47 protein-coding genes and 2 pseudogenes (1 of these 49 running past the window's edge) are annotated in these 57,671 nt (G+C 63.1%); 20 read left to right on the top strand and 29 right to left on the bottom strand.

What is annotated here, in order from left to right; all coding sequences use genetic code 11:
• Both AC57BR_RS09660 and AC57BR_RS09655 read left to right on the top strand, forming a co-directional pair.
• Positions 1-1,184: the 3' portion of an enolase C-terminal domain-like protein gene (locus AC57BR_RS09660; protein WP_496359922.1), read on the top strand. It extends 145 nt beyond the left edge of the window; the window shows 1,184 of its 1,329 coding nt (coding positions 146-1,329); the start codon falls outside the window, past its left edge; it ends in the stop codon at positions 1,182-1,184.
• 107 nt (positions 1,185-1,291) lie between these two features.
• Positions 1,292-2,212 (top strand): AEC family transporter, encoded by a 921-nt coding sequence (locus AC57BR_RS09655; RefSeq protein WP_496359920.1) that lies wholly within the window; start codon positions 1,292-1,294, stop codon positions 2,210-2,212.
• Positions 2,213-2,266: 54 nt separating this feature from the next.
• Here the strand turns inward: AC57BR_RS09655 and AC57BR_RS09650 are convergent, their stop codons facing one another.
• Positions 2,267-2,935 carry a TetR/AcrR family transcriptional regulator gene (locus tag AC57BR_RS09650; protein ID WP_496359918.1) on the bottom strand — a complete coding sequence of 223 codons (669 nt, stop codon included), beginning with the start codon at positions 2,933-2,935 and terminating at the stop codon, positions 2,267-2,269.
• A gap of 146 nt (positions 2,936-3,081) precedes the next feature.
• Here AC57BR_RS09650 and AC57BR_RS09645 point away from each other — a divergent pair, with 146 nt between their 5' ends.
• The gene (locus tag AC57BR_RS09645) at positions 3,082-4,044 is read left to right on the top strand and encodes an NAD(P)-dependent alcohol dehydrogenase (RefSeq protein ID WP_496359916.1); all 963 of its coding nucleotides are present in this window, start codon (positions 3,082-3,084) and stop codon (positions 4,042-4,044) included.
• A gap of 287 nt (positions 4,045-4,331) precedes the next feature.
• Here AC57BR_RS09645 and AC57BR_RS09640 read toward each other — a convergent pair whose 3' ends face one another.
• Both AC57BR_RS09640 and AC57BR_RS09635 read right to left on the bottom strand, forming a co-directional pair.
• Entirely contained in the window at positions 4,332-5,042 is a 711-nt protein-coding gene (locus AC57BR_RS09640; RefSeq protein WP_496359914.1) for a hypothetical protein, read from the bottom strand.
• Positions 5,043-5,418: 376 nt separating this feature from the next.
• On the bottom strand, positions 5,419-6,369 hold the full coding sequence (locus AC57BR_RS09635; RefSeq protein ID WP_496359912.1) for a cation diffusion facilitator family transporter: 951 nt from the start codon (positions 6,367-6,369) through the stop codon (positions 5,419-5,421).
• 346 nt (positions 6,370-6,715) lie between these two features.
• On the opposite strand from AC57BR_RS09635, the gene AC57BR_RS09630 reads away from it, so the two are divergent.
• The 3 genes from AC57BR_RS09630 (at position 6,716) to AC57BR_RS09620 (ending at position 9,324) form a co-directional block, all read left to right on the top strand.
• Positions 6,716-7,345: an MBL fold metallo-hydrolase gene (locus AC57BR_RS09630; RefSeq protein ID WP_496359910.1), complete on the top strand. Its 630-nt coding sequence runs from the start codon at positions 6,716-6,718 to the stop codon at positions 7,343-7,345.
• A gap of 492 nt (positions 7,346-7,837) precedes the next feature.
• Complete coding sequence (locus AC57BR_RS09625; RefSeq protein WP_496359908.1) at positions 7,838-8,287, top strand: Rieske (2Fe-2S) protein; 450 nt, start codon at positions 7,838-7,840, stop codon at positions 8,285-8,287.
• 476 nt (positions 8,288-8,763) lie between these two features.
• Positions 8,764-9,324: a DUF4334 domain-containing protein gene (locus AC57BR_RS09620; RefSeq protein ID WP_496359906.1), complete on the top strand. Its 561-nt coding sequence runs from the start codon at positions 8,764-8,766 to the stop codon at positions 9,322-9,324.
• Between the two features lie 328 nt (positions 9,325-9,652).
• Here AC57BR_RS09620 and AC57BR_RS09615 read toward each other — a convergent pair whose 3' ends face one another.
• The 17 genes and pseudogenes from AC57BR_RS09615 to AC57BR_RS09535 form a co-directional block, all read right to left on the bottom strand.
• Positions 9,653-9,880 carry a hypothetical protein gene (locus AC57BR_RS09615; protein WP_496359904.1) on the bottom strand — a complete coding sequence of 76 codons (228 nt, stop codon included), beginning with the start codon at positions 9,878-9,880 and terminating at the stop codon, positions 9,653-9,655.
• Between the two features lie 212 nt (positions 9,881-10,092).
• Positions 10,093-11,628: an aldehyde dehydrogenase family protein gene (locus AC57BR_RS09610; protein WP_496359902.1), complete on the bottom strand. Its 1,536-nt coding sequence runs from the start codon at positions 11,626-11,628 to the stop codon at positions 10,093-10,095.
• Between the two features lie 64 nt (positions 11,629-11,692).
• On the bottom strand, positions 11,693-12,664 hold the full coding sequence (locus tag AC57BR_RS09605; RefSeq protein ID WP_496359900.1) for an aldo/keto reductase: 972 nt from the start codon (positions 12,662-12,664) through the stop codon (positions 11,693-11,695).
• A gap of 64 nt (positions 12,665-12,728) precedes the next feature.
• On the bottom strand, positions 12,729-13,841 hold the full coding sequence (locus tag AC57BR_RS09600) for a Gfo/Idh/MocA family protein (protein WP_496359897.1): 1,113 nt from the start codon (positions 13,839-13,841) through the stop codon (positions 12,729-12,731).
• A gap of 97 nt (positions 13,842-13,938) precedes the next feature.
• A complete protein-coding gene (locus AC57BR_RS09595) occupies positions 13,939-14,946 on the bottom strand; it encodes an ABC transporter permease (protein WP_496359895.1) in 1,008 nt (335 codons plus the stop codon).
• A 2-nt stretch (positions 14,947-14,948) separates the two neighbouring features.
• Positions 14,949-16,466, bottom strand: coding sequence for a sugar ABC transporter ATP-binding protein (locus AC57BR_RS09590; protein ID WP_496359893.1), 1,518 nt, complete (start codon positions 16,464-16,466; stop codon positions 14,949-14,951).
• Entirely contained in the window at positions 16,463-17,494 is a 1,032-nt protein-coding gene (locus tag AC57BR_RS09585; protein WP_496359891.1) for an ABC transporter permease, read from the bottom strand. Before AC57BR_RS09585 ends, AC57BR_RS09590 begins: the two co-directional genes overlap by 4 nt.
• On the bottom strand, positions 17,491-18,600 hold the full coding sequence (locus tag AC57BR_RS09580) for a sugar ABC transporter substrate-binding protein (protein WP_496359889.1): 1,110 nt from the start codon (positions 18,598-18,600) through the stop codon (positions 17,491-17,493). The genes AC57BR_RS09585 and AC57BR_RS09580 overlap by 4 nt, the downstream gene beginning before the upstream one ends.
• A 297-nt stretch (positions 18,601-18,897) precedes the next feature.
• A complete protein-coding gene (locus AC57BR_RS09575) occupies positions 18,898-19,899 on the bottom strand; it encodes a LacI family DNA-binding transcriptional regulator (protein WP_496359887.1) in 1,002 nt (333 codons plus the stop codon).
• Positions 19,900-20,154: 255 nt separating this feature from the next.
• Complete coding sequence (locus tag AC57BR_RS09570; protein ID WP_496359885.1) at positions 20,155-21,762, bottom strand: GMC family oxidoreductase; 1,608 nt, start codon at positions 21,760-21,762, stop codon at positions 20,155-20,157.
• Between the two features lie 209 nt (positions 21,763-21,971).
• Positions 21,972-23,113: pseudogene (locus AC57BR_RS09565) on the bottom strand (glycerate kinase).
• A 222-nt stretch (positions 23,114-23,335) separates the two neighbouring features.
• Positions 23,336-24,118: an SDR family NAD(P)-dependent oxidoreductase gene (locus AC57BR_RS09560; protein ID WP_496359883.1), complete on the bottom strand. Its 783-nt coding sequence runs from the start codon at positions 24,116-24,118 to the stop codon at positions 23,336-23,338.
• A gap of 2 nt (positions 24,119-24,120) precedes the next feature.
• Positions 24,121-25,269 carry a dihydrodipicolinate synthase family protein gene (locus AC57BR_RS09555; protein ID WP_496359881.1) on the bottom strand — a complete coding sequence of 383 codons (1,149 nt, stop codon included), beginning with the start codon at positions 25,267-25,269 and terminating at the stop codon, positions 24,121-24,123.
• Complete coding sequence (locus AC57BR_RS09550; RefSeq protein WP_496359879.1) at positions 25,266-26,144, bottom strand: sugar phosphate isomerase/epimerase family protein; 879 nt, start codon at positions 26,142-26,144, stop codon at positions 25,266-25,268. Before AC57BR_RS09550 ends, AC57BR_RS09555 begins: the two co-directional genes overlap by 4 nt.
• 145 nt (positions 26,145-26,289) lie before the next feature.
• On the bottom strand, positions 26,290-27,663 hold the full coding sequence (locus AC57BR_RS09545; protein ID WP_496359877.1) for an MFS transporter: 1,374 nt from the start codon (positions 27,661-27,663) through the stop codon (positions 26,290-26,292).
• A 54-nt stretch (positions 27,664-27,717) separates the two neighbouring features.
• On the bottom strand, positions 27,718-28,722 hold the full coding sequence (locus AC57BR_RS09540; RefSeq protein ID WP_496359875.1) for a zinc-dependent alcohol dehydrogenase: 1,005 nt from the start codon (positions 28,720-28,722) through the stop codon (positions 27,718-27,720).
• The gene (locus tag AC57BR_RS09535; RefSeq protein ID WP_496359873.1) at positions 28,722-30,098 is read right to left on the bottom strand and encodes an FAD-dependent oxidoreductase; all 1,377 of its coding nucleotides are present in this window, start codon (positions 30,096-30,098) and stop codon (positions 28,722-28,724) included. Before AC57BR_RS09535 ends, AC57BR_RS09540 begins: the two co-directional genes overlap by 1 nt.
• A 166-nt stretch (positions 30,099-30,264) precedes the next feature.
• Between AC57BR_RS09535 and AC57BR_RS09530 the strand changes: the two are divergent.
• Both AC57BR_RS09530 and AC57BR_RS09525 read left to right on the top strand, forming a co-directional pair.
• Positions 30,265-30,399, top strand: a pseudogene (locus AC57BR_RS09530) (LacI family DNA-binding transcriptional regulator); the annotation flags it as partial.
• A gap of 27 nt (positions 30,400-30,426) precedes the next feature.
• Positions 30,427-31,284: a LacI family DNA-binding transcriptional regulator gene (locus tag AC57BR_RS09525; protein WP_496360062.1), complete on the top strand. Its 858-nt coding sequence runs from the start codon at positions 30,427-30,429 to the stop codon at positions 31,282-31,284.
• 443 nt (positions 31,285-31,727) lie between these two features.
• On the opposite strand, the gene AC57BR_RS09520 is transcribed toward AC57BR_RS09525, so the two are convergent.
• The 4 genes from AC57BR_RS09520 to AC57BR_RS09505 are packed head-to-tail and all read right to left on the bottom strand — an operon-like array spanning position 31,728 to position 37,883.
• The gene (locus tag AC57BR_RS09520) at positions 31,728-32,549 is read right to left on the bottom strand and encodes an SDR family NAD(P)-dependent oxidoreductase (RefSeq protein ID WP_496359871.1); all 822 of its coding nucleotides are present in this window, start codon (positions 32,547-32,549) and stop codon (positions 31,728-31,730) included.
• Entirely contained in the window at positions 32,546-33,778 is a 1,233-nt protein-coding gene (locus AC57BR_RS09515; protein WP_496359869.1) for a glycoside hydrolase family 1 protein, read from the bottom strand. Before AC57BR_RS09515 ends, AC57BR_RS09520 begins: the two co-directional genes overlap by 4 nt.
• Positions 33,779-33,824: 46 nt before the next feature.
• On the bottom strand, positions 33,825-36,497 hold the full coding sequence (locus tag AC57BR_RS09510) for a family 78 glycoside hydrolase catalytic domain (protein WP_496359867.1): 2,673 nt from the start codon (positions 36,495-36,497) through the stop codon (positions 33,825-33,827).
• Positions 36,498-36,527: 30 nt separating this feature from the next.
• Positions 36,528-37,883, bottom strand: a complete 1,356-nt coding sequence (locus tag AC57BR_RS09505) for an MFS transporter (protein WP_496359865.1) — start codon at positions 37,881-37,883, stop codon at positions 36,528-36,530.
• Positions 37,884-38,064: 181 nt separating this feature from the next.
• On the opposite strand from AC57BR_RS09505, the gene AC57BR_RS09500 reads away from it, so the two are divergent.
• Together AC57BR_RS09500 and AC57BR_RS09495 are read left to right on the top strand one after the other, a co-directional pair.
• Positions 38,065-38,691 (top strand): TetR/AcrR family transcriptional regulator, encoded by a 627-nt coding sequence (locus AC57BR_RS09500; RefSeq protein WP_496359863.1) that lies wholly within the window; start codon positions 38,065-38,067, stop codon positions 38,689-38,691.
• A gap of 295 nt (positions 38,692-38,986) precedes the next feature.
• Positions 38,987-39,988, top strand: coding sequence for a LacI family DNA-binding transcriptional regulator (locus AC57BR_RS09495; protein WP_496359861.1), 1,002 nt, complete (start codon positions 38,987-38,989; stop codon positions 39,986-39,988).
• Here AC57BR_RS09495 and AC57BR_RS09490 read toward each other — a convergent pair.
• On the bottom strand, positions 39,985-40,800 hold the full coding sequence (locus AC57BR_RS09490; protein WP_496359859.1) for an SDR family NAD(P)-dependent oxidoreductase: 816 nt from the start codon (positions 40,798-40,800) through the stop codon (positions 39,985-39,987). The two genes, AC57BR_RS09495 and AC57BR_RS09490, sit on opposite strands and share 4 nt — an antisense overlap.
• Positions 40,797-41,660: a sugar phosphate isomerase/epimerase family protein gene (locus AC57BR_RS09485; protein ID WP_496359857.1), complete on the bottom strand. Its 864-nt coding sequence runs from the start codon at positions 41,658-41,660 to the stop codon at positions 40,797-40,799. The genes AC57BR_RS09490 and AC57BR_RS09485 overlap by 4 nt, the downstream gene beginning before the upstream one ends.
• A gap of 149 nt (positions 41,661-41,809) precedes the next feature.
• Between AC57BR_RS09485 and AC57BR_RS09480 the strand changes: the two genes are divergently transcribed.
• Together AC57BR_RS09480 and AC57BR_RS09475 are read left to right on the top strand one after the other, a co-directional pair.
• The gene (locus AC57BR_RS09480) at positions 41,810-43,153 is read left to right on the top strand and encodes an MFS transporter (RefSeq protein WP_496359855.1); all 1,344 of its coding nucleotides are present in this window, start codon (positions 41,810-41,812) and stop codon (positions 43,151-43,153) included.
• A 148-nt stretch (positions 43,154-43,301) separates the two neighbouring features.
• The gene (locus AC57BR_RS09475) at positions 43,302-45,086 is read left to right on the top strand and encodes an FAD-dependent oxidoreductase (RefSeq protein WP_496359853.1); all 1,785 of its coding nucleotides are present in this window, start codon (positions 43,302-43,304) and stop codon (positions 45,084-45,086) included.
• A 269-nt stretch (positions 45,087-45,355) separates the two neighbouring features.
• On the opposite strand, the gene AC57BR_RS09470 is transcribed toward AC57BR_RS09475, so the two are convergent.
• The gene (locus tag AC57BR_RS09470; protein WP_496359851.1) at positions 45,356-45,973 is read right to left on the bottom strand and encodes a TetR/AcrR family transcriptional regulator; all 618 of its coding nucleotides are present in this window, start codon (positions 45,971-45,973) and stop codon (positions 45,356-45,358) included.
• A 102-nt stretch (positions 45,974-46,075) separates the two neighbouring features.
• Here AC57BR_RS09470 and AC57BR_RS09465 point away from each other — a divergent pair, with 102 nt between their 5' ends.
• The 3 genes from AC57BR_RS09465 to AC57BR_RS09455 all read left to right on the top strand — a co-directional run bounded on the left by AC57BR_RS09465 (position 46,076) and on the right by AC57BR_RS09455 (position 49,002).
• Complete coding sequence (locus AC57BR_RS09465; protein WP_496359849.1) at positions 46,076-46,975, top strand: carbon-nitrogen hydrolase family protein; 900 nt, start codon at positions 46,076-46,078, stop codon at positions 46,973-46,975.
• 10 nt (positions 46,976-46,985) lie between these two features.
• A complete protein-coding gene (locus AC57BR_RS09460; RefSeq protein WP_496359847.1) occupies positions 46,986-48,413 on the top strand; it encodes an APC family permease in 1,428 nt (475 codons plus the stop codon).
• 352 nt (positions 48,414-48,765) lie between these two features.
• A complete protein-coding gene (locus tag AC57BR_RS09455; RefSeq protein WP_496359845.1) occupies positions 48,766-49,002 on the top strand; it encodes a hypothetical protein in 237 nt (78 codons plus the stop codon).
• Positions 49,003-49,274: 272 nt separating this feature from the next.
• Here the strand turns inward: AC57BR_RS09455 and AC57BR_RS09450 are convergent, their stop codons facing one another.
• Positions 49,275-50,336 carry a LacI family DNA-binding transcriptional regulator gene (locus AC57BR_RS09450; protein ID WP_496359843.1) on the bottom strand — a complete coding sequence of 354 codons (1,062 nt, stop codon included), beginning with the start codon at positions 50,334-50,336 and terminating at the stop codon, positions 49,275-49,277.
• Positions 50,337-50,357: 21 nt separating this feature from the next.
• Positions 50,358-51,590, bottom strand: coding sequence for a Gfo/Idh/MocA family protein (locus tag AC57BR_RS09445; RefSeq protein WP_496359841.1), 1,233 nt, complete (start codon positions 51,588-51,590; stop codon positions 50,358-50,360).
• Between the two features lie 154 nt (positions 51,591-51,744).
• Between AC57BR_RS09445 and AC57BR_RS09440 the strand changes: the two genes are divergently transcribed.
• The 5 genes from AC57BR_RS09440 to AC57BR_RS09420 form a co-directional block, all read left to right on the top strand.
• Positions 51,745-52,701, top strand: a complete 957-nt coding sequence (locus AC57BR_RS09440) for a carbohydrate ABC transporter permease (protein ID WP_496359839.1) — start codon at positions 51,745-51,747, stop codon at positions 52,699-52,701.
• Between the two features lie 11 nt (positions 52,702-52,712).
• Complete coding sequence (locus AC57BR_RS09435) at positions 52,713-53,630, top strand: carbohydrate ABC transporter permease (RefSeq protein ID WP_496359837.1); 918 nt, start codon at positions 52,713-52,715, stop codon at positions 53,628-53,630.
• Positions 53,631-53,710: 80 nt separating this feature from the next.
• Positions 53,711-55,057: an ABC transporter substrate-binding protein gene (locus AC57BR_RS09430; protein WP_496359835.1), complete on the top strand. Its 1,347-nt coding sequence runs from the start codon at positions 53,711-53,713 to the stop codon at positions 55,055-55,057.
• Between the two features lie 404 nt (positions 55,058-55,461).
• On the top strand, positions 55,462-57,252 hold the full coding sequence (locus tag AC57BR_RS09425) for an alpha-amylase family protein (RefSeq protein WP_496359833.1): 1,791 nt from the start codon (positions 55,462-55,464) through the stop codon (positions 57,250-57,252).
• A gap of 197 nt (positions 57,253-57,449) precedes the next feature.
• A partial coding sequence (locus tag AC57BR_RS09420; RefSeq protein ID WP_496359831.1) for a hypothetical protein occupies positions 57,450-57,671 on the top strand: 222 nt, incomplete at its 3' end.

The raw sequence follows: 57,671 nt of genomic DNA, 5'->3' as shown, positions 1-57,671 counted from the left end.
TCGGCGAGGTCCCGGGCGGCGAGAAGATCCGCACCACCATCGAGGAAGCCGGCACCCTGATCGCCGGCAAGCCGGTGGCCCGCTACCGCTCCCTGCTGCGGGAGATCGCCGCCGAGTTCGCCGACCGCGACGCCGGCGGCCGCGGGCTGCAGACCTTCGACCTGCGCACCACCGTCCACGCTGTCACCGCCGTCGAATCCGCACTGCTGGACCTGCACGGGCAGTTCCTGGGCGTTCCGGTGGCCGAACTGCTGGGCGACGGACAGCAGCGTACGTCTGTACCCATGCTCGGGTACCTGTTCTTCATCGGTGACCACAAGCGGACGGAACTGCCCTACCTCGTGGAGGAGGCGCCGTCGGACCGCTGGGCAGAGCTGCGCCGCCAGGAGGCCATGACTCCCGAGGCCGTGGTGGCGCTGGCCGAAGCCGCGCAGGAACGTTACGGCTTCAGCGATTTCAAGCTCAAGGGCGGCGTGCTGTCCGGCGACGACGAGGTGGACGTGGTCACGGCCCTGGCCAAGCGCTTCCCGGATGCCCGCGTCACGCTGGATCCGAACGGCGGCTGGCTGCTGGAGGAGGCCATCCGGCTGGGCAAGCGGATGCAGGGCGTGGTGGCCTATGCCGAGGATCCCTGCGGCGCAGAGGGCCGCTTCTCCGGACGCGAGGTCATGGCCGAGTTCCGGCGCGCCACGGGTCTGAAGACGGCCACCAACATGATCGCCACGGACTGGCGGGAGATGTCCCACGCCATCCGAAGCAACGCCGTGGACATCCCGCTGGCGGACCCGCACTTCTGGACCATGCACGGCTCGGTCCGGGTGGCGCAGCTGTGCAACGAGTTCGGCCTGACCTGGGGCTCGCACTCGAACAACCACTTCGACATCTCACTGGCCATGTTTACGCACACCGGCGCGGCAGCACCCGGCGAGATCACCGCACTGGACACGCACTGGATCTGGCAGGACGGACAGGGCCTCACCAAGAACCCGCTCCAGATCAAGGGCGGCGCCATCGAGGTTCCGGCTGCGCCCGGGCTCGGAATTGAACTGGACCGCGACGCGTTGGACAAGGCGCACCAGCTGTATCTGGAGCACGGACTGGATGCGCGCGACGACAGCATCGGCATGCAGTACTACATCGACGGCTGGTCCTTCGACCCGAAGCGGCCCTGCCTGGTCCGGTAGTACTGGAGTTACAGACCTTCCGCACGGCCGGACCTCCTCGCGCAATCTCGCGCAACCCGCGCAACGGGAGCCGGCCGTGCGGAATAACATGAATTGAAGGGTCAAGAGTGGGCGGCGTTGTCTCCGGAATTCTCATCGTTTCGGCAGTCATCGCCGTCGGTTACCTCGCTGCCAGGTTCGGCATTCTGGGGCCCGAAGTGCAGGGTGCACTGACTCGCACCGCCTTCTACATCACCAACCCCGCCCTGCTGTACACCGTGGTGGCCGGCTCCGACATCCGGGCCGCACTCGGAACCGATGCCCCGCTGGCGCTGCTTTCGGCAGCGGCGGTGGGGCTTCTCTATTGGCTGCTGAGCTTCCTGTTCTTCCGGCGCCCCGCCGCGGAGACCGCCGTCGGCGCGATGGCCAGCAGCTACGCCAACGCCAACAACATCGGCATTCCGGTCTCGCTGTACGCCGTCGGCACGGCCCAGCACGTGGCGCCGGTGCTGCTGGTGCAGCTCCTGGTCATGGCCCCGTTTTACCTCACGCTGCTGGGGATCTTCTCCGGTGCCCGGATTTCGTGGAAGAAAGTGCTGCTCCAGCCGCTGTCCAACCCCATGATCATCGCCTCCGCGCTGGGCGTGGTGGTGGCTGTGACCGGCTGGAACGCGCCGGAACTGCTGCAGAAGCCCATTGACATGCTGGCGGGCGGGGCTGTCCCCATGGTGCTGCTTGCCTTCGGCCTTTCCCTTGCCGGCCGCGCTCCGCTGCGGAAGGACGACGGCCGGACGGAGACGCTGGTGGCCACATTCCTGAAGATCGCCGGCATGCCTTTGGTTGTCTGGCTGCTGGGCCGGTTTGTCTTCGGGCTCGAGGGGCAGCACCTGCTGGCCAGCGTGATCATGGCGGCCCTCCCCACCGCGCAGAATGTCTTCCTCTTCGCCTCCCCCTACGGCCGGGGCATGAGCGTGGCCCGCGACGTCATCCTCTGCACCACCATCCTGTGCGTGGGAACGCTGCTGGTTGTTGCGTGGGCCGTTGGGTAGATCGTTTGCTCTTCCTCTTCTTCATGGCGGCGGAGGAAGTTGGAGCAGCAGCAGCTAGCCGGCCGGTGCCGGTTCCAACGCATCGAGGATCAACTCCAGCCCGTAGGCGAATTCGTTGCCGTAGTCGTAGCCGGGCTGCATGACGACCTGCGTGGCGATCTCGACCATGTGCGGGTATTCCCCGGTCGCGAACCGTTCCATGATGGGACCGGCCACCTCCGCCATCGGCTCATTGCCTGCTATGGGCAGTGCGGCTTCCTGCAGGGCGAACCCGTAGATGTAGCTGTCCAGCAGCGAGTAGGCCCGGGCGGTCTGTTGCACGGTAAAGCCCGCGGCACGCAGTGTCCCCAGCGTTGCCTCGTGGTGCTTTAGGGTCGCCGGGCCGGGAGCTTTGCGGGATTCCAGCAGCCCGACCGCCCACGGATGCCGGTGCAGCACTTCGCGCGCCGAGTGGGCCCGCCGGCGCATCTGTTCCTTCCAGTCACCTCCAGCTTCCGGTGTATCGATCTCGGTGAAGACGAGGTCCACAAGGCCGTCAAGGATCTGGTCCTTGTTGGCCACGTAGTAGTACAGAGTCATCGGCTTGGTGCCCATGCTCTGGGCCAGAGAACGTATCGACAGGGCAGTGATACCGTCCGTATCCGCCAACTCCAGAGCCTTCTGCAGGACCTTCTCGCGGCTGAGCCCCGCCCGGCCCCTGCTGCCCGTGCCTGCGTCCTTCAATCTCTGCTCCTCCCGGCCCTTCCGCTTGCGTACATCGTACGATACTCTTTTCGTACAGCGTACGAAAGTCAATTACCCCCATGGACGGGAACGATATGAAAATGCAGGGGCACTCTCAACGACAGGGCACCAGGACCGTCGGGGACATGCGCGCTATCGTTCGGGAAACCTACGGTGGGCCGGAGGTGCTCCGACTGGAACGGGTGCCCCGCCCTGTTGTCAACGGCGACGACGTGCTGATTCGCGTCAGGGCGGCCGGCGTCGACCGCGGAGTCTGGCACATGATGACCGGCCTGCCGTACCTGGGCCGTGTCGCATTCGGCGTCCGGAAACCGAAGGACCCGGTTCTCGGCCTGGATCTCGCAGGAACGGTAGAAGCCGTAGGCCCCGACGTCACGCGGTTCGCCGTCGGAGACGCGGTGTACGGCAGCGGCCGCGGCTCCTACGCCGAATTCGCTGTTGCACCCGAGGCCAAACTGGCCGCGAAGCCCCAGTCACTCTCCTTCGAGCAGGCCGCAGCGGTGCCGGTCTCCGCGGTCACTGCCCTTCAGGGCCTGCGCGCCGGGAACATCAGGGAGGGGCAGAAGGTGCTGGTCACCGGCGCGTCCGGCGGCGTCGGCAGCTACGCGGTCCAGCTGGCCAAAGCCTACGGTGCGCAGGTTACCGGAGTCTGCAGTACTGGCAAGGTCGGGTTTGTCCGCGCCCTCGGCGCGGACCACGTTATCGACTACACCCGTGAGGGCTTCGCAGACGCTGGCCCGTATGACCTCATCCTGGACATCGCGGGAAACCCGCCGATCTCGCGCCTGCGCCGGGCCCTAACAGCTAACGGAACGGCCGTCATCACCGGCGGCGAGGGCGGCGGGAAACTGACCGGAGGCCTGCACCGCCAGCTGGGCGCCCTGGCACTGTCACCTTTCATCGGCCAACGGCTGACCATGTTCCTCGGCCTCGTCCGCGCCGCCGACCTCCTGGACCTCACCCCGCTCATTGAGGCCGGCAAAATAACCCCAGCCCTCGACCGGGCCTTCACGCTGGCTGAGGCTAGGGACGCGCTCCGGTTCCTGGAAGACGGCAAGGTGTCGGGCAAAGTGGTGCTCACCATCTGACGGCCGTGATCCGCAGTCGAAACGAAAGCTTTCGCCAGGGAGCTTCATGGCAAATTTTGTCGTGACTAAGTGTGAGTTTTGTGAGTTAGGCGCTTTGCAAGGGTATTGGGTGTTCTTAGGCCAAACCCGGTGGCCCTCTGGCCGGGACACGGAATGCGGCGACTGATGGTAGCGCCACCCAACGCTGCCACAGCCACGGGATACCAGACGTCCGGCCTGTAGGTTGACGAAACGCCGATTATCGGCGTTCCGTAAGCAGTGAGAAAAAGGGGCGCCGGGCTTCGTGATTAATGCACGAAGGCAGGAACGTACGAGTCGTTGAACGGCTCGAACCAGTCCTTCAGCTCCATGGGGGCGAGGCCGAGCTGCATGTTGAGTTCAAAATCGCCTTCGAACCCGTCCATCGCATTCTGGTAGAGCATTTCGCTGTCCGTATCTTCGAGCATGAGTTCTTCAAGCCGGCCGCGCCAGCCGTCGGCCAGGTCCAGCCCGTACAGGTCCTGGATGACTTCCACCTGGTCCAGCAGGCACCGGACCGCAAGCTCCTGGGCCACGCAGGACGGGTGGGTCCAGCCGCGGACCAGCGCACTGGCCATGTCTGTGGCAATAACCAGAAACCGCTGGGCGAACCGGATATGGTATTTCCCGGCGTGCCTGGGCGGCAACCCGGATAGCACGAAGCTGCCGGCGATGTCCTGCCGGGTGACCTCATCAAGTCCGCGCAATTCGGCGATGTCCTCGAAGAGCTGGTCGATTAGGACGGCTGATGCCTCCCAGAGCGCGCCAGCCAGCAGTTTTGCCTGGAACAGGCTTTTGTCCCGCTGCTCCGGGGTGACCGACTCCATCCAGTCCACGTCCCAGGTCTCCAGGTCGTTTCGTTCATCAGCGTTGAGGTCCTCCGGGCTCGGCTTGTACCCCAACTGCTCAAGGCTGATGCCGGTCAGCTCCTCACCGACATGGATCAGGTACTCGACATAGTTCTCGTGCTCTGGAGTCATGCGCCCGATGCTACAGGTCCAAGCCGACGCTCCTGCCGAGACCCGGATAGCACCCGTGACGGTCCGCCGGGCCGGCAGTGCCTTGGAACCATCCCTGGCCCTTCGCAGATTGAGGACACGTTCGTCCAGATACCGTCTGGACGATGGGACACCATGCAGGCGGAGACCAGCTCCCACGGCACGGACCGTCCCCTCTACCTGGGAGCCGCGACCAATATCGCCGCGCCCGTTGAAGCTGATGCGACCGGCCGCCGTGTCAGCGCTCCGGAAACGCCTGACGGCAGTCCTGGCGGCTCAGCTCCGCCTCCAGCCCGGACGGGTTCGAACGGGACCCCCGGACAGCTCGTCCCGGGCTTCGTTTTCCCTCAGCGCGTCCTTACAAGCGCAAGGCGGTTTCGTCCGGAGTCGCCAGCGTCAGCACGGCTTCCTCCACCGTTTCGTGGTCCTCCAGCTCGCGCTCGATCCGACGCAGGGTCACGGCTACCTCGTGTTCCCGGTGGTCGCCCTGCAGGTCCACGGCCGCGACGACGTACAGCTTGCGGGGGCCGACGAACTCCATGTGGAGGTAGGTGAGCCGGGCAATGTCCCGGTGTTCGAGCACGCGCCGGGCCATGGAACGTTCGATGTCGGGGGTTACGCCCTGGCCCACCAGGAACCGCCGGTTGCGGTCGATCAGCACAACGGCAACAACCGCCAGCAGAACGCCGACGACTATCGAGCCCACAGCGTCCGGCAGAGGCGACCCGGTGACCTGGTGCAGGAGCACGCCGGCAAACGCGATCACCAGGCCAATGAGCGCGGCAGCGTCTTCCGCAAAGACGGCGCGCAGAGTGGGATCGGAGCTAATCAGGACCTGCTCCAGGGTGTGCCGTTCCAGCTCATGGGCTGCCTCCCGGGTCTGGCGGAAAGCCTGCACGAAGGAAATTCCTTCGAGGACAAAGGCCACGGCCAGGACCACGTACGCCACCAGGAAGTCGGACGCGGGCTCCGGGGCGAGAATCTGCTGGATGCCGTGCATGATGGACACCACCGCCCCTGCGGTGAAGAGCCCGAAAGCGGCGAACATCGACCAGACATATGCTTCCCGGCCATAGCCCATCGGATGGCTTTCATCCCGCGGACGGCGGGAGCGCCGTTCCGCCACGAAGAGGAACACTTGGTTGCCGGTGTCTGCCCAGGAGTGCGCGGCTTCTGCGGTCATGGAGGCAGATCCGGTGAGAACGGCAGCCACAGACTTCGCGGCGGCAACGAGGGCGTTCGCCGCAAAGGCGATGATGACAGTCAGCAGTGTGGAGCCGGGGTCTTCTCGCTTCTCGAATGCCGCCATGGGGATACCGTACCCAACCGGAGGGAAATGATTCCTGGCGATAGTACGCCCCGATGATCCAAGGGCGGTAACGGGCCGAAAACCTCGTAAGTTTAGGGAATCTCCATTATCGGCGTTCGCAACGCCCGCGGGAGGGGCGTGAAAGGGACCTTCCTTACTGTCCGTTTCCCACCCAAGCGAGGCCGGAATCAAGCTGCCCTGCCCGCCGAATCAGGATCCCTGGTTCCGGTGCAGTTACTCGACGGACGCGTCGGCGGATGGGATTCTAGACTAGGGCAGCCAGCCCTCGGCTCGTCGGTCTCCTGCTCCGGGACACGTCAAGGCCATCTGGAACTGAGGTAAAGAAGTGAATTCCGCTGCAATCCCTGTTACCGCCGTCCGTGTAGCCGAGCTGGTTCCCGAAGGCGAACCGATGCCGGTCTACGTGCACGTCATTGACCACCCCGACGCGCGTGTACTGGTGGACACGGGCATGACTCAGCTTCATCCCGCGGTTGCCGACATGGATCCCCGCCTTTACCCGCTAGAGGAACAGGACTTCGACGTCCAAAGCGTCGACATCGTCGTCAACACCCACCTGCACTTCGACCACTGCGGAGGCAATCACCTCTTCGCGGGCAAGCCCATCTACGTTCAGCGTCAGGAACTCGACGACGCCCGCAACCAGAACGACTACACCATCCCTGAATGGGTGGATCCACCCGGAATTCATTACGTTCCGGTCGACGGCGAGTTGGAACTGCTTCCCGGGCTGCGACTCCTTTCAGCGCCAGGCCACACCCAAGGCTCACAAATCGTTGTCATCGACGGAGAAGAAGGCCCGACTATCATCGCTGGCGATACGGCAGTCTGGTTCGACGAAGTCGATAAACCCCACACGCACGGCCAGCTACTGGTGCGTTCCCTGAACCCTGCATTGGTTTGGCTCACGCACCAGCACAAGCCATGGACGTCAGAAACCCCAGCCTCACGGTGAACCACCACCAAGAGTGAAATTAAAATTCCCGGCGACGGCCCGGCAGCCCGACCGAACGCCATCAGCCGCTGATGGCCTGTGCTTTAGCCGTTGAAACCAGTACCTGCGCCAGGCCCAGCTGACCTGCCCCCCTTTATCGGCACCGCGCCGGCGTCGTCCTTTACGCCGTCATCATCTGGCTACCGCAATAAGGAGACACGCCCTAGTCAGGGCTCCGGTACTCGGCCTCGCCTGCAGGTGGAGAATGACTCGTCCGACTACTCCCCCAGGTTGACGAAATGTCCCTTAGCGTTCAAGTGTGCTGAAAAAGCAGCCGGTTCGGGCTTCCACGGTCAGCGCACGAAGGCTGGAACGGACGAGTTGTTGAAGGGTTCGAATCAGTCGTTGAGGTGGTCGGAGTTCCGCTCCCCGGCGTCGCCCGGCGCACGCCTCGGCGTGCGGAGTTTTCAGGAGGTGCAGCATACATTGAGGTGGAGATGACACGATAGCTCGATGAAGTCCGGAAAACCCCTGCCTAGACGTTGCCTGTTGCTAGGTACGGCTGCTACTACGGTGGGCGGCGCGCTGGCCCTGTCCGCCTGCTCGGTTTCACCCGCGGGCAGCACCACCGTCCCGGCGACTCCCGGTGCTTCAGCGCCACCCGGCCGTCCCTTCCGGATCGGGAAGCTGAGCGAGGTTAACGTAGGCGACACCGCCACCGGGAAAGCCAATGGAAGGACCATCGTTGTCTTCAGATCTGAAGACCGCACGGTCGTGGCTTATGACGCAACGTGCACACATGCCGGTTGCGCGGTGGCGCCTGCCGGTATGAATTTTGAATGTCCCTGTCACGGCTCCGCTTTCAACGGATCGGACGGCAGCGTCATCACCGGGCCGGCGCGCAGCCCGCTCCTGCCTCTCACCGCCGCAATCGACGGGGATTGGATCACGGTCATCGCGTGACAATTTGGGCATCAAGGGGAACGTGGCGCTTCGCTTCGGCTCTCGGTCTGCTCTCTGAGACTCTAAGCCCAGATGCGCCTGAGGGCGTCGGCAGCTTCGGTCGTCTTTGGTTCGCACGGCCGGGCATGCCGGCTGGTCCTGGGAGGCCATCGCATTGTGCCTTGGCATGAGCAAACAAGCTTGTCCACCGCAAAACACGGGAAGCGCTAATCCCTGGCCAGGCGTCGGAACTTATCCGCCCTCTTGCCAGGGCCCAAGCTTCCATGCCGCTCCACTCCCCTGCCCCAGGTTGACGGAATCATTATTTTCGGCGTTTTGTGAGTCTGGTCAAGACACGCCGTCAGCCGATGCCGCGGACGGCCACACTACCATTCGACACTGTCACTGAGGGCGCTCCCAAGCCGGGTGGTTGCCCTCATCCCGGCAGACATACATTATCGAAACGAGCAAGTTCCGATGAGGAGTGAAGCGAAAAGGTGACACTTGATTCCACAGCCCGCCTGGCAAGGATCGAAGCCTCGCGGGATCTACAGGATGCGTTGGCGCTGTTCGATGAGCTGCCGGCCGTGAAGGTTGCTGAAATGCATGGTGAATGGAAGGGATCGGGAGTCGAAACGGGCAACGCCTTCGACGGCCTCCTTGAAAAGTTCGGCTGGTGGGGGAAGCGGTTCTACGACGCCGACAACGCGCACCCTCTGGTCTTCGAAGACAAGCGCGGCAAGTTCAACGTGAACCCAGCCGGCTTGCCGATGGGGTTCTTGGTTCGGAATGCCGCGGTCTTGCACAACGGCGCGGTGGCGACTATCGCCAAACGCGTTCTTCGACTGCGACGGACTAACGAGCCGCGTGCGCGGCTGCGGATGATCGAGTACCGCGGAGTCGTGACCGGGACCATGTCCTACGATGCGCTGCCGATCTACGATCACTTCCGACAGATCGACGACAACACACTGCTGGGTGTCATGGACCTGCGGGGCGCGACCGCTCCGTTCGTCTTCCTCCTGCGACGGACGGGATCGTCGGGTGAGCCCGCGTGAACCTCTGGAGAAGCTCACGGCAGCTGATCGTTCTCCTCTCATGTCGACCAGACAAGGTGCTAGACGACATTGATAAAGGCCTGGCGAAGAGGAGGCGTTTAGTCGTCCTAGGTGGGCGAGCAATGCACGCGCTACGGCGCTTGTCTCCCGCGGTGGTATGGCGGATTGCCGGGATAGTGGGAGCATGCCGACCGTCCCCACCGGTCCCGTGAAGAAGAAGGGCGCACCCAGCGAACGGGGTGCGCCCTTTCTCGTGTGGCTCGAAACGGCTCGAGCAGCGGAAGCGGACACGTCTTTCTTCCATCTGCCGCCATCATGCCCACGTTGGCTACAGGGTGCCGTCCGACCCCCAACTGCTGCCATGTTTGATGACCACGTGTTCCCTGCTGTCGAACACCCTGCGTCCGGAGCCTGTATCAGGAAGGACCCATAGGACGCCGATCTCACTGGTGAGCACGACAGTTGCCTCGTATGCGGGATTACCGAATTCGGCTACGGTTACACGGTCCCCGGCTTGGAAGTGCAGCCAGTTTTGTCCAAGGGTGTCCTGGGCCAAGGTTCATCTTCCTTTCTCTTTTGCAGGGACTACCTTGCTGTCATGCGGTTATGCGCGGAGGTCTCGTGCTGTTCGCATAGCATGCCTGTGTAGTGCCATGCGTATTCGGAGTACGCTGCCGAAAACTTCTGGACGAAAGCCAGCACGTAGTTCAGGGTCCGCCCGCGTCGTGATCGTCGGATGGTGGGACGGGCCTGCAGGCTTCGCACTGCCTACCCCGCGCCTGTGTTGTCGGTGTCGCGGAAGAACGGTTCATGCTTTCCGGTCCTGATTTGAATGGTCTTGATTTCGGTGAATTCGTCAAAGCCGGCCTGGCCCATTTCCCTGCCGTAACCGCTGTTCTTGACGCCTCCGCCGGGCAGCTGGGGTGCCCCGTCGATCGTCGTGTTGATCCATACCGTGCCGCTGCGCAGGGCGCGTCCTACGGACAGAGCGGTATCGATGTTTTTGGACCAAATGGTGTTGGCCAGTCCGAACTCCACGGCGTTGGCAAGCGAGATGGCTTCGTCGGTGTCAGCGAACCGGGTCACGGTGAGTACGGGGCCGAAGATCTCTTCAAGGAAGGCGGGGTTCGCCGGGTCCACCTGGTCGAGAATGGTTGGTGCGACGAAGTAGCCCTGCTGCAGTTCTGCCGTCTCAAGCTGCTTTCCGCCTGTGATGACTTTCGCTCCCCGTTCCTGGGCCACGTTGATGTAGTCCAGAACGGTTTTCAGGTGATCGGCGTGGATCAAAGCCCCAATGTCGGATTCCTCGTTCAGGGGCTGTCCGACGGCGAGCCGCTGGGCGCGCTGTACGAGGGCGGCCAGGAATGTGTCCGCAATCTCCTCATGGACGAGCAACCGGGCTCCAGAGACGCAGCACTCACCCTGATTGAAGAAGACGCCGAAAAGGACACCTTCGACTGCTTCGTCAATGTTGGCATCGGGGAAGACAATTGTTGCGGCCTTGCCGCCGAGCTCCATGGAGAGCCGCTTACTGTTTACTCCGGACGCCTCAATAATCCTCCGGCCCACAGACGTACTGCCTGTGAACGACAGTACGTCCACGAATTCGGACTCAGCCAGCTGCTGGCCGACCACTGATCCACGCCCGGTGACTACGTTGAACACGCCTGCGGGTACCCCTGCCTCTGTAGCCAGCCTGGCTATCTCCATAGTTGTTCCCGAGGTAACCTCAGCTGGCTTGGCAACGGCTGTGCAGCCGGCAGCCAGAGCGAAGGGCAGTTTTTGCATCAGCAGCAACAACGGAAAATTCCAAGGCGTGATCATTCCTACGACCCCGGCCGGTTCGCGTGTTACAAGTCCTGTGAACCCGGGGCCGAGGTTGGTGTGGACGTCGCCGTGCATGGTCAGTGCCAACGCGGCAGCGTATTCGGTGAGGCCGATGCTGCCCTGGACGTCTCCTCGGGCAAGACGCAAGGGTTTGCCGGTTTCCTCTGCCTCGATACGGGCCAGTTTTTCGAAGTCACGCTGCATCAACGCCGCCAGCCGGTTGAGGACCCGGGAGCGATCCTGTCCGGACAGGTGGGGCCAAGTTCCTTCGTCGAAGGCGTCCCGGGCTGCCTTGATGGCTTCTTTGGTCTCTTCTGCTGTCCCCGAGGAGTATCGGGCAACCAGCTGGCCCGTGGCTGGAGAGTTGCGGTCAACTGTCTTGGACCCCTGGGCGCGTTCACTCCCGCCGATGTAATGACCGTAGGTTCGGAACTCCGTTTCGGTTGGTGCTGTTTGGACGTTCAGGTCGACGTTCACGTCAGTCTCCTATTCGAATGGTGATATCTGCTTGGCGCAGGCCGGGCTTGCTCTCGGTCGACGCTTAGTCGGAACTGGAAGGGATTGGTGCGTCTGGCCTAAGCAGCCCGTTGTCGCGCAAATCCTGCCAGAGTTGTCCGGGGATGCGGAGTTCCAGAAAGTCGGCGCTGTTTTGTTGTTGCTCGGGAGTGCGTGAGCCGAGGCAGATGCTGGCCACGGCAGGGTGGGAAGCGGCGAATTGAAGGGCGGCCGCGGGAAGCGGGACGTCGTGGCTTCTGCAGATGGCTTCGATGCGCCCGGCACGGTCCATGACGTCCTTGGGGGCGGGACCGTAGTTGAATTTTGCTCCTTGAGTTGGGCCGGTTGCGAGTATTCCGCTGTTGTATACCCCGCCCAGCACGACTCCGACGCCCCTGCTTTCACACAGGGGCATCAAGTCGTCGAGCGGTTCCTGCTCCAAAAGTGTGTACCGGCCGGCAAGGAGCACGCAGTCCGCATCCGTTTCCTTGACCGCGTCAAGACAAACATCAGCTTCGTTCACCCCAAACCCAATGGCCGACACGACTCCCTCATCCCGGAGCTTTACCAAGGCAGGAAAGCCTTCATCTACTGCCTGGCGGAACATCTCGGGCTGGTTGCCGCCGTGGGTGTAGCGGTCAACATCGTGCATGTAAACGATGTCGAGGTGATCGGTCAGCAGTCTTTTAAGGCTGTCCTCAACCGAGCGCATGATGCCGTCATACGAGTAATCGAAGGCAGCGGCAAAGGGGGCAGGATCCTTCCATAACCCTGAGTCGATGGTTGCAGGGTTAGCCGGCGTCAGGACTCTGCCGGCTTTTGTCGATAGGACGTAGTCTGCCCTGGTGCGCCCTTGGAGGGCACGGCCCAGCCGCAGTTCGCTGAGTCCGTGCCCGTACAGCGGCGCGGTATCAAAGGTTCGGAGTCCGAGGACCCATGCCTGATCGACGAGCTCCGTGGCGGTAGCGTCGCTGATGGGTCGGATGAAATTTCCGATGATCGTAGCGCCGAAGGACATCGTGGTCAGCTCAAGGTCGCTTCGGCCCAGGGGACTTTTGCGCTGTGCCCGCATCTCGGATTTCCTAGGACCGCTGGCCTGCCACTGCCGGATGAGCAGTTGCGCCATTGCTGGAGTAATGGGGCTGGACGGGCTTGCCGAGCCGGGCTGATTCGTAGATCGCGGCGATGATCTCCAATGACTTCAGCGCTTCTTCACCGGTAACGGCCGGTTCGGTGTCATTGAGGACTGCTGATACAAAGTCGGCGACCTGCAGCCTGTGGTATGGCATAAGTTCGGCGTTGATCTGTGCGATGGGGATGTTGATGCCGAGACCCTTGTCGAAGAGGTCAACATGGGTTTCCTCGCCCGGGATGGCCCAGAGATCGCAGACACCCTCCGATCCTTCAGGAAATTCGCTGACACTGGCCGATGCGCCGTTCTGGCCGATGATGTGCACGCGCGCCCCAAGGCTGGGATCAGCTCCGGTGGTCGCGTGGACTGTTGCGACAGCGCCCGATGCGAAGCTAAGGGTTGCGACGGCGACGTCTTCGACCTCGATTTCACCGGTGAAAACCAGCGTCCGGATTTGAGCGCTGACTTCGACCACGTCCCCCATGTACCACTGGAGCAGGTCGATGTAGTGAATGCCCTGCGTCATGAGGACCCCGCCACCATCTGTCTCCCACGTCCCGCGCCACGCGGCCGAGGAGTAGTACGCCGAATCCCTGTGCAGCAGAATTGAACAGCTCCCCAGGATGGGCTGGCCGATGCGCCCGTCGTCGAGGGCTGCACGAAGTTCCCGGGCTGCCGGCCAGAAACGGCGCTGGAACAGGACACCCAGTTTCACTCCGGCTTCATCGGCTGCGGCGGTCATGCGTCGGGCTGACTCCGAGGATATGGCGATGGGCTTTTCGCACAGAATATGTACCCCCCGGCCGGCGGCTTCGACGACAACCTGCTCGTGGGTTGGATGGGGTGTGCAGACACTGATGATGTCCACACCCAGGTCCAGCAATTTAGTAATGCTGTCGACTGCATTAGGGATCCGCCGGTCAGCTGCGAACTGCTCTGCACGGCCGAGGTCAACATCGCACACACCGATGACCTCGGCGTCCTCCAGCGAATCGTAGGCCTGGAAATGGTTGTCGGCGATGTTGCCGCAGCCGGCGATCCCGACCCTTAGTTTCTTGTTCATGTCATCTTCTCCTTGGCGTCTTCGCCTTCTGGGTAATGGGTTGTCGAGTTAGGTGGGAGTATTTCCGGCGCTGCTCGGCGACGTGCCTCTCCCGGGGTCATGCGACTGCGGTGCCGCGCCTGCGGTCGACCGTTGCGGCGATCGCCAGGATGACGATGAGGCCGTACAGAATGGGCTGGTAAGCAGAATCGACGCCGACGAGGTCAAGGCCGACCCGCAGCAGGGCGATGACCAGGGATCCGAGCAAAATCCTCCCGATTCCGCCGATTCCGCCTGATATGGCGCATCCTCCGACGATGACGGCCGCGATGCTGGGCAGCAGCAGGGAGTCGGACGTTGTGGCCCCTGCCGACTGCAGCTGGGCTACCTGAAAGACAGCGGCCAGGCCGGAGAACGCGCCGGACAGCGCGAAGATCAGGACCACTACCCTCGTCGTGCGGATGCCACTGAAGGCTGCGGCGCGCTCATTGAACCCGATGGCGCGGATCTGGCGGCCCAGGGGGAACACCTTCAGGACGGCCATCAGCGCTCCGGTGAGCAGCAGGACGATGAGGAAGGAGATGGGAATTCCGTACAGGCGGAACGAGATCCATTCCACGTTGCCGTATCCGGTAGTCACGAGGATGGAGTCTGCTCCGGAAAGCCAGAGGGCGAGACCTGCGAAGACGCCGAGGAACCCCAGGGTAACGATGAACGACGGGAGCTGGGTAACTACGTGAACGACGCCGATGAGGAGGCCGAGTAGCGTTGACAGGATCAGGACTGCGGGTACTGCCCCGGCCCCCAGGGTATCGAGCATTTTGGCCAGCAGGACGCCGGCGAGGCTCGCCAGTCCGGCGTTGGCCAAAGTGATGCGTCCGGTTAGGACGATGAGTCCCTGGGCGATAGCCAGCAGTACCAGCGGAGCGGATTGTTCCAGCAGGGACATGAGACTGGGGAACCGCAGGAATGAGCTGTCGTAGATACTGACGATGACGACCAGGGCAATGAGCACCAGCAGCGGAGCGACGCCCATGTGGTGAAGTCGTTTCAGCCTGCTGTCCGCCGGTGCCGTGGGTGACGTTTGAGGCGTCGTGTCAGTGGTCAGGGAGTGCTGTCCAGTCATGGTTAGACCATCTTTTCGAGTACATCGGTACGGTGGGGCCGGTTTCCGGGCGTACTCGCCATCTCACCGGTGATGCGTCCGTCTTTCATCGTCAAAACGCGGTGGCTCATCGAAATCCCTTCTTCAAGGGTGTCTGCGATGAGCAGGACTGCCAGGCCCTTGGCGGCAAGGTCCCTGATCAGTGCGTAGACGTCGGCTTTTGCGCCTACGTCGAGGCCACGCGTGGGGGTGTCCAGGATCAGGAGTTTGAGGTCCGGATCCAGGAGCCATTTGGCCAGGACTACCTTTTGCTGGTTACCGCCGGACAGGTTGCGGATCGGGGTATCCGGAGAAGGCGTTTTGACGCGCAGGGTCTCTATCCAGCTCCGCACTGTCTTTTTTTCCAGTGCGGGATTGAGGACAGGACCGGCGCTGATCTGGTCGGGGTGGGCCAGTGTCAAGTTCTCCCCTACGCTCATGGCCAGCACCGCACCGTCCACCTTGCGTTCAGAAGGAATGTAGCCCACTCCCCTGCGGACGGCGTCGGCAGGGGTCCGGAGGTTCAGCGGCTGCCCGTCGAGGCGGATTGTGCCTCCGGCAGTGGGGATGGCCCCGAAGATGGCCCGGCCGATGTCTTCGCGGCCGCTCTCCTGCACGCCCATGAGGCTGACGACTTCACCCTGGGCGATCGTGAAGGACACGTCGTGGAAAGACCTGCCCGAGAGGTTGCTGACTTCCAGCCGTACCTCCGGCCGGGCTTCAAGCTGGCGGGATTCGTGATAGTACCCGGCATGGTGTTCGTGTCCGACCATCATGGAAAACATCTGGTCCATGGTCACTTCACCTGGGACGCATTCGCCTACGACTTCTCCATCACGCATCACGTATACGCGGTCGCAGATTTCCAGGACTTCCTCGAGACGGTGGGAGACAAACACGACGCTGGCACGTTTGCGGAGTTCGCGCACGATCCGGAAAAGCGTCTGAATCTCCTCGTGTTCGAGCACGGATGTGGGCTCGTCCAGAAGGATCACAGGATCGTGTCTGCCGCGCTGGCCCGAAGCCAGGGCTTTGGCGACCTCGACCATTTGCCGTTTCGCGAATGACAGTTGGTGGGTGGGTGTTTCGGCTTTCAACCCTCCTCCCACGATGTCCAGGTACTCCTGGGCCCGCCCGTTGAGCTTGGACCACTGGTAGATGCCATGCCTGACGGTGTCGCCTTCGTTGCCGAGGAGCACGTTCTCACCCACCGTGATGTTTTCCAGCAGGGATTGTTCCTGGAAAACCATGGCGATGCCGCGCTTGTTGGCCTCGGTAACGCCGCGCAGGACTACTTCTGAGTCCTGTGCCAGCATCGTTCCGCTATCAGGGCGCTGTATTCCGGTCAGGATCTTCAACAGTGTGGATTTCCCAGCGCCATTTTCTCCGATCAGGCCCACGACTTCGTGTTGACGGACCTCAAGGGAAACATCCTTCAGTGCGCGGACTCCGGGAAAGGACTTGGAGACCTGACGCAGTTCCAAGGCAGGAGCGGTGCTCATTTGACGACTCTCAATCTCTGTCGGGAACGCCACAGGGCGATGGTGGCAGCGACGAGGACAACGACGCCCTGGACTGCCTGCTGGATGTAGGAACTGACGCCGCCGAGAACCATGGCGTTGGATATGGCGACGATGACGATGACGCCGACCACGGAGTGGATGACGCCACCTCGGCCACCTGTCAGGAGGGTTCCGCCGATGACGATGCCGGCGATGGTGGTGAAGAGGAGGCTGCCGCCGATTCCGACGTCACCAACTCCTGTCCGTGTCGTGGCCATCACTGCGGCAAGACCGGCGGCTGCACCTGCGACCACGAAGGACAACGTGCGGTACTTCTTGACTGGAATTCCGGAGAGCAGTGCAGTTTCCTCGCTGCCGCCGATGACGTAGGCATACCGCCCGAACCGGGTCCGGGTCTGGATGAACCATCCGATGGCCACAACCAGCACGGCCAGCCACACGACACCGGCAAAGCCTGCGTAGCTTTCGTTGGCCAGACTACGGACTCCGTCATCAAGAACGCGCGGTGGCTTTCCGCCGAAGAGCAGCAGGCCAATCCCGAGCCCTATCTGCCAGGTGCCTATCGTGACGATGAAGGAAGGCACCCTGAGGACGGAAACTGAAAGGCCGGCCAGAAGCCCCAGGGCGGCCCCGACGGCGCACCCTGCCGGGATAACCCACAACCCCAGGCTCAGAGTGTTGCGGTCATTTGCCAGGAGAAGGGCGCTGCTGAGTGAAGCCGCCGCCATGACGCCCGCCACGGACAGGTCGATGCCACCCATGAGGATGACAAAGGTCAGGCCGACGGCGACAACGACCGGAATGGCGCTTTGTTCCGCAACCGCCCGGAGGTTGTTGCCGGACAGGAAGGCCGGATTCACAAACAGCATTACCAGCACGATCATGACCAGGACGATCAGCGCCGCAAAGGGCACCTTATCCGAGTGCCGGGTTATCCATCCCGATGGGCTTTTGGTCTGTTTGAGGGCCTGTTCTGGGGGCCGCACCGCGGAAAGCTTCTCGGTCACTTGATCGGGTCACCCGTCTGCGACCAGATATCGGACAGGTTGAACTTCGAGATGTCTGCCGGGTCGGGGACGCTGGAAGTGGTGGAGGGGGTGATCGCCGGCAGCGGCTTGAGGTAGAAGGACCTGTGTTCCTTCGGTTCCTTGGCCGGATCGAATTCCCCGGTCGCGGCCGCCAGACCGATGGCCAGGCCGTAGGCGGCCTGTGCTGCGGCCGTGGACTGTGTCGTGGCAACGTACCCGCTCTTCTGATTCTCGACATTCTTGACCGCTTCGGCCAGGCCGTCGATGCCGGAGACCTTGATGGTGCCCTGCTTGCCTGCGTTCTTCACCGCCTCGAGCGCACCGAGTGCCATGGAGTCGTTGGCCGTCCAGACGCCGTTGATTTTATCCCCGTATTTGGTCAGGAAGGTCTGCGTCACGTTCTGGCCTTTGGTGCGGTCCCACTCTGCCGTCTGCTCCTCGAGCAGGGTGATGCCCGGGTACTCCTTCAAGGCTTTCTGCAGGCCCGCAAACCGTTCCTTGGCAGGCGGGTTGTCCAGGATCCCTTGAAGGGCGACGATGGAGCCCTTGCCGCCCATACTCTCAAACAACGCCTTGGCTGTGTCGTAGCCCTGCGGGACGCCGTTCACGGACATGTGGGCCACCCAGTGGGCCGAGCTGGTTTCGGGGCTCAGGCCGTCAGGCTTGTTCCACTGTGTGACCAGCCAGGCGCCGGCCTTTTCGGCTTCCTTGACCACAGAGGGGACCACGGAAGACTCGTTGGCATCGAGGTTGATCACAACGCAGCTGCCCCCCTTGGCAAGGATGGACTTGATTTGTCCCAGCTGCTTTGAGGAGTCGCCGTCGCTGGCAATCCACTGGTACTTCGACTCGAGGCCCTTGGAGGCAGCAAATTTACGGGCGGCTGCGTCGATGGAGACGTAGTACTCGTTTTCGAGGCCGCGACCTGACTGAACAAGGGTGACATCCTCCGGCTTGCAACTGCCGGTGGTCTTCTGTGCGTCCTGGCTTCCGGAGGTGACTGCACTGCCACAGGCGCTGAGCGCCAGCATTGCCGTGATAGCCCCGGCGGTGCCGGCGAAGCGAGAGAATCGGAAAATCTCCATTGGTTGTTCCTTCTCTGGAATGTGGGCCGTTCGGAGTAAAACAGGAAAACTGGTTCGTGCTCCGGGAGGACGGACACTCGACTGGGTTGTCCCTGGCTTCTTGAGCGGACGGCCTCGGCCGCTGCAAGTCCAAGAGGGTTCCTCGGTCTCCGAAACCTCCCGGCGTAGTAAGCGCTTACTCTGTGCTTGCCTTGATGGACTCTAGCTGGAAGGGAGGATGCTGAGTCGCAAAGTAAGCGCTTACTAAATTCAAGCACAGGTGATCTGGCTTACACAATAGTGTTGGTTTTTTGTTTTTTAAGGCGCGGGGGGCGCGGCGGTGGAATCCCTGATGACCACTTCTGCTTTGATCAGGGGCACCTCCGGGACCACGTATCCGTTGAGCCGTGCGCGGAGAATCTTCCAGGCTTCCTCGCCGAGCACAGCCCGCGGAGTGACAGCTGTGGTCAGCGCAGGTTGCGTGAATTTCGCGAACACAATGTCATCGAAACCGGTTACCGAGATGTCCTCCGGAACGCGCAGCCCGCGCTCCCTCAGCCGTGCGAGTACACCGCTGGCGACCAGGTCATTGAAGGCAATGATGGCGGTCGGGCCCTCTGCCAGGACTGCGTCTGTTGCGGCATATCCCCCCTCGATCGTAGGTTCGGCTGACAGGGAGGTCGCTTCGAGGCCCATCATGCGTGCCTGCTGAATCGCCCGCCAGCGCTCCTGGTTCTGCCAGGAGCTGGCGGGCCCGGCGAGATAGACAGCTTTTCGGTGGCCCAATGATGAGAGGTGATGGCAGATTTCAAGCATGGCGGAGAAGTTGTCCACCCCCACAGTCGGCAGGTCCACCCCGTATTCGACCCGGTTGATCAGGACAACCGGGCTGTTGTGGGCCGCAAGGGACTTCAGTCCTGCCGCGTCCATTCGGGAGGACTGAACGATGAGGCCTCCGGCCTGGGAAAGCAGATCCTCGCACATGCTGAGCTCCGTTTCCGGATCGCCCCCTGAGTCCGCGATGAGCATCCGGTAGCCATCTTTGGCGGCAGCAGCCTGTGCGGACCTGATGATGTCGTAGAAGTAGGGGTTTGCCAGGTCGGGAACCACGACGCCGATGCTGCGGTGGTGGCCTGAAGCCAAGTCCCTCGCTGCGCCGAATGGGCGATACCCAAGTGTGGAGGCGACGCGTTTGACCTCGGCGGCCATTGTCGCATTGACCGATCCGGTCCCTGCGAGAACGCGGGATACTGTCGCTGTGGAGACGCCAGCTTCCTTTGCCACCTGGTCTATGGTGACCCGCTGTCCGATCTGTTTCACGTTCCCGTCACCTTCCCTCTTCGTTCGGCCCTTACCGGTAGGGGCGCGTGTTACCGCCGTGCGCTGACGCCGACCACCTAGGGAGGGTACCGCCCCGGGCGTGGAAGGGGAGGCTTCCTCGCCCGGGACGGTGTACGCGGAACCAGGGGTTGCCATACCAGTGGCCGCAAGGCTCTTCTTCACCGCGGTCACGTTACCAGTAAAGACAACCTCCGAGCCTTCTTCGCTTTGGGCCGCCGGCACAGGAACCGGCTCCTAGTTCGATGCCCGGATCATATCGACCGCCTTCTCGGCGATCATGACCGTGGGTGCCTGGGTGTTGGAACTGACGATCCTGGGCATGATGGACGAGTCGACCACCCGCAGGCCCTCGAGGCCGTGCACCTTCAGTTCGGGCGAGACGACAGAGTCGTCGCTGGTTCCCATGGAGCAGGTTCCCACCGGGTGGTAGGACGTCCGCCCGTGGGACCGGACGAAGCGAACGTACTCATCTTTCGTGCTGACCTTTTCTCCACCGGCAAGGTGTTCGGCCTTGATGTGCGGTGCCATGGACGGCTGGTCCATGATGGCCCTGCTCTGGCGCACGCCTTCGATGGCCATCTCGACGTCGTAGTCGTCGGCGAGGAAGTTCGGGTCGATCAAAGGTGAAGCGTTGGGGTCAGCGGATGCCAGCCGGACACTGCCACGACTGCGGGGCCGGACGAAGTAGGAGTTCAACGTGGCTCCGAAGCCTGGCCTGACTGACGCGATTCCAGCCTCCACGCCGGCCGCGGGAAGGAAGTGGAACTGCAGATCCGGGGTCTTCTCGCTCTTATTTCCGTAGCTGAAACCGCCGGCTTCGACGATGGTTGAGGCAAGGGGACCGGATTTGAAGGCCAGATATTCAACTCCGGCGAGGGCTGTGGCGGTCCTGATCCGGTTGAGCCGGTCCATGCTGCCGTAGAGGTTCAGTTCATAGATGATGTCGAGGTCGCAGTGGTCCTGGAGGTTTTTCCCGACGCCCGGCAGTGCGTGGACCGTGTCCACGCCGGCGGCTTTGAGATCCTCCGGGTCTCCAATGCCTGAGAGCTGCAGGAGCTTGGGGGAACCAAAGGCGCCTGATGAGACGATCACTTCGCGGGTCGCGGTGTACGTCCGTGCCGCCCCGTTCTCGATAACCTCGACTCCGGTGGCGCGCTGACCGGTCATGACGATGCGCTTGGCGGTGATCGATGTGCGGATCACGAGGTTTGATCGTTTCCTGGCGGGACGAAGGTAGGCCGTGGCCGCGCTGCATCGCTGCGAGTTCCTGGTGGTTGTCTGGTAGAAGCCGATGCCGTACTGGTCCGCTCCGTTGAAGTCGCCGTTGTAGGGCAGACCGAATTCCTGGCCCGCGCGCACGAAGGCCTTGGAAAGTTCATGGGGGTGGGCCAGGTCCGATACGCCAAGCGGGCCATCGGTTCCGTGGAAGGGTGCTGACAGCCGGGAATTCGATTCGGACCGGATGAAGTAATGGCGCACTTCCTCGGCTGACCATCCGGCGCAGTCGTAGTCCTTCGCCCAACCGTCATAGTCGTCCGACACGCCGCGGGTGAAGACCTGGGCGTTAATGGAGCCGCCGCCTCCGAGTACTTTGCCCTGCGCAAGCGGTATTTCCCGGCCATTGCAGTGCTTTTGCGGGACGCTGACGTAGCCCCACTGGTAGGGGCCGGCGGTCAGCTTGGCGAAGCCGGCCGGTACTTGGATGAATGGGTGGCGGTCTGAGCGGCCCGCTTCCAGCAGGAGCACTCTTACACTGGGGTCTTCGCTGAGGCGGCCGGCGAGGACAGAGCCAGCGGTGCCGCCTCCGGCGATCACATAGTCGAAGTTCTCTTCATTTGCCACGGAATCTCCTTTGATTGGACGGGCGGGGTTTAGATTCGCTAGTAAGCGCTTACTCAATGGTGTGTGGTCTACGCCCCGTTGTCAAGAAGCGTTTTTCCGGTGTCTGGGCGACGTTTCGAGTAAGCGCTATCTCACTTTTGCGGGGGTCTCTTTGTGACGACCTTGATTGCTCGTAGTGGCGGTGAGACGCAGGGGCGCAGGATACGGATTTACACGGACTGCAAGTCCTCCGCCAGGATCCTGCCTGTGGTTTCCAGGAGGACAGAGGCGTTCTGCAGGCAACTCTGAAGGTTGGGTTCAAGGTCCCGGAGACTGTAAGTCTTCGAAAACCCGGCAGCCTGGAGTTCCGCTCCGGTGAGGCTGGTGCTTCCGCACACGGCGATAACGGGAATGCCCCTTGCCATGGCTGCCTTGGCGGTGCCGACGGCTGCCTTGCCGCCCAGGCTTTGGTGGTCCAGCCGGCCCTCTCCGCTGATGAGCAGGTCGGCTCCGGCCAGCCGGTCTTGAAAGTTCGTCAAATGATGGACAAGTTCCACGCCGGATTCACGGCGTGCGGCCAGGACGGCCATCAGGCCGTATCCCACTCCCCCGCTGAGCCTGATCCTGGTCCTGGTCCTGGAGCACTGGTGGCTTCGGAGGCACGGGGGCCGATTGCCGTCTCAAGCACCTGGGCAAAGTGAGCCAGTGCCGTCTCCAGCTGGTTCACGTCATGCTCGCTGGCACCCTTCTGCGGTCCGAAAACGGCTCCTGCCCCGCGCGGTCCCAGCAATGGGTTGTCCACGTCACTGGCCAGGACGAAGCGCGCCGACTCCAGGTGCTTGTCCAGACGGTCCAGGTTAACGTGGGCAATATCGGCAAGGGCTGCGCCGCCCCGTGCGATGGGTGTGCCCCTGGCGTCCAGGAGTTCTGCACCGAGGGCGGTGAGTAGGCCTGCTCCCCCGTCGGTGCTGGCGCTTCCGCCGGCGCCGATGATGATCCGGGTGCAGCCGCGGTTCAGTGCCGCTCGGATCAGTTGCCCTGTTCCCAAGGTGGTCGCTCCGAGGGGATCAAAGGTCATCCCGGGCAGCAGAGCCAAACCCGAGGCCTGGGCGAGTTCGATCACGGCTTCGTGGTCCCGGGTTGCGTAGGCGGCTCTCACAGGGAGGCCGGTCGGTCCGGAGACCGTTTCGAAGTGTAGGGTAAAGCCAGCGGCTACGGCTGCATCCAAGGTGCCTTCCCCGCCGTCGGCTATGGGGATTTCCTCGACAACAGTCTCTGGTGAGGCTGCCTTGATTCCGCGGCCGAGACTTTGAGCCGCCTCCGTCGCGGACAGGGAACCCTTGAATTTGTCTGTTGCTATCACTATTCGCATGTGTTTCCTTCGCGCCGTACAGCAGGTGTAAGGCGTGGTGCGGGTAGACGGGGCCGGGGGCGGTAACCGGGAAGGCCGATCCCAGTAAAAAAGCGCCGCCTGGCCGCCGTGAATGTCGGGCGCGGTCAGACAACGCAAAAGGCCAGCGTGTAAACCGTGACAGGTCCGCCCTGTGAAGGGCGGGCCTGTCACGGTTATCAGAGAAAGCGCAGGAGTTCCCTGCTAGTACACGGCCCTGCCTCCGGAGAGGTCGAAAACGAAGCCCGTCGTGTAGGACGCTTCAGGGGAGGCGATATATTCCACCAGGGCCGCTGCCTCTGCCGGTGTACCAAGGCGCCCCATAGGGATCCGCTGCAGGTCTTCAGGTGTTGGTGTTTTGCCGCTGATGAGAGGAGTGTCGATTTTGCCTGGGGCGATCGCGTTGACCGTAACCCCTGTGGTTGCGTACTCCTTGGCCAGGGCCTTTACCAAGCCAGTGATGCCCGCCTTGCTAGCAGAGTACCCGGCCATCAAGGGAACGCCTTCCTTACCTGCCGTGGAGGAGAAATGGATAAGCCGGCCATAGCCGTTTTCGACCATGAGCGGCAGGACCGCCTTGGAGAGGGCGAAAGCACCGGTCAGGTTAACCTGGAGCAACCTGTCGAACTCCTCAATGGTTTCCTCGGAAGAGGGCTGGACCTTGCCCAGGATTCCGGCCGTGTTAACGACGACGTCCAGGCCGCCGAGCAGGGATGCTGCCTCCTGGACAGCATCCTGCACCGAGTGGCTTTCTGCGATGTCAACGGACAGCCGGGGATGCTGGCCGTCCGTCCCCGGCCAGCGGGAAGTCGGAAGGTCAGCACGGATCACTAGGTTCCCGTTTCTGCTGAGCCGGTCCGCCGTGGCCTGGCCTATACCGGAGGCCGCCCCCACCACCAGACAACGAAGTGGCCCTGTCCGTCGGGTGCTGAGGGAGGCGGTCTCCTGTTCGGAGCCGGCATGGTCAACGGCGCTGCCGGCCGCCACGCTCACAGCCCCTGCGCGCGGAAGTATGCCGAAGCCCGCGCGGCGGACGCTTCCGGGTCCGGGAACAGGCCGATGCTGTTCGCCGATTCGAACAGGTCGGCCAGGTGGACCAGTGAGCGGCCGGATTCAAATCCGGCAACCATGCGGAAGTGGCTTTGCCACCCGGTCAGGTAGCTCAGCCATACGACGCCCACTTTGTAGTACTGGGTCGGGGCTTCGAAGATGAGGCGGCTCAGCGGAACTGTCGGCTCCAGGATTTGGCGGAAACCGGCGACATCTCCGCGATCAAGCTTGGCGAATGCCGCGGACGCGAAGCGGGGCACCGCGGCAAATGCGCCCAGAAGGGCGTCGCTGTGCCCGTGTTCGTCCCCGGCGATGAGATCGGCGTAGTTGAAGTCGTCGCCGGTGAAGAGGCGGACTCCTGCCGGGAGCCGGCGCCGGAAGCTGATCTCGTGGTCCTTGTCCAGCAGTGAGATCTTGATGCCGGCGACTTTGTCCTTTTTCGATTCGATGAGCTTCAGGACGGTGTCGGATGCGTCCGGGATGGAGTTGTGGCCCCAGTATCCTTCGAGGGCGGGGTCGAACATGGAACCGAGCCAGTGCAGGATGACCGGACGCTTCGCAGAATCCAGCACTTTGCCATATACCTCAAGGTAATCGTCCGGGCCCTTGGCGGAGAGCGCCAAGTGGCGGCTGGCCATCATGACCACGCTTCCTCCCGCGTCCTCGATATCGGCCAGTTGCTCGATGTAGGCATCCGCAATGTCCTTGAGCGGGTGGGGTCCCGGGGCGAGCTGATCGGTTGCGATTCCGACGACGACTGATCCCCCCACTGTGCGTGCTTCGGCCAGTGTGCGCCGGGCGAGAATGAGTGCTTCCTTGGGCCCGAGGCCCATTCCCCGCTGGGCGGTGTCCATGCTTTCGGCGATACCCAGCCCAAGGCCCCAGAGTTCATGCCGGATCTTTAGTGTCGCGTCCCAGTCGATCGCTGAAGACACGGCACTTGCCAGCAGAGGGTCGGCCACTACGTGGCCCGCGGCGTAAACGATGCGGGACGTGGGCGGTGTGCTGCTGGTTTCAAGGTCAGCGGGTACCGCGAGCTTTATGGTCCGGTGCTGCCCGCCAAGTGCGGGCAAATCGATGGTGTTCATGTGAGTTGGCGCTCCAATGCGTTCACGGGTTCGGCGACGTAGCGGTTGAAGCCGGCTACGGTGCGTTCAATGATGGTTTCCAACGGCAACTTCCAGATGTCGTCGTTGAAGATTTCGACCTCAACGGGCCCGGCGTACCCGGCGCGGCGAACTGAGGCGGTCAGGGAGGCGAGGTCGATGCTTCCTTCTCCCGGGAACAGCCGGCCGTTCATGTTTTCAGGGACCGGCAACGGCAGCGCAAAGTCGCTGACCTGGTAGCCGGCGATCCTCGGACCGGCTTCCACGACGTCGTCGTGGAAGTTCGAGTCCCAGTAGGTGGCGTACGCATCGATGAGTATTCCGACAGTGTCAGCGGGGAGATCTTCGATGACCCGCAAGGCCTGACCGATCGTGGTGACTATGCTGCGGCTGTCCACAAACAACGGGTGTAGAGGTTCCAGGGCCAACCGGACCCCGGTCTCCCGGGCATGCGGTTCCAGCTCCTCAAGCGCGGTGCGGAGCCGCTGTTCGGCGTGGGGGATGCTGCGGTCACTGGCTGGAAGACCGCCGGCGATCAGGGTCAGCATGGGGCTCCCCACCTCGTGAGACAGATCAAGTGCCCTTTTGACACCATCAATGGCAGCCCGCAGTTCTACACCCTCTTTGTCGGCCAGGAACCCGGCCCTGCACACGGAGCTGACCGACAGACCGGTATCGCCGAGTAGCTGCTGCGTGCGGGCAATGCCGATCTCTTCGACCGGCTCGATCCAAAGGCCGATGTGCCGGATACCTGCCCGCATCGCCGCCTCTGCGGTTTCGATCAGCGGGTATGGGCGGGTAGTGGCCTGGTTGAGGCTTAGCTCCATGATTCTCTCCTCGTTGGCTGCGTATGTCATCGTGATGCTGCTTCTGCCAGTGAGGGCAACAGGTTGTTGAAGCGCCGTTTTGTTTGAGGCTGGTCCGAGCAGACGGGCTTGCCCGTTGGGGTCGGATCGTGCGGGGCGGTGGTGATCTGAAGGGATTTATGTCGGAAATTCTGATTCATGAGCGATCTCCGGTGAGGGCGGCGGCAGGGAGTGGCGTGGCAGTGGAGATGGAGTTCCCGAGTTGGTCCAGCGGTGTCCTGAATGTCTCTTTTGCGGTCAGGGCGCTCAGGACCGCGAGCAAGGAGATGATGGCGGAAATAACCGCAACAGGCATCCAGTCGCCGGGCTTGCCAGCAGTGAGCGCCGTGTAAACGCTGGGCGCAAAACCTGCGGCAATCAGACCGATCTGAAGACCCAAGGCCATACCCGTCTGGCGGACCTTGAGATTGAACATTTCCGCGAAGAACGACGGATAGGTGGCGTTAATGGCCGCGTAAGCACACGCCACGGAGAGGAACCCTGTGAGGAAAAGCAGCGGGACGTTTCCGCTTTGGATGGAGCCAAAGTACGCGAAAATCATCACTGCGCAGCCTACGTTCCCCCCAATGAAAACCGGTTTACGTCCGATCCGGTCAGACAGCTTTGCGAGCAGTGGCTGTGTCACTAGAGCGAACACGTGGCTGACGATGAGAACCCAGAGCATGGTGCTCCGCGGAATGCCGTAGACCCCGGTGGCCAGGGAGAGCGCGAAAACCTTGATGACTGTGTCAATCGCAAAAGCGAGTGAGCAGAACGTCACTCGAATGATCGAGCCCCAATGGGAACGGAACACTTCAACAACCGGCACCTTGACGAGTGCGTGTTCCTTTTGGGCTTCCACGAACGCTTCGGGCTCATCCAGCTTGGAGCGAATGATGAAGCCTGCCAGAGTAACGACAGCGCTTAGCAGGAACGGTACGCGCCAGCCCCAACTCAGGAGCTGGTCTTCAGGCAGCGCGGATATGGGCACGAAGATGAGAGTTGCCAGGACGAAGCCGGCGACGATTCCGTTGGGTGCAAAGCTGGTGAAGAAGGCTCGACGCCGCTCAGGTGATACCTCGATGGTGAGCACCGTTGCGGCCGCTGTCTCGCCGCCGACGGAGATGCCCTGCAGGATTCGAAGAGTCACCAGCAAGATGGGTGCCCAAATGCCGACCTGGGCATAGTTGGGCAGGCAGCCCACCAGGAAGGTGGCCGTTCCCATGAGGACGAGGATGAACACGAGGACCTTCTTGCGGCCGATGCGGTCCCCGAAGTGCCCGAGGAGGATCGCACCGATCGGCCGGGCTACGTAAGAGACCGCAAAGGTAGCCAGGGCGGCGATGGTCGCGACGGCGCCTGACTCGGGGAAGAAGATCTTCCCGAATACAAGGGCGGCGGCCAGGGCGTAGATGTAGTTGTCGTAGTACTCGAGCGTTCCGCCGGCCATGCTGGCAATGGCGGCGCGGACCGGACTATTTTTCTTGGCGTCCGGCGGGTGGGAGTTAGCGTGCTGCAGCGAGTTGTTCACTGACGTCTCCTTCATTGCAGATTCAGTTGTTGGGAGGGCCCTTGAAGGGGTTATTCACGGGATGATGATGGTTTTGCCCCGCCCAAGATTCCCGGCGGCATATGAGGCGATAGCCGTGGGTGCCTGGTCGAGACCGTGAACGAGGTCGTTGGGCAATGCAGCCAGGCCGTGAAGGGACAGAAGCTCGGCAGCCGTGTGGAGGTCTTCTGAGGTGTAGCAGAAGGTTCCCGTGAGGGTGAGTTCATGATGCACGAGGTCCTTCGCAGGCGGCAGGTTTCCGCCCTCGGCGAGACCGGCGACGCAGATCGTGGAGCCCCGCTCCATCAGGCCCATAACGGCACCGATAGTGGCACCGTTCCCTACGGTGTCGATGGCGACATTCCAGCGTTCTGCCGGGGTTTCTCCCGGGGCGATGGCAGTGACGCCATACTCTTCGATGGTTGCCCTGCGGAGGGCATCCGGCTCGACGACGGTGATGCTGCCGGCGCCAAGACTCCGGGCCTGCAGAGCACAGGCCATCCCGATTGCCCCACCTCCGATGATGCCCAGCCGCGCGCCGGAGGTGATTCCGGCGCGCGAGCAGGCGTGGACACCCACGGCCAGAGGCTCAACGAGGCCCAGGGACTTCGGGTCAGGATTCCCAGGAACAGGGATGGTCTGTGCTGCGTCGACGGTGATTTGCGTTTGTAAACCACCATCGAGGTCAAGGCCCATCAGGCGACGCTCACTGCACAGTGCCCGGGATCCTGTGGCGCATTCCGGGCAGTGTCCACAGACTATGTTGGGATCAACCGCCACCAGCTGGCCGACGGTCCGATCAGTGACATTGGCACCGACTTCTACGATCGTGCCGCCGAACTCGTGCCCAAGAACCGTCCCGGCAGGCACGCCCGGGTAATTGCCCCTCCAGATCGTCACGTCCGTACCGCAGACTCCGATACTTTCGACGCGAACGACGACTTCATTATTGGCGGTTGGCTGAGATGACGGGCGGTCTTCCAGGGCGAGTTGTTCGGGTCCCGCCCAGGCGACTCCGCGAAACTGCGTGGCGGTGTTCATCAGACTGAAGCCAGTTCGTCCCCGTTGGCAGCCGTTGGCGCGTTGGCCAAAGCTGCGTCCGCTGCCCGTCGGCCGAAGACGAGGCCGAAGACGATCCCGCCTACGTAACGCCGGTCCTGGGCGCCGCCGGCATCGGCCCCGGCAGCAAACAGTCCAGGAACCGGCTGGTTGTCACGGTTCAGGACCTGGCTGTCCCCATTCACGCGGAGGCCGCCGAACGGGATGGTGATGCAGGGCTGAAGTTCGACTGCGCGGAATGGACCCTTCTTCAGAGGGCTCGGGCGCTCAGGCAATGGTGCGTCCAGGCTCACGGATTCTCCATTGGTGGCGCGCTGGTAGTTCTCCAACGTGGTTGTAAGACCTGCACGGTCAACGCCCCAGCTGGCCACTACCTCGATCAGCTCCTCCAAGGTGTCGGTTTCGGCAGTCCGGGCACCGAGCTTGGTTGCTTCCGCGTGACGGTCCAGGGCCATGCCGCTGGGGTACGGCACGGCCAGCGCCCGGTTCTGCTGGACTTCGTCATCCCAGATCAGGACTCCCCGCTGGCCAGGCTCGCGGACGACAGCCTGATTGGAGACCTCATCACCCAAGGATTCATCAGTAAAGCGCCGTCCGAGCCGGTTGACCATAATCCCGTAGGCGGAGAAGTAAAGGGTCAAGCGAAGGAACACCTCGGGGGAAACAGGCAGCGGGCTGGGCAGCGTATGGCCGTAGAAGCCTGACAAGTGCCGGCTGGCCGCGCCGCCTGCAGCCGCACCCAAGCGGAAGCCGTCACCAACTGAATGGGGATTGCTCCGGACAGCGATGTCGTCCGCCCCGTTACCGATGAATTTTTGCTTCAGCTCGGGGTCTCCCTGGAACCCTCCGGTAGCCAGGACCGTCGCCGTGCCGGACGCCTTCCTGGTCTCTCCATCGTGCAGGAAGGTCACCCCGGAGACTCGACCATCGCTACGGATGAGGTCAAGATTACTGACTCCCGTGAGCAGGACGCCGCCGGTGTTGTTGACTTTGGCGGACCACTTTGCGATGAGATCTTGAATATCAATTTTGCATGCCCGTCCCCACTCCAGGTGATCGAGCCATTCCTCAGAAACCTTTACGTCTGAGTCGCGTACGTCCTGCACGGCCTGCTCGTATCCTTCGACGACTAGTGGACCGAGAACAGGGTCACCATCGGGCTGGATACGGCGAAGAACCTCCAGGTTCGGTGCAGTCCAGAGGATGCCGGCGGACAGGGCAGCAGATCCACCCGGAGCCTCGCCCTTCTCCAAGAGCAGAACACGTCCGCCCAGATCGGCGGCGCGATTGGCTGCTGCCAGGCCTGCTGCGCCGGCTCCTACAACGATCAGATCGAAGGGCTTTGAAAGGTCAGTCATGTCTCTCCTTTGAGTTTTCGGTGGATAACGTTTGCCATAAGTTCTAAAGCGCGCCTATTGGCAGTGGCAAAGGTTTACCATTAAGCTAGTGTGAGACGGGCCACCCTGTCAACCAGATTTCAATTAGGCCTGGTCGCAAGAACAGGCCATCAAAGGAGTTGGACCATTGGCGACACTGCGTGAAGTAGCCGAACTAGCCGCTGTCTCCGTGGCCACAGCGTCTCGCGTCCTTAACGGGTCAGCACATCCGGTCTCCTCAGATGTACGAGCCAGCGTGAGAACAGCAGCCCAAACGTTGGGGTACACGCCGAGCGCGGCCGCTCAGGCCTTGAAGCAACAACGCAGCAAGATCATCGGGGTTATTGCCAGCGACATCCTCGACCCCTATTTTGCGGAACTCGCCCGCGGCATTGAGATCGAAGCTGCCAAGTCCGGCTACGTCACCATCCTGGCCAACGCCAACCGGGATCCGGAACAGGAGCGAACCAAGTTCAAGGTTCTCCGGGAACACCAGGCATCGGGCATCGTGTTCTGCGGCAGTGACATTGAGGGCTCACCTGGCACGGCTGATCTGGCCCGTGAGGTCAATGTTGCCGTTCGAGCCGGAACCCGGGTTGTAGCGCTTGCGCCCCGAGGCTTCGATTCGACGAAGATCATCATCGACAACGTCGAAGCGTCCTACGAACTCACCCGGTACATGCTGTCGCTTGGTCATCGAAGAGTTGCATTCATCGGCGGTATGCCAGGCCTGACGGCAGTCGAACAACGGACGGACGGCTACCGTAGGGCAATGTTCGAAGCGCAAGCTCGTCCCCAGGTCATCGGCGGAACGGGAATGCGTCAGGAATCAGGACGGAAGGCGATTGCAGAACTCGTTAGCGCCGGTCAGCTTCCGGAAGCGATCGTGTGCGCCAACGATGAAATTGCAGTGGGCATCCTCGCGTACCTTTGGACCTCTGGATACAAGACTCCCGATGACGTGTCTGTCGCCGGCATCGGCGGCACCCGGGGCGGCGCCGTTTTTGGCCTCACAACCATGACCCTGCCACTAGTTGAACTTGGAGGCCTGGCGGCGCTCTACATAGCAGATGCCGGCGCCTCGCCGCTCGTTCCGCAGGCTCCACGATTTGAACTCAGCATTGGCTCAACAACGGCTAGAGCTAAATCCGTTCCAGCCCACGTTTGAGAGGTGGAACAGCCTACGTGCCATTCGGACAGTCTGAAGAAATCAGCTCACTGCCTTGTGTTCGTCAGGACTGCCCTGTGTTCGTCAGGTTGGAGCACACCCCAACCTGACGTCCTCGGGTCGGTGTCTTGACGTGCCTTGGGAAGGCCGCCAAGAACTCAATCTGGCAGGTTGATGGGTTTGGGGCGCCGGTGGCTGGACAGCGGATCGGGTATGTGCGGCCACCGGGTTTCCCAAATCCGTCCTCGCCAGCGATTACGGCATCAGCCGCGGAAACGGTGTATCAGTACCTGCGCCAGGGCACGCTGGCCTGATCCCCTCCCCTGCCAGCCCAGTCACGATGCCAGAGCTGGAGTCACTTCAGGTTGACGGAAGGTCCGCTATCGGTTCTAGAGACAGGCGGGGAGTGCCCCAAAAAGGGGCGAGGTCGTGTCGGGTTGCACTCAGATAGTCTGCCCGGCGTCGGCGAGAAGTGTGGTTCCGGTCATGATGGTAGACAGGTCACTCGCGCAGAAGAGGGTAACGCGTGCGATGTCGTCCGGGGTTCCGATGCGGCCGATCAGGCTGTTGGTCATTGCGGCCATGGTTTGTCCGGATTCTTCCGTTGGCGGGTGCGCTGCGGCCGCGGCCATGTTGCCCTCGGTGGGCACGAAGGTGGGGGCGACTCCGAGGACGCGGATTCCGAGGGGAGCGAACTCAAGGGCCATCTGCTTCGTCATGCCGCGGACAGCATGTTTGGATCCGACGTAGGCGGAGAGACCTGGGGCTGTTCCTGTGAATCCGGCGGTGGAGACGATGTTGATGATGACCCCGCCGCGGTGCGCACCGGCCATGTGGCGTGCGGCTTCCCGGCAGCCGTTGAAGACACCGCGGGTGTTCACGGCGAAGACCTGTTCCCAGATCGCATCGGGTGTTTCGAGGACCGGAACGCTTGGGAAGATGCCTGCGTTGTTGACCCAAATGTCGATGCCGCCGAACTCTTTGGCCGCAGTCGAAGCGGCGGCGCGGACGGATTCGGAGTGGGTGACGTCCATGGTGACACCGACTGCGCGCACGGGAAAGCGTTCAGCGATGTCGTTTGCTGCGGCTCGTGCCCGCTCAGCGTTGACGTCGCCGATGAGGATGTTGGCGCCTGCTTCTGCCAGCCGGAGGGCAATGGCCTTGCCGAGGCCTTGTGCCCCGCCCGTGACCACCGCCTGCCGGCCAGCCAGGGATAGGAGTTGGGCGAGGGGTGCGGCGGAGACGTCGGCGAAAGCTGTCGTCACGAGAGGACCCCGGCGCCGAGTTCGTTGTGTTGGGCGACGCCGCCGAGCCAGGCGAGGCTTGGCTTTGGGGTGCGGGCGAAGGTTTCCCTGTCGACGGCGATCAGGCCGAACGTGGGCTCCCAGTGTCCCCACTCGAAGTTGTCCAGGAGTGACCAGTGGAGGTAGCCGCGTACGTCGATGCCCTCAGTCATGGTCTCGTGCAGGCCAACTAGCGCTTCGGTGGTGTAACGGATCCGCTGCCCGTCGTCAGCGGTGGCGATGCCGTTCTCTGTGATGAGGACGGGAACACCGCCGGTGATGTCCCAGGCGTGGCGGACGGCCATGCTGAGCGCGTCCGGGCGGTACGAGGTGCCCACGAGGGTGTTGTCGGGGTGCGAGGGGTGGGGGACGAGGCCGTTGGCGTCCACTTCCTGGCTGGAGTATGCCTGTACTCCGACGAAGTCATCGCCGCGGCTGCCCTCCCAGTAGACGTCCTCTTTGCCGTACCGGATCTCAAGGAGCTTCTCTTCACCGCCGGGGGCCGGGGTGAGTGCTCCGGCGGCGATGGTCCATCCGACCTTGGCGTTGGTGCGTGTCCGCACGATCTCACGGGCGGCGCGGTGGATGGCGGTAAAGGTGCGCCCGATTTCGGGATCTGCGTAGGTGAGGAAGTCGCTGTGCGTCTGCTTCTTCTCGCCTTCTCCTTCGACGGTGGGGCTCTGCCATTGGGCCCCTTGGCTCTGCTGCATCCGCCGCATGGCCGTCATGATCGCAGCCTGCATGTTGGGTTCGTTCATGGTGACCACCCATTCAACCCCGTCGAGGATTTCGGTGGCTGCCGTGACATAGCGCTGGAACTTTTCGGACGCATCGGGAGCCAGCCAGCCGCCGTCGTTCGCGAACCACTGCGGGGTGGTGAAGTGCTGCAAGGTGACGACCGGCGTCACGTTCCGCCCAAAGCAGTACTCGATCATGCGCCGATAGTGCCCAAGCTCCGCCTTGGAAAAGTGCCCGGGGACGGGTTCGATCCGGGACCATTCGAGGCTGAACCGGTAGGAGGTCAGCCCGGCGTCGGCGAGGAGGTCGATGTCCTCCCGGTACCGGTGGTAGCTGTCGCAGGCATCGCCGGAAAGCTCCATGCCGGGCAAGGTCAGTTCGCGCGCCCACCAGTCACTATTGACGTTGTTGCCTTCAATCTGATGGCCAGCAGTTGCAGCGCCCCATAGGAAGCCGTCGGGGAAAGTAGTCATGTCATCCTCTTCTATGAGTGTCGTGGTGCCCTGGCGGGGCAGGTTCTCAAACTGTTGCCGTTGAGCGGCGTAGGTCTGCTGTGCTTGTTTGTGGGAAGGGGCTGGCCGCACGGAATCGTCCGGGGCCGACGGTGTGTTCGGCCCCGTCAGGGAAGACGATGCGGGCGGTGGTTTCAGCCGGTATGTCAGCGTCGATGCGCAACTCTTCACCGTCGAGGTGCCAGTGCACCCTGATGGTGCCGTTCGGTGTTTCGTGCGAGCCGCGGGCCCAGGTGATGCCCGGTCCGGGGTTTGGGGAGATCACGATCGAGCGCCAGGCCACCGACCCGTGGTGCTGCCGCAGCCCCAGGGTGTGTTCGTGGAGGAACCGAAGCACTGTTCCCTTGCTGTAGTGGTTCAGGGAATCGTGTGCCTTACCCTCATCGTCAATGCCTTCCCATGATTCCCAGATCGTCGTGGCACCCTTGTCCACCATGTACAGCCACGACGGTGCGCTGCGCTGCAGGAGCAGCTCGTAGGCAACGTCTGCGCGGCCCGCGTCAACAAGAACCGGGAGCAGGTCCCCCGTGGAGAGGAAACCCGTTCCCAGATGCGTATCCGCGGCGCGGATCAACTCGACGAGCCGATCAACGGCAAGCCCGCGGGCATCGTCCGGCAGGAGGCCGAACGAGAGCGCCCGGACATAGCCGGCCTGGGTATCGGCGGCGGTGGTGCCATCCGGACGAAGGTAGGCAGCCTGCCATGCGTCACGTACAGATTCGGCGAGGCCAGCGTATTTTGATGCATCGTTGCTCCGGCCAAGAACCTGTGCGATACGGCCGAGCGTAGCCGCGGACCGGTAGAGGTAGGCCGTTCCGACCTCGCCTTTGTCTTCCATGAACCAGGCCATGGGGTTGTCCTGGACGGGGTCGACCAGTTTCCCGTCGGCGTCGCGCTTTTTCGGCTCGGTCCATTCCCCCCAGTGGAATGTGCCGTCCCACAGGTACTGTTCGAACGGTTCCGGGTCGGTCGAGAGCTGGGCGCGGGCGTGATGGCGGGTAGTACGGGCCTTTTCCAAGGCCCACTGCACCCATCGGCTCATAGCGTCCCAGTTCTCGGCGAGAACCGCTTCGTCCCCGTACTCCTCGTAGAGTGCCCAGGGAACTGCCACGATCGCGTCCCCCCACCCGGCGGACCCGGTCATCATCGCGAACTGGTCATCCAGGTTGTTCTTGATGCGGCGGCCGTCGGGGGAAAAGTTGGCGATCCGGCCGTCAGCCAATTGGTCGTCGCGTACAGACCTTAGCCATTTCCGGCTGAACCCGAGCACGTCCCGCAGCCTGGTGGCGGTGGAGATGAACACCTGGTAGTCGCCCGTCCAGGCCACACGCTCCCGGGTGGGGCAATCCGTGGGCACATCCACCGCGTTTCCCAGGAAGCTCCATTCGCCGATCCGGTGCAGGTGATTGAGGTCCTCGTTGCTGCAGGAGAACTCTCCGGTCCGGTGGAGGTCGGTGTGGACCACCTGCATCGCCACCGTTGACGGGCCCAGCGGGGTTCCGTCGCGGCTGATGCGGGCGTACTGGAAGCCGTGGACCGTGTGGCGGGGTTCGAAGACTGCGGCGGCGGGTCCTGCTGTCACTTCATCACGCTGGGAGAAGATTCTTGCCGGCTCTCCCGGCCGGTGGGAATCGAGGTGGGAGGTTGAGAGGTCCCCGTCCGGGCCGAGGTGTTCGCCATACTCGATCACCGTGCGCGTGCCCTCTGGTCCGAGGTCCTCGAGCCGGATCCACCCGGACGCGTTCTGGCCGAAGTCGGCCACCCACACCCCCGGCCTGACCTCGGAGACGTGTTCCGGCGCCCGCGAATCGATGACACGGACCGGCGGAGCGGGCGACCAGTCGATCGGCGGTGCCTCCACCACGTCCACAAGTGCTTTCGCCCCTGCCGCAGCAGGGTTCCTGAAGTCAACGCTTTGCCCGTCCATCAGGTCGGCACGGGTCGTCGTCGACGGGGCGCTCGTCCATGTGCCGTCCGTGAGGACGACAGGGCGGGATCCGTCGTCTAGTTCGATATGCAGTTCTGCACGTGCACCGAGCGTGGTGCCCCAGCCGGCGGGCAGCCGGAACGCGCCCACCTGGCCGCGGTACCAGCCGTCCGACAGTTCAATGTCCACCCGGTTGCGTCCCGGCCTCAGCGAGGACGTCACATCGAAGGCCTGCGCGTAGAGGGTGCGGTCGTACGACGTCGACCCGGGGGACAGTTCAGCGGTGCCCGCCCGTTGCCCATTCACCGCCGCTGTGTAGACGCCGAGAGCCGTCGCGTACAGCCGGGCGGACTTCACGCCGCTCGGCAACTCGAAGCTGGTGCTGAGGAGGTAGGCGGGCCGGCGGCCGTAGCCCGGGTCTTCCTGTTCAAGAGAGGTGATCCAGGAGGCGGTCCAGTCCGCATCAAGCAGTCCGGCTTCGAACGCAGCCCACTCAGACCAGTCACCCGACGCTTCGGTCCGGACCCGCCACTGGACTCGCTGCCGGCTGCGCAGCGCCTGCCACGGCCAGGTCACGTACAGGCGCTGATCCGTCGTCACGGCGGGCTGGAGTACACCATCGATGGTCGCTTCGAGTTCGTAGGCAGCGGTGGTTTCCGCTGAAATTTTCCATGACAGTCTGGGGGTAGGCCCCGTGACAGGGAACTGGTCTCCGCCGCTGTCGACGGCCAGATCGTAGGGCGCTCCGCCCATGGGTGGTCCTTCTTCCTTGATATGCAGGTGCTAGCGGACTGATTTGACCTTGAGTGCGATCACGGTGCCGCCCAGCAGGGCAAGGACAGCGCCAGTGAGATACAGGAGCGTGTAGTTCTTCTCCGCCCCGGTTGCGCCTATCGTGATTACCAGCGAAGCGATGAGCGGTGCTACAGCGCTCGGGATCTTCTGCGCGAAGGCCACGACCGCCATGTATCGCCCGGTTTCGCTGCGGTTCGGCAGGATGGCGAAAATGATGGCCTGGTCGACTGTTGCGAAGACGGCGATGGCGGTCTGCATGAGCACGGCGCCGATGATCAGCTGTGGCAGGGACCATGCGGTTGCCTCTGCTAGCGCTCCGCCCACGAAGAGGAGTGCGGCGATCATCACGAACAGGCGGCGGCGCCGCAGTTTGTCGGACAGGAACCCGCCCAGCAGCGCCCCCGCCGCGGCCGCGACGACGCCCAGCATGCCGATGGTGGCGACGACCCCGGCCACTTCCCGCACGGGGAGGTTGAGGCGCTGCGCGTAGAAGAACGTGCCGAAGGTGGTGTTGAAGTACAGTCCGATGAAGAACACGAAGCGGCCCAGCCAGTTCCACGCGAAGTCGGGGTACTTGCGCACGTTGAAGCCGTAGCTGGCGATCACCGATTTTGCCGTGACCTGGGAGGTAACGGCAAGGTCCTTGGAGCTGCCCTCTGGCTTGATGATCGGAAGCAGGGCCAGGAGCACGGCGCCGATCAGGCCCGGGACGACGAAGACCAGGAGGGTGTTTGAGGAGACTGTGTAGGCCACCCCGATGCCCAGGACGGGTGCGATCTGGGTCATGAGCGACGTCAGTGCTGAAACCCGGCCGCGCTGCTGGTCCGGCAGCTTGTCGGCCATCAGGTTCTGGATGGCCGCGCCGGAAATGGACCAACCGGACATGCCCAGGACCCACCCCGCTCCCACGATGAGCAGATCGGGGGCAAGTCCCATCACCACCAGGCCTGCCAGGCCGATACCCGTGCCGAGGAAGATGAACGGGGTGCGGCGGCCAAAGCCGGACCGCATGCGGTCGCTCCAGATACCCACCATCGGGCTGATGACCAGATAGATCAGCTGGGCCGTGCCGGTGATGTAGCCAAGCACCTCTTCGTGGCCGGGGGCCAATTCGCTTATCCGCACCGCGATACCGTACGAGAGCGGCACCATCATCGCGATCGATGCCCCGAAGCTGGCCAGCATCAGCCAAAAAATGTAGCTCCTGCTCACAGGTGACTGGGGCTCGGCGGCGAAGGCCTCCACGCCGTCGGAAGCTTCGCCGGGATTTTGGTTGCCGGGCACCGGCTGGGCGGCCGCAATGCCGCCAACGAAACCAGAAGCCTCGTGTTCGTTTGTAGTCACCTATGACTCCTTAATCGGATGGCTCCCCCCGCCGCAGCACGCAAGACGCCGGACGACAACTGTGTCGAAGCCAAGTAAATAGTAACCAGAATGGTTACTCTTCGAGAAATAGTAGCCAGAGTGGTTACAATTGGCAATACCCCAGGAAGACAGCGCCAGCCGCAGAAAAGAGATGATTTCCGTGAGCACGACTGCCGAGCAAGGGACCGGGAAGAAGGCCGGCCCACGACGACGCGGCCCGTACGCATCAACTCCCGCCCGCCGGGCGGAGATCGTCAGAGCAGCTTCAGCAAGCTTCGCCGAGCATGGCTACGAGCGGGCATCCCTGAGGGACATCGCCGCCCGCGCCAACGTGACACATGCCGCGCTGCTGCGCCATTTCGCCACCAAGGATGACCTTCTCCTGGCCGCCCTCGCGCAGCGCGATGCCGACGACTCGGAACTCGCCCGCCGCATCATCGAATCGAAGGTGCCCAGGGAACAGGTACTGAGCAGCGTCCTGCAGGACGAGTTCGCGCACCCGGACCAGCAACGAAACTGGCTCGCCATCACCATCGCCGCAACAAATCCCAGCCACCCCGCCCACGACTTTTTCATCGCGCGCAGAGAAAAGATGCGCGACCACTTCACCAGCACACGGCTTGCCACCACGCAGGACAGCGAGGAACTCAGCGCAGACGACAAAGTAACCATGGTAATGGCAATGATGGACGGCCTCCGGATCCAGTCCCTCCTCGATCCGGGCCGAAGGACGCTCCACCTCATGGAGACGCTGATGAAGTTCCTCGCCCCTGACGAGAACGAATAGCGCGGCGGCCCCTCGGCAACCGCGCTCCCGCGAACACGCCGACGTCCGCAACGGCTCCGACCTCATCTGCCAAGCGCCGAAGTAGGCGACACGCCTCCAAATAGGCGGGTCTGGCGAATTGTCGCTGCGCGAGAATTCCCTGCTACGAGTTCCGACCTCTACGGCTGCCGCATTTGTCCAGAGGCTGTCCGGACCGGAGCGGAACGAGTCGGCCGCTTGCAGTCCTTCACGGGACGGCACGACGTCGCGCGGCCGGTTGAATACCGCACGGGCGCGGGTGAAATACGATTATGGGATGGTAACTAGCGTCGATGTGGCCCGGCATCTGGGGTTGTCGCAGTCGACGGTTTCACGTGCTTTGCGTGGGGATCCGGCTGTCGCGCCGTCAACCAAGGATCGGGTTTTGGCCGGTGCGCGGGAACTCGGTTATGTGCCGGATGCAGCGGCCCGCATGATGGTGACGCGGCGGACGCATGCTGTTGGCGTGGTCGTCGCTGATCTGACCAGCCCCATCTACCCTGTCATCGTGGAGTCGTTGCAGAACAGGCTTCTTGAACGTGGCTACCGGATGGTGTTGATCCGTGATCCGGACGTTTCGTCCGATCCTGAGGCGATTGATGTGCTCGACAGGGCGACGGTCGACGGGATGATTTTTGTCTCGGCCCGGGAGTCTTCTGCGGCGGTCCGCAGGGTCCTGGAGCGCGGGACACCGGTGGTGCTGCTCAGCCGTGATGATCCCAGTGTTGAGGTCGAAGCGGTTCTGGCCGATGATCGGGGCGCGGGCGAGATCGTCGTGGCGCACCTCCAAGGACTGGGTCATAGGCGCGTTGGAGTGCTGACCACGCTGCGGGACCGTTCCAATGGTCGCGACCGTGAGGACGGTTTCCGCGCGGCCATGGAACACCATGGCCTGGAGGTGCGCGAGGAGTGGATCCGGCACATTCGCCTGACCCACGAGGACGGGGTGCGGGCAGCCTTGGAGATGCTTGATAGCCAGGACAGGCCGACAGCATTGTTTTGCGTCACGGATGCTTTTGCGTTTGCTGCCCTGGACGCGGCCGCGCAATTGGGGATCAATGTTCCTGGGGAGCTCTCCGTCGTCGGGTTCGATGATTCCGGGCCGGCGGGGTGGGCTTTTATCAACCTCACCACGGTGCATCAGCCGATTCCGGAAATGTCGTTTGCGGCTGTGGACCGTCTGGCTGGGAGGATCGAAGGCGAGCCTCCCAGCGAAACGATGAAATCCGTGTTCCCGGTCAGGCTGGAGGTACGGGCAACTACAGCCGCACCCGCTTAGGCGGTGTTGCGGCCGCCGCTCAAATCGAGTGTCTGACCGGTCATGTAGCTCGCTTCGGTGGACAGCAGCCAGGTCGCCAGGGCGGAGAATTCTTCCGGCAGTCCGACCCTTCCCATTGGGACTTTGGCGAGCAGTTGGGCGTTCCGTTCCGGGCTGAGGTCTTCAAGGAGCCGGGTCTTCATCATCGAGGGGGCGATGGAATTGACCGTGACGCCGTAAGGGGCGACTTCCTTCGCTGCCGTTTTGACCAGCGCGACCAGCCCGGCCTTGGACGCCGAGTAGGCGGCCTGGTGCGGGTTTCCCTCGCGGGCGGAAATCGATGACAGGATGGCCACCCGGCCGTACGCCTGCTGGGTGAGGGCCGGGAGGATGCTGGCCAGGCCGTGCAGGCAGCCGTCCAGGTTTACGCTCAGGGTTCTGGCCCATCCGTCGGCCGGCATTTGCGTCACGGGAACCTCGGGTCCCTGGATTCCGTGGGCGAACAGGGCGCCGTCGATCCTGCCGTACCGGTTGAGTACTGTCTGAACGATGTGGTCCCAGTCCGGCCTTCGGGTGACGTTCAGGGCCATGCAGTTCGCTGGGCTGCTTCCGTCGCCCAGCCCACCGTCGGCGACGTCCGTGCAGACGACTGTGGCGCCTTCGCGTGCGAGCCGGTCCGCTGTGTCTGATCCGAGTCCGCCGGCGGCCCCGGTGACCAGGATGACCTGGCCCCGGAAACGGCCGGGCCAATAAGTCTCGGCGTTGGCGGTTCGGGGCCCCTGGGGGCTGCCTGCGGCTGGTCCCGGTGTTGTGACTTCGGTGAGTTCGCTCATGATGCTGATTCCATTTCGGTCTGCTGGACTGAGCCGATCAGAGTGTCGGCTGCGGTGTGGAGGTGTTTGAGATGGGCGGCCGTGCCGCCGGTCTCGACGGCCCAGACGTCAGGGACTTCGACGCTGATGGGCGCGTCAGGCAGTGCCGCCAGGATCTCCCGGAGAGGGAATACTCCCTCCCCCGGGGCCAGCCTCTTGGCGCGGGATTCGATCTGCCGGCCGGATCCGTTCACGTCCTGTCCCAGCGGCATACGGTGCGGGACGGGAAGCGCAGGGGTCCGGGCCGGGCCGTCACAGAGCTGGATGACGGTGACCGCGCCGGCAGGCAGGGCTTTCAGGTCTGCAATGAGGCCGCCCGCCCGCACGAAATGGAGCGCGTCCAGCATGATGCCGCACCCTGTCCGGTCGACCAGCAGGCCGGCCGCGGGGACAGAGTCGAGCGGCTGGTAGGAGATCGGCTCGATGGACGGACGGATTCCGTACTTGCGGGCATCGTCAACCAGCGCGGCAAGGCTGTCCGTCAGCCGGGCAGGATCCGGATCAGCGCCGATCACATTCAGAACGCCCGCGCCCAGGGCCGCTCCTGCCTCCAGCACCGGTTCCCATTCTTTGCGGCCCCGGTGCCCGTCCAAAGTGAAGACCTCAACGTCTCGCACCGCCAGTCCCGTACCGGCCAGGCGTTCAATGGTCTGCGCCGACATGAACGAACCGGCCGTCATCGGGTACGGAGCCTCACTCCGTGTGGCCGGGTGAACCCGGATCCCGACCGAGCTGAAGCCGGCAGCAGCGGCGGCGTCCGCCAGCTCGGGGGGACTCAAATGCAGCGCTGACAAGTGCGCCAGACCAATGGTTCTATACATAACTTCCATCCTGCTTGCTAAGTGTTTGACTGCCATCACGCGGTGTGCGTATGATCTAAATCACTGAATGACTACGTAGTCATTAAAGCACTCATTCCGCTCGCCAGCAAAGGTGCAGCCGAGCTACAGAAAGGTTGCGGTGAACCGCAATGCCGAGTTTCCAGATCCCCAGCACCGGGAGTGCCGCCGCACCGAGCGCTCCCAACCACCCGCCGGTAGCCATCAGCGCTAAAGCAGGACGGCGGGCAGCGCTGGCCAGCACTGTCGGCGCCGTCGTCGACTGGTATGACTTCTTCCTCTACGGCACCGCCGCCGCCGTCGTGTTCGGACCGTTGTTCTTCCCCACCGACAACCAGGTCGCCGGGCTCCTGGCCTCCATGGGTTCATTCGCCGTCGGCTTCCTGTTCCGCCCCTTGGGCGGTGCCATCTTTGGCCACTTCGGCGACAAGTACGGCCGCCGGACCATGCTCTTCATCACCGTCATCATGATGGGAATCGCCAGCACCGCCATCGGCTTACTCCCCGGTTACGCCGCGATCGGCGTCGCCGCGCCGATCCTGCTCGTGGCCCTGCGGGCTATCCAAGGCATGGCCGTCGGTGGCGAATGGGGCGGCGCGGCCCTGATGGCGGTGGAAAACGCGCCGGTGGGCAAACGCAACTTCCTTGCCACCGGTGTGCAGATCGGATCATTCGTCGGACTGCTGCTCGGCACCGCCGCGTTCTCGCTGGTCACCGCCCTGACGACAGCGGAACAGTTCCAGGCCTGGGGCTGGCGGCTCCCGTTCCTGATCAGCATCCTCTTCGCCCTTGTCGGACTCTGGATCCGGTCCGGCGTGCCCGAATCGGCGGAGTTCACCGCCGTGAAGGAAGAACACAAAGACGCCCGCGCACCGTTGGCCGAAGCGCTGCGGACCAGCCCCAAGAAAATCCTCGCCGTGATCGGCATGCGGATGGTGGACCAGAGCACCTTCTACATGGGCTTCACCTTCGCGCTGGCCTACGTCAAGAACTTCACCGACACCCCGCCGGCCACGGTCCTGACCGCCTCGATGGTCGCCATGGTCCTCGCCATTCCCTTCCTGGCACTCTGGGGACGCCTCGCCGACAAGTACGGCCGGAAATGGTTCTACATCATCGGCCCGCTCACCGCGGCCCTGGCAGCCGCACCGTTCTTCGCAGCACTGGAAAGCGGAGACCTGATCCCGATGATCCTGGGCTTCTTCGCCCTGATAAATCTCGGGCACAACATCTCTACCTGCGTCCAGCAGACATGGTTCACCGACATGTTCGACGTCCGGATCCGCTACAGCGGCGCAGGATTCGCCTACGCACTGGCCGGGGCCGTGGGCGGCTTCATCCCGCTCATCGCCACCGCCCTCATGGCCAGCAGCGGCAGCTGGTTCCCTGCCGCAGCCCTGCTCGCCGGACTCTGCCTGATAGCCATGGTGTCCAGCCTTTGGTCTTATAAGTGGGCCAACCAGGAACACCGCTAAACCCAAGAAGCAGGACGCGCCCAAACCAGCGGCGCCGCGACGGCGAATGCGCGGGCAACCGGGTCGAAACGCCCGGCTGCCCGCGCGCTCGCCTCTGCACGCAAAACACCGACCACCGATACAGCCAACAAATGAAGGCCAGAGCCGAGTGAAGACCACCAAACCTGATGACCTGACCACAGCCCCCGCCAAAACCCTGGACTGCGACGTCCTCGTCATAGGCTCCGGCGCCGGCGGCCTGTCCGCTGCCGTAACAGCCGCCTACCACGGCCTGAAAGTCATCGTCGTAGAGAAAGCCCCGGTCTGCGGGGGTGCCACGTCCTGGTCCGGCGGCTGGGCCTGGACCCCAGCAAATCCACTGGCGAAAGCTGCCGGCGTCAGCGAGGACCGGGACGCCATCCGCACCTACCTGCGCCACCGCCTCGGCCCCGACTACCAGACCGAGAAGGTCGAAGCATTTCTTGAGGCCGTGCCGCACATGGTGGGCTTCTTCGAGAACAAAACCAGCCTGCAGTTCACCCCAGGCGAGAAAATCAAGGACATCTACGGCAAAACGCCGGGAGCCGGGATCGGCCACCGCTCGGTCGGGCCCAAGCCCATCAACGCCCGCAGCATCAAACCCGAAGTACGCGCCAAGATGCGCCACCAACTCTATGAGACCTCGTTCCTGGGCATGGGCATCATGGCCGGCCCCGACCTCACCAAATTCCTTTCAGCGTCACAGGGCAGCATAACCGGCCTGTTCCACGCTTCACGCCGCTTCACACCGCACGTTTGGGATCTCCTGGTCCACCGCAGGAACATGCAACTGGTCAACGGAACCGCCCTGACCGCGCGGCTAATGAAGTCCGCCGACGACCTCGGCGTCGACATCCGCGTCTCCACACCTGCTACCCGCCTGCTGAGCGACGGCACCGGCCGGGTAACGGGCGCCCTCGTCGATTCCCCCGAGGGCGCACTGGCCATCAACGCAGCCCGCGGCGTGGTGCTGGCAACCGGCGGGTTCCCCCACGATATTCAACGACGCAAAGAACTGTTCCCCAAGACCCCTACCGGCCGCGAGCACTGGACGCTGGCACCGGCTGAAGCCACCGGCGACGGCATCTCCCTGGGCCAGTCCGTCGGCGCCCGGTTCAAAACCAACGTCAAGTCAGCCGCCGCATGGTGCCCGGTCTCACTCGTGCCCTACCGCAACGGCCGGACCGGAACCTTTCCACACATCATGGACCGCGCCAAACCCGGCTCCATCGGAGTAAGGACCAACGGCAAACGGTTCGTCAACGAAGCCAACGGCTACTACGACTACATCACCGCCCTGATCGACGCCACACCCGAAGGCGAGACGGTCCAGTCCTGGCAGATCGCCGACGCCCGGTTCGTCCGCAAGTACCCACTAGGCATGGCCAAACCGCTGCCCGTGCCACTGTTTCCCTACCTGCGCTCGGGCTACCTGAAGAAAGGCCGCACGATCGAAGCACTAGCAACCAAATGCGGAATCGACCCCGTCGCCCTGCGGCACACCGTAGAGCGCTTCAACGAACACGCCCGCCAAGGCGTAGACCCGGACTACGGGAGAGGGGACACCGAATTCAACCGCTACGGCGGAGACCCGAAAGTGGGTCCCAACCCCTCCCTGGCACCCCTTGAAAAAGGCCCCTACTACGCGGTCAAGGTAGTGCCGGGCAGCTTCGGTACCTTCGCCGGCCTCGACGCGGACGACCGCGCCCGCGTCCTGAACAACCATGGCGAAGCCATCCCGGGCCTGTATGTAGCCGGCAACGACCACGCATCAGTCATGGGCGGCCACTACCCCGCAGGCGGCATCAACCTGGGACCCGCACTTACATTCGGCTACATCGCCGGCCGCGACCTGGCTGGGGTCACCGATTACGAAGACAACCCCACACCCTTGGCACAAACACACCAGAAATAACAGGACACCACAGCCCCGCAGCCTTCGACATTCCAGCGATAACGACCACATAATGGTGCCCCGGCACCGGCCCAACGGCGGAAGGGGGCGCGCTCTCCAAGCGCAGCTCCAAGGAGCGCGTCGCCCCTCTCCCAACGATGGGGCATGCAGAACCACCGCGGCATCGCACCTCGGTGGCAGCGCAAGGGACCGTCCGATCTTGCCAGGCGGAGTCGTGCGCCCGCCGAATGGCTCCCGTCAACTGGTTGTGCGCGTTCTCGCGTGGGGAGTCAGCTGAGCTGTAAGTTGCTGCCGGTCTTGGTTTTTACCATGTTCGTCGCGTAGCTGATCAGGAATTGGTATTCGTCTTCCGGTGTCAGGTCACCGAGGAGTACATCCATTACGAGGCCGTCCTCTAGGGCTACGAAGCTCCGGGCCAGGAATCCGGCCGGCGCTGAGAGAGTGAAGGCATTTTCCTGCGCGCCTCGTTCCAGAATCCCTTTGTAGAGGTTCGTTTGACGCTCCACAAACGCCATCTGCTGCCGAGCGGCTGCTTTGTTGCGCAGATAAACCGGGATGAGTTCCACGAGGATCCGGGAAGCGGTTTCGCTTTCCCCGGCCCAAGGTATGCCTGAGTGGATGCATGCCCTCAGTTGCGCTTCAGGGTCCCTTTCGGCTTGGATGCGGGCCTCCCGGCGGTCACAGTACTCCGTAACACCTTGATTGAAGACCTCGCTGAAGAGCTCGTCGACGTCCCGGTAGTAGTACAGCACCGCAGCCGGGGTGACGCCGGCTTCATTGGCAATGTCGGAAAGGCGGGCCGCTGATGACCCTCTGTCCAGCAGGACTCGTCCCGCCGCTGCCAGCAGTTGATCCCGGCGTTCTGTCTGATTCCGTGGTCTTGCCATGCTCCAATGCTTCCACATCAGAGTCGAAGTGACCCTTGACACACCATAGTTAGTTAATTAATATTTATTTAATAAACTTCTCGACGCAAGGATGCATCTGTCATGACCCGACTCCTCCCCCTAGCTCTTGTGCAGTCACCTGCCGAGTCTCTGACTGATTTCGCTGCTGGTCTTGAGCGAAGGGTTAACGCGCATGCGGTCGCCGACCTTTTCGTTTACCCGGAGCTCCACTTGAACACGCCAGATTCTCCGGCTACCCAGGACCGGCAGGCATATATGGAAGCGTCGGCCGAACCTCTTGACGGTCCGCGGGGGCGTACCCTAGCCGAGCTTGCTGGAGACCTTGGGATCTGGCTTTTGCCGGGCAGCGTGCTCGAACGTGGTACGGACGGGCATATCTACAACACCGCCGTTGTCTACTCCCCACAAGGAAAGGCCGTGGCCAGCTACCGAAAGATCTTTCCGTGGAAACCCTATGAGACCGTTTGTTCCGGTAAGGACTTCGTAGTCTTCGACATGACCGGCTACGGCCGCATCGGTTTGTCGATTTGCTACGACGCCTGGTTCCCCGAACACAGCAGGCATCTGGCGTGGATGGGGGCAGAGCTCGTTCTCAATGTTGTCCAGACCCCGACCAACGATCGTGTGCAGGAAGTTGTTATCGGACAAGCCAACGCAATCGTCAACCAGAACTTCGTCGCCAGCGTGAACGCCGCGGGCCCGCACGGGGTCGGACGTAGCCTTCTGGTTGATCCTGAGGGCCGCGTACGAATCTCAGCTACCGGTCCCGAAGACGCAACCTTGGTCGACGTCATCGACCTGGACCAGGTACGAAATGTGCGCCAGCATGGCACCGCGGGCGTAACCCGCCCCTGGGACCAGTTCGCTGAAAACGACGACACCATTCCGTTGCCGCTCTACGCGGGCCAGCTTGATCCCCGCCTTTGGCGGCAGACCAACTCCCCGTCAAGCCTGGCCAACCTCAGCACTGCCCCAGCTTAAGGAAACCCTCATGTCCGCTGAGAACATCAAACTTACCCCGAAGCTATCCCTGCTGTCGGTGGTCGTGTTCGGCTTGGCCTATATGGCCCCGGGAATCGTGATATCGATCTTCGGCGTGATCTCCGCCACGAGCGACGGAACAGCCCCGACAGCATTCGCCCTTGCCGCCGTCGCGATGCTGCTGACTGCCCTCAGCTACGCGAAGATGGCAAAAATCTTTCCGAACTCGGGATCGGCCTACGTGTATGCGCGACGACTGCTCGATTCCCGCGTCGGCTTCCTCGTCGGGTGGGCAATCCTCCTCGACTACCTCTTCCTTCCCACCGTGGCCTGGCTCTTCCAGTCGTTCTACCTCGCAGCCCAGTTTCCCGACATACCCGTCTGGGCCTGGCTCGCTCTCAACGCTGGACTGACAACGATCATCAACGTCACGGGCATCGTACTCACCGACCGCGTGAACAAGACCCTGACCCTTCTGGTCGTTACCCTCATCGGCATTTTCATCGCCTACTGCCTGGCCTACCTCGGGGGAAACCCGACTGCGTCATTCACGGACCCCTTCTGGAACCACGCAACCACGGTCGGCGGTGTCGCTGCCGCGGCTGCGATCGCCGCCTACTCCTTCCTGGGATTCGACGCCGTCAGCACACTCAGCGAAGAAACCAAAGACGCCAAGCGCAACATTCCCCGGGCGATCCTCCTGACCGTCCTCGTCGGCGGAATACTCTTTGTCCTCGTCTCCTACATCATGCAGCTCGTTCACCCCGGCGGAGACTTCGAGGACGCAGCGACCGCGGCATACGCCATGCAGGTTCTCGTCGGCGGGCAGTTCTACGCCAACGTCACCAACATCCTCGCTATCGTCGGTGGGTTTGCGTCCGGGCTCGCGATCCAGGCCAGCACCAGCCGACTCCTTTACGTCATGGGCCGCGACGGAGTCCTGCCCCGCCGGCTCTTCGGCCGCCTCCACCCCCGAACCAAAACTCCCATCTTCAACCTGGTCCTCGTCGGTGCCGTGGCCATGCTGGCACTGAACATTTCCTTGGAAATCGCAACCTCCTTCATCAACTTCGGGGCCTTCCTGGCATTCGCAACCGTCAACCTCTGCGTCATCGCCTACTTCATCCGAAGCCGCCGACAAGGCACAACCCTGTCGATCATTGGCTTCATCGTCCTTCCGATCCTGGGCGCCGCCGTCGACATCTACCTCCTCACCCAACTGAGTCCCATCGCCATCACCATCGGCCTCTGCTGGATCGGCCTGGGCGTTCTCTACCTCGTCTTCCTCACCAAAGGATTCCGCAAGGAACCACCAGAGATGCGTCTCCACGCCCGCGACGGCCAGCCGGGCGAAGCCGCTAACCTTCAGCACTCAAACACTGACGACACGCGGTCAAGCGAGCAGACTGCCACCCAGGCGCAGCCCACCGAAATCTAACTCCCAGACGAATCACAAGGACGGGCCCGGACACCAGCCTCCAGGCCCGTCCTTGTGTGTGGCATGCGCGATCTCGAGAAGCGGCACTTTATCAGCGTCATTTGCCACCGTGCCCTTGTCACCATGGGCGCTCTCCAAAGTCCGTACCGTTCCGAGTGCCAATCCACTGCATCCCGGGCTGCGGACCAGCAACCCGGGATGCAGTGCAAGTTCGGGGGCAAACTCCCGGTCAAGAAGAATCTGGTCGGACGAGTCTGCCATCGCTGAAAACCATTTCTTCGTCCCGAAGAGCTACGTGCCCCAGTCATTAGCACCAAGTCGGAGAAGACATAAAGAGCAAATCAGGAGTCCAATGATTATCACGATCGAGGCCGACCGCTACTTCCACATCACAGGTCAATCCCCGACGGAAATCGAAGAGAGTATCAATACGGCTGTAGAGATGGCCCGTGACCACTCGATGACTGAAGGATTGCAGGGCATACTCCTAACGCGCCACGGACCTGACATGTACACGGTGAATCTAAGCTCTGATGTTCCCCACGGAGCAACGGTGGAACGGGATCTGGTCAGCAGTAACAAGGCTTAGAGGGGTTGGATCAACGATGAGCCCCCTATCGTCCAAGCGGTCGTTGCAACCATTGATGAGAGTGTTGTGGCGTTTTGCTCACCACCGCAGGCAGCCTCGGATTGGAAACCTCCGGGGAGCGAAAGTCCCGCCCACTTGGGGTACACCCCAACCTGACGCCAACGAACTCTTCCAGCCGAGACTGCTTTCAAGCAGCGTTGCCCATCTCCTTTTCGAAATCGTCAAAGCTCCGGGCCCCGGTGTCAAAGGTTCAGGCCCCGGTGCCCGTTGTGTTAGTGCTGGCCGCAGGATGCGCGCAGCACTAGCTCTGTGGGGAAGATTTTGGTTTGGGTTTCCCCTCCGGGCGTGGGGGCCAGGAGGGCCTCCAGTGCGGTCTGTGCGAGGTCCTTGACGGGTTGGGCGACGGTGCTGAGGCGGGGCCAGGTGTATTCGGATTCGGGCGAGCCGTCGAAGGAGAACACTGCGAGGTTCTCCGGTACCCGGAGGCCGGCTTCGTGGAGGGCGCAGAGCAGGCCCACTGCCTGCTGGTCGGAGCTGACGAAGACGGCGGTGGGCCGCTCGGCCCGGGCAAGCAGTTCCTGTCCGGCGCGGTGCCCGCCTTCGCGGGTGAACGGTGCCCTGATGATGGGGCCCGCAGTGAGGCCGGCGTCCTGGATGCCTTGATGCCATCCGACCTCGCGTGCGTCGAGTTCGCCGCCGGCGTTGCCGCCCATCACCAGCCCGATGTGTTCGTGGCCGTGGCTGATGAGGTGCTCCACCGCCGCGCGCGCCCCGTCTTGGAAGGCCACTCCGACGGAGTTGGAGCCGTGGTTTCCCGCGCCGTGCTTTATGAGGGCGGGACTTCCTGCTGTGGCGAGGTCGGTGCTGTGGTTCAGGAGCACGACGGGGATGTCTGCCTGTTCGAGGTCCATCAGGTCGGGCTCGAACAGCATGCTGCAGAGGAACAGTCCGTCCACCTTTCTGGCGGCGAAGTTCTTGATGAGGCGGCGCTCGGTGCGGAGCGAAGCCTGGGAGTCCGCCAGCAGGAGGGTGTAGCCCCGCTCGGCCGCGGCGTTTTCGACGGCGCGGGCGAGCGAGGCGAAGAACGGGTTCATGGCGTCGGAGACGATCATGCCGAGCATTTCGCTGGAGCCCAGAGCAAGTGCCCTGGCTGCCGCGTTGGGCCTGTAGCCCAGTGCCCTGATTGCCTGCCGCACCTTGGCCTCGTTCGCCGGTGATACTGGTCTGGGTCCGCCGTTGACCACGTAGCTGACGACGGCGGGGCTGACCCCTGCCAGCCGGGCGACGTCATCGCGTGTGACGGCGGCCTTGGCGTGTGAGGTGGGGTGCGGCATGGCAACCATGCTAGCGGCGTTTTACTGGGCGGATTCGCGGAGTGCCGGGCGGGGCCGCTCTGCGGGGGCGTCGCCGAAGTCGGGCACCGGCAGGCGTTCGCCGCCGCGCAGTGCGGACTGGTGGGCAACGATGCCTGGAAGCGTGTAGCGGGCCGCTTCCCACGCGTTGACCGGAGGCAGGGTGCCGGTGTTGATGGCGGTGACGAAGTCGTCCACGAGGAAGTGGTGGCTTCCCTCATGGCCGTTGGGCAGGCCTCGGAACTCCGCCGGCAGGCGTCCGGCGTCGTGCACGGATGCCATGCCGGAGATAAAGGCATCGCGCAGTGCGGGCGCGACGTCAGCAAGCATGGGGTCATCCGCGTCCATGGTGGCCTGGGTCTCGAGCTGGTCACTGATGTCGGTGACGGTGTGCTTGTCCTGCCAGACGCTGACCAGGGCGAGCTGTTCCATGCTTGCCTCGGTGCCGAAGTAGCGGAAGCGGCTCTCGCGCAGGTGGGAGGGGTAGCCCACCCTGCGGAACTCGTTGATGCGCATGGACCCGCCGCATGCGAGTTCGAACAGGGCGCTGGCGTTGGAAAAGTCGTTGTCGAACATGCTTACCTCGCGGTCGAAGACGCCGTCGCCGCGCTCGTCCCGGACCCCGACGCAGCTGACGCTGACGGCGTGGCCGCCGGTTGCTCCGAGGACCCCGCCTACAGAGTGGGTGGGGTAGAGCATGGGCGGGTAGCTGGCGGTGGCCTGCCAGTTTTCTCCGCCGCTGTACTGGTAGGCGTTGTAGAAGCCTAGGTCCATGTCGTGGACGTAGTCGCCCTCCGCGTAGAAGATCCGGCCGAAGGCGCCCTCGGCATTCTTCTTGCGGGCCAGGACGGTTGCCGGGTTGTAGTAGCTGGTCTCACCCATCATGTAGGTCAGCCCCGTCTCCCGGACCGTGTCGATGATTTCTGCGATCTCCGCCTCGGAGATGGCCATCGGCACGGCTGAGTAGACGTGCTTGCCGGCCCGCAGCGCCTGCACCACCAGGGGTCCGTGCGTCCAGCGCTGCGTGAAGATTGCGACGGCGTCGACGTCGCTTTCAAGCATTGCCTCGAAGCTGTCGAAAGTCCCTGCAGCCCCAACACTGCCGGCCTGGGACTCCGCACGCTCACTGATGAGGTCGGTGAAGTAGATGTCTGAGATTCCGGGGTGGGCAGCGAAGAGCTTGGCGAACACGCCTGCGAACTGTCCTGCACCAACGATTCCAATTGAAGAAGTCATGGGAAAAAGCATGGGCCACAAATCTACGCGCGTCAAGCGACTATTTTTCTTGTTCTGCAACGCCCTTATCCAAAGGAAATGGTTTGCCTAAATTCACGCAACGCGCGTAGAGTGTCCGCCAAGTGTTACCTACCTCACAGGAGAGGGATTAACGATGACCACCACTGCCGCCAGCCGGGCCGCCAGAGCCGGCGCAGCGCTTCACGAACAACCAGGACGGGCCGGGAAGCCCTTTTGGCGCCGGAACCACGGGGACCTGCGGATTGCCCTGTTCTTCATCGCCCCGGCCCTGCTCGGTTTTGTCACCTTCTATGTGGTTCCCGCGGTCCGGGGGACTTACCTGAGCTTCACCGAATACAGCCTGCTGGGAGACCCCGAGTGGGTTGGCGGTGCGAACTACGCAGCGATCGCGAAAGACCCGCTGTTCTGGAACGCACTGGCGGTGACGGGGGAATACGTGCTGATCAACATGGTCCTCCAGACGGTTCTGGCCCTGGGTCTGGCGCTGCTGATGCACCGGGTCGCCAAGTCCACCATCATCAGGGGAGCGCTGCTCCTGCCTTATCTGATGGCGAATGTGATCGCGGCATTGCTCTGGTTTTGGCTCCTCGATTACCAGATCGGCATCGTCAACCATTTCATTGAAGCCCTCGGGTTACCGCGGGTGGCGTTCTTCGGCAGCGAGGCATGGGCCATCCCCACCCAGGCCCTGATCAACACGTGGCGTCACGTGGGCTACACCGCACTGCTGATCTTCGCCGGGCTCCAGGCCATTCCCCGACAGGTCTACGAGGTGGCCGACCTCGACGGCGCCTCCCCGTTCCAGACCCTGTGGCGCATCACCCTGCCCCTGCTGCGACCGGTTATCGCGCTGGTGGTCATCGTCACCGCGATCGGATCGATCCAGATCTTTGACACCGTTGCCGTGACCACCCAGGGCGGCCCGGTCAACGCCAGCCGGGTCCTGCAGTTCTACATCTACCAGCGGGCCTTCACCGAGTCGGACTTCGGCTACGGTTCAGCCCTCGCCGTCATCCTCTTCGTCATCCTCGCGGTGGTGGCCTTCGTGCAGATGAAGTTCCTCCGCGGCAACGAGTCGGACCTGGACTAAAGGAAACAGCAATGACCGCCACCAACCTCCCCCGCCGCCTGCAGCGGTTCCGCAAACCCATGACCGTGCGCCGGGCAATGTCCTGGGCCCTGATCATCCTCGCCGTCGCCGCCTCCGTGCTGCCCTTCTACTGGGTCCTCAGGACCTCCCTGTCCACCAACGGTTCGCTGGCCAGCAACGCGACCAACCTGCTGCCGGCCGACTTCAACCTCGGCGCCTTCAAGCGCGTGTTCGGCCTCCAGTCAGCCGAAGAAGCAATGGCAGAGGGCGGCTCCGGGGCGCACATCGATTTCTGGCTGTACCTGCGCAACTCGGTCCTCTTCGCCTCCATCACCACGGTGGGTGCGTTGTTCTTCAGCGCGATGGCCGCCTACGCCTTCGCCCGGCTGCGCTGGAAAGGCCGGAACGCTGTCTTCAGCCTCTTCCTCGCCACCATGATGGTCCCGGGGATCTTCACCGCATTGCCTAACTTCCTGCTCATCAAAAACCTCGGACTTCTCAACACCCTGCTCGGCCTGGTCCTGCCCTACCTGTTCATGAGCCCGTTCGCGATCTTCTTCCTGCGGCAGTTCTTCCTGAACATGTCCCGGGAAGTCGAGGAGGCAGCGATGCTCGACGGCGCCAAGCACCTGCGCATCTTTTTTCAGATCGTCCTCCCCAACGCCGCAGCACCCCTGGCCACCCTCGCGCTGCTGACCTTCATCGGCCAATGGAATGAATACTTCTGGCCGCTCCTGGTCGCCAACCAGGACGACCTGAGGGTCCTCACCGTCGGGCTCGGCGTCTTCAAGGCCCAGGCCCCCCAAGGCGCTCCTGACTGGTCCGGCCTGATGGCCGCAACCCTCGTCTCAGCCCTGCCGATCCTCCTGCTGTTCATCATCTTCGGCAAGAAAATCGTCAATTCCATCGGCTTCTCCGGCATCAAATAATCCCCGGGACCAGCTCCCAAACCCGCCAGACGAGCGCCGCCCTGCCGGCGTGCCCCCACCCAGTCCCGAAAGGACCCACCATGAAAAAGAAAACAGCCAGCGCCATCGCCGTTGCGGCTGCCGCCGTTCTTGCCCTGTCCGCCTGCGCAGGCGGCGGAGGCACCTCCCCAGAGGAAGCAAAAGGCGAGCTGAACTACTGGCTCTGGGACCCGAACCAGCGCCCGGCCTACCAGCAGTGCGCCGACGACTTCCACAAGGCAAATCCCGACATCACCGTCAAGGTCACCCAACGCGGATGGGACGACTACTGGGCCACCCTCACCAACGGCTTCGTTGCCGGGAACGCCCCGGACATCTTCACCAACCACCTCACCAAATACCCGGAACTGATCAAGACCAAGCAGCTGCTGCCCCTTGATGACGCCCTCAAGAAGGACCCGGTCGACCTCTCGATCTACAACAAAGGCCTGGCCGACCTCTGGGTCGGCGAAGACGGCAAGCGCTACGGGCTGCCCAAAGACTGGGACACCGTCGCCATCTTCTACAACAGGAAAATGACCGCCGACGCAGGCATCAGCGAGGAACAGATCAAAAACCTCAGCTGGAACCCTCAGGACGGCGGCAGCTACGAGAAGACCATCGCCCACCTGACCGTGGGCAAAAACGGCAAACGAGGCGACGAACCCGGCTTCGACAAGAACAACGTCGCCGTCTACGGCCTGGGCCTCAACGGCGCAGGCGGCGGCCTGGGCCAGACCGAGTGGAGTTACCTCACCGGTACCACCGGCTGGACCCACACCGACAAGAACCCCTGGGGCAGCCACTTCAACTACGACGACCCCAAATTCCAGCAGACCATCGCCTGGTACGCAGGCCTCATCGACAAGGGCTACATGCCCAAGCTGGAAACCACGGTCGGGGCAAGCACCGCCGACATCTTCGGCGCCGGCAAGGCAGCGATCAACGTCAACGGCTCCTGGACGATCGGCCAGTACACCAGCTACAAGGGCATCGATCTTGGCATCGCACCCACTCCTACCGGTGTCAACGGCAAGCGGGCATCCATGCTGAACGGTCTCGGGGACACCATCTGGGCCGGCACGAAGAAGCCTGCCGCCGCCGCGAAGTTCGTCGAATACCTCGGATCCGCAGCCTGCCAGGACGTGGTCGCGTCCAAGGCAGTGGTCTTCCCCGCCGTCAAGACCTCCTCCGACAAGGCAGCGGCGGCTTTCAAGGCCAAGGGCGTCGACGTCACACCTTTCACCCAGCCCGTAAAGGACGGCGCCACGTTCCTCTTCCCCATCGCCGATAAGGCACCGAAGGTCGAAGGCATCATGAAACCCGCCGTGGACGCCGTCGTAGCAGGCAAAAACCCTGCCAGCTCGCTCACCCAGGCCAACGAACAAGTCAACGCCCTCTTCAAGTAACCATCCGACGCCACGGGAGGGGCGGGCCCTTTCGGTTCCGCCCCTCCGCCCGCGCGAGACGATTCCCCTTACAGGACCACCATGTACACCGATGCATCAAATGAAGACCTCCTCCACGTTCGCGTCCAGAAACGCAGCCAACTAGAGGACCAACTGGACAAAGCTGTGAATATCCTCGCCGAACGGGCCCCCCTCTGCGGCGGCCAAGGGATCCTCGTTGCCCGGCACTCCGCCCGGGACTTCACCGTCCAGCTCCACCCTGGCGTCCCATTCGGAACCATCCAGGAAAGGCAGGAATGGTAGTCCGCACCGGGCACAGCCTCCCCTGCAAACATGACCGGGAAACACCCACCCCACGCAATGAAACGCCACCGGAAGCCGCAACTCAACCAACGGAGAACCCCTTGACCCTGGACCTGCACGCAAGCAGCACACGTCCGTTCCTGGCCGCCGGGATGGAGATCTCGATAGACCCCGCGCGTCAGGTCCTCACCCTGGCCACCCCCGACGGCGCACCCCTGGCGCGCCTGCGCCTGCTTTCCAGCATCAACACCACCGCCGGAACTGACGAAATCCGCGTCACAGACGTCGACGTCAGCGCCACTGGCGGGAACCTAACCCAGGTCGGAATCACGGCGAAAAGCTCACTGTGGCAGCACCACCACACCCAGCTGAGCGCCGAAGGCGACGCCCTCGAACTGACGACCACCGTTCAGGGCACGGGCCGGATCACATCCATCCGCCAGCTCGGCGCCCACGTGGCGGGCTCCGGTCTGCTGCCCAGCGACCTGCTGCACAGCACCGTCTTCTCCCCCAACCCGGACCGGCCATGGCAGGTCCTCCGCCAGGCGGGGGAATCCGCTGCCCTGGGCGTAGTGGGAGACGGTGGTCAGCCCGGCGTCGGAAGATGGCTCTTCACCCCACCCCCACTGTGTCTGGCCCTCTCCCCCGACAACCCCGCCGCATCCCCGGCACCGGCCGGTCCCTGCCTGATGATCGGTGTCGCAGCCAGGCGGCGCCCCTTCACCCAGTTCACCTACGACGCCCTCACCCCGGGCTTCTCCCTCCGTTACGACTACGACGGACACACCTCGGTCGAGGGCCAATTCAGCACACCCACACTCCTGCTGTTCCTCGCCGATGACCCCTACGACGGGCTCAAACGCTACCGCGAGCTGCTCGACGCGCGAGGTCTGCTGCCCGCCCGCACCCAGGCTCCGCCCTCACCAGCGTGGCTCGAACCGATGTTCTGCGGCTGGGGCGCCCAAAACGCCGACGTGATGGCCTCCGTCGACGGTCAGCGCCCAGCAGTCGACCGGGCCCGGCAGGCAGACTACGACCGCTATCTCAACACGCTCGCCACGCACGGAATCGTGCCCGGAACCATCGTCATCGACGACAAATGGCAGCAGGACTATGCCACCTGCCGGCCGGACATCGAAAAATGGCCGGACATGGCCGGATGGATCCGGAAACGGCATGACGCCAGCCAGCGGGTCCTGCTCTGGTACAAGGCCTGGGATAGCGAGGGCGCACCACCGGAAGCCTGCGTCCGTGACCACACCGGTCAGCCGATCGCCCTCGACCCCGAATCACCGGCCGGGCGCAAGCTGATCCAGCAAGCAGCACGGTCCATGATCGGCGAGCTCGGTGCCGACGGAATCAAAATAGACTTCACGGCCTCCACCCCCGCCGGCTCCGCCCTCACCCATGCCGGGCCATCATGGGGCATCGACCTGCTCCACGAACTGCTCGCAGTCCTCTACCAGGCCATCAAAGACATCAACCCTGACGCCCTCGTAGTCACCCACACACCAGACCCCGGCTTCCGCGACGTCACCGACATGCTCCGCCTCAACGACGTGCTCATGCTCGACCAGCCAGGCGGCCACGCCGAACCACCCCATACCACCCCCGGCACCGGCGTCGTTGACGCCATGACCCACCGGGCCCGCGTCGCCACCTCTGCATGCCCGGAACTGCTGATCGACACCGACGGCTGGGCCCTGCCCAGCCAGGCTGCCTACCAGCACTGGACCTCGGCGCAAGCCGGTCTCGGGGTTCCCAGCCTCTACTACACCGACCGCCTCGACCTAACCGACCCCACCGAGCAACCCATCCCGCCCGCGTCCCTGCACGCCACCGCACAGCACTGGGCCGCCTACCGGGCCGCGCTGAACGTCCAGGCCAAATAGCACCCGCCGCCAGTAGATTTTGGGCTTCAAACGAAGGATGGACCGCCGAAAACCCTCCTTGGCCGTCGGGTAGGTACACCCAAACCTGACGTCAAAACCGTCTGACAAGGGAGGACCGGCATGGCCGGAGCTCCTACTCGTTGTCCCGCAGACGACTCCCGTCACAACATGTGACATAGCCACTCACTGTCCCACTGATGCCCGTGCTGGTCGCCGAGCATGCCCTGGGCCCCGAGGCTTCTATCGTGGCTCAAATGCAGCTCAAAACCGTGGCCGCAGGCAACATCCGGGGCGGTTTGGGACTGTCCGATAAACGGTGTGTGGAGTCCGGCCGGTTTTCATTATTGAGTGGTTCTTTCGAACCGGCCGGCGAAGGTAATAGCGAACGCGTTCAGCGCAGGCTTCCACCTCATCACCCA

This window comes from Arthrobacter sp. BGA-UO-ETr-C19 (genome assembly GCF_059568005.1).
Note: the sequence above shows the minus strand (reverse complement) of the source record. Positions and strands in the feature narration are given on the sequence as shown.

Bases quoted from the DNA above. Each gene is read 5' to 3' on its own strand.
- AC57BR_RS09645 (WP_496359916.1), top strand. From the start codon at position 3,082: ATGCGCGCTATCGTTCGGGAAACCTACGGTGGGCCGGAGGTGCTCCGA.
- AC57BR_RS09640 (WP_496359914.1), bottom strand. From the start codon at position 5,042: ATGACTCCAGAGCACGAGAACTATGTCGAGTACCTGATCCATGTCGGT.
- AC57BR_RS09635 (WP_496359912.1), bottom strand. From the start codon at position 6,369: ATGGCGGCATTCGAGAAGCGAGAAGACCCCGGCTCCACACTGCTGACT.
- AC57BR_RS09625 (WP_496359908.1), top strand. From the start codon at position 7,838: ATGAAGTCCGGAAAACCCCTGCCTAGACGTTGCCTGTTGCTAGGTACG.
- AC57BR_RS09605 (WP_496359900.1), bottom strand. From the start codon at position 12,664: ATGTCCTTCGGCGCTACGATCATCGGAAATTTCATCCGACCCATCAGC.
- AC57BR_RS09600 (WP_496359897.1), bottom strand. From the start codon at position 13,841: ATGAACAAGAAACTAAGGGTCGGGATCGCCGGCTGCGGCAACATCGCC.
- AC57BR_RS09595 (WP_496359895.1), bottom strand. From the start codon at position 14,946: ATGACTGGACAGCACTCCCTGACCACTGACACGACGCCTCAAACGTCA.
- AC57BR_RS09590 (WP_496359893.1), bottom strand. From the start codon at position 16,466: ATGAGCACCGCTCCTGCCTTGGAACTGCGTCAGGTCTCCAAGTCCTTT.
- AC57BR_RS09580 (WP_496359889.1), bottom strand. From the start codon at position 18,600: ATGGAGATTTTCCGATTCTCTCGCTTCGCCGGCACCGCCGGGGCTATC.
- AC57BR_RS09555 (WP_496359881.1), bottom strand. From the start codon at position 25,269: ATGAACACCATCGATTTGCCCGCACTTGGCGGGCAGCACCGGACCATA.
- AC57BR_RS09550 (WP_496359879.1), bottom strand. From the start codon at position 26,144: ATGACATACGCAGCCAACGAGGAGAGAATCATGGAGCTAAGCCTCAAC.
- AC57BR_RS09540 (WP_496359875.1), bottom strand. From the start codon at position 28,722: ATGAACACCGCCACGCAGTTTCGCGGAGTCGCCTGGGCGGGACCCGAA.
- AC57BR_RS09535 (WP_496359873.1), bottom strand. From the start codon at position 30,098: ATGACTGACCTTTCAAAGCCCTTCGATCTGATCGTTGTAGGAGCCGGC.
- AC57BR_RS09515 (WP_496359869.1), bottom strand. From the start codon at position 33,778: ATGACTACTTTCCCCGACGGCTTCCTATGGGGCGCTGCAACTGCTGGC.
- AC57BR_RS09510 (WP_496359867.1), bottom strand. From the start codon at position 36,497: ATGGGCGGAGCGCCCTACGATCTGGCCGTCGACAGCGGCGGAGACCAG.
- AC57BR_RS09495 (WP_496359861.1), top strand. From the start codon at position 38,987: ATGGTAACTAGCGTCGATGTGGCCCGGCATCTGGGGTTGTCGCAGTCG.
- AC57BR_RS09490 (WP_496359859.1), bottom strand. From the start codon at position 40,800: ATGAGCGAACTCACCGAAGTCACAACACCGGGACCAGCCGCAGGCAGC.
- AC57BR_RS09485 (WP_496359857.1), bottom strand. From the start codon at position 41,660: ATGTATAGAACCATTGGTCTGGCGCACTTGTCAGCGCTGCATTTGAGT.
- AC57BR_RS09480 (WP_496359855.1), top strand. From the start codon at position 41,810: ATGCCGAGTTTCCAGATCCCCAGCACCGGGAGTGCCGCCGCACCGAGC.
- AC57BR_RS09470 (WP_496359851.1), bottom strand. From the start codon at position 45,973: ATGGCAAGACCACGGAATCAGACAGAACGCCGGGATCAACTGCTGGCA.
- AC57BR_RS09465 (WP_496359849.1), top strand. From the start codon at position 46,076: ATGACCCGACTCCTCCCCCTAGCTCTTGTGCAGTCACCTGCCGAGTCT.
- AC57BR_RS09460 (WP_496359847.1), top strand. From the start codon at position 46,986: ATGTCCGCTGAGAACATCAAACTTACCCCGAAGCTATCCCTGCTGTCG.
- AC57BR_RS09455 (WP_496359845.1), top strand. From the start codon at position 48,766: ATGATTATCACGATCGAGGCCGACCGCTACTTCCACATCACAGGTCAA.
- AC57BR_RS09450 (WP_496359843.1), bottom strand. From the start codon at position 50,336: ATGCCGCACCCCACCTCACACGCCAAGGCCGCCGTCACACGCGATGAC.
- AC57BR_RS09445 (WP_496359841.1), bottom strand. From the start codon at position 51,590: ATGACTTCTTCAATTGGAATCGTTGGTGCAGGACAGTTCGCAGGCGTG.
- AC57BR_RS09440 (WP_496359839.1), top strand. From the start codon at position 51,745: ATGACCACCACTGCCGCCAGCCGGGCCGCCAGAGCCGGCGCAGCGCTT.
- AC57BR_RS09435 (WP_496359837.1), top strand. From the start codon at position 52,713: ATGACCGCCACCAACCTCCCCCGCCGCCTGCAGCGGTTCCGCAAACCC.
- AC57BR_RS09430 (WP_496359835.1), top strand. From the start codon at position 53,711: ATGAAAAAGAAAACAGCCAGCGCCATCGCCGTTGCGGCTGCCGCCGTT.